The organism is Solwaraspora sp. WMMA2065, from assembly GCF_030345075.1.
Classification (GTDB): domain Bacteria; phylum Actinomycetota; class Actinomycetes; order Mycobacteriales; family Micromonosporaceae; genus Micromonospora_E.
On record NZ_CP128361.1, the window covers coordinates 6,663,913 to 6,721,583 of the forward strand.

The 57,671-nt window shown below is 72.4% G+C and carries 37 protein-coding genes and 4 pseudogenes (2 of these 41 only partly in view); 19 read left to right on the forward strand and 22 right to left on the reverse strand.

Features of this window, described 5'->3' with window-relative positions:
- The 5 genes and pseudogenes from O7610_RS30180 to O7610_RS30200 all read left to right on the forward strand — a co-directional run.
- A protein-coding gene (locus tag O7610_RS30180) for a type I polyketide synthase (protein ID WP_289212386.1) crosses the window boundary here: on the forward strand, positions 1-9,304 show its 3' portion. Its footprint begins 5,891 nt before the window's first position; the window shows 9,304 of its 15,195 coding nt (coding positions 5,892-15,195); its start codon lies beyond the left edge, outside the window; the stop codon is at positions 9,302-9,304.
- Positions 9,305-9,310: 6 nt separating this feature from the next.
- Positions 9,311-18,610, forward strand: a pseudogene (locus O7610_RS30185) (SDR family NAD(P)-dependent oxidoreductase); the annotation flags it as partial.
- Positions 18,611-19,152: 542 nt separating this feature from the next.
- Positions 19,153-19,572: a cold-shock protein gene (locus O7610_RS30190; RefSeq protein ID WP_281553698.1), complete on the forward strand. Its 420-nt coding sequence runs from the start codon at positions 19,153-19,155 to the stop codon at positions 19,570-19,572.
- 91 nt (positions 19,573-19,663) lie between these two features.
- Positions 19,664-20,530: a polysaccharide deacetylase family protein gene (locus O7610_RS30195; RefSeq protein WP_281553699.1), complete on the forward strand. Its 867-nt coding sequence runs from the start codon at positions 19,664-19,666 to the stop codon at positions 20,528-20,530.
- Positions 20,527-21,459 carry a glycoside hydrolase family 16 protein gene (locus O7610_RS30200; RefSeq protein WP_289212388.1) on the forward strand — a complete coding sequence of 311 codons (933 nt, stop codon included), beginning with the start codon at positions 20,527-20,529 and terminating at the stop codon, positions 21,457-21,459. Before O7610_RS30195 ends, O7610_RS30200 begins: the two co-directional genes overlap by 4 nt.
- Positions 21,460-21,489: 30 nt before the next feature.
- On the opposite strand, the gene O7610_RS30205 is transcribed toward O7610_RS30200, so the two are convergent.
- The 5 genes from O7610_RS30205 to O7610_RS30225 are packed head-to-tail and all read right to left on the reverse strand — an operon-like array spanning position 21,490 to position 28,302.
- Complete coding sequence (locus O7610_RS30205) at positions 21,490-23,820, reverse strand: hypothetical protein (protein ID WP_289212389.1); 2,331 nt, start codon at positions 23,818-23,820, stop codon at positions 21,490-21,492.
- Positions 23,817-25,172 carry a lipopolysaccharide biosynthesis protein gene (locus O7610_RS30210; protein ID WP_289212390.1) on the reverse strand — a complete coding sequence of 452 codons (1,356 nt, stop codon included), beginning with the start codon at positions 25,170-25,172 and terminating at the stop codon, positions 23,817-23,819. The genes O7610_RS30205 and O7610_RS30210 overlap by 4 nt, the downstream gene beginning before the upstream one ends.
- Positions 25,169-26,482 carry a glycosyltransferase family 2 protein gene (locus tag O7610_RS30215; protein ID WP_289212391.1) on the reverse strand — a complete coding sequence of 438 codons (1,314 nt, stop codon included), beginning with the start codon at positions 26,480-26,482 and terminating at the stop codon, positions 25,169-25,171. The genes O7610_RS30210 and O7610_RS30215 overlap by 4 nt, the downstream gene beginning before the upstream one ends.
- Entirely contained in the window at positions 26,479-27,441 is a 963-nt protein-coding gene (locus O7610_RS30220; RefSeq protein ID WP_289212392.1) for a glycosyltransferase family 2 protein, read from the reverse strand. The genes O7610_RS30215 and O7610_RS30220 overlap by 4 nt, the downstream gene beginning before the upstream one ends.
- 3 nt (positions 27,442-27,444) lie before the next feature.
- Positions 27,445-28,302, reverse strand: coding sequence for a glycosyltransferase family 2 protein (locus tag O7610_RS30225; protein WP_281553705.1), 858 nt, complete (start codon positions 28,300-28,302; stop codon positions 27,445-27,447).
- 473 nt (positions 28,303-28,775) lie between these two features.
- Here O7610_RS30225 and O7610_RS30230 point away from each other — a divergent pair, with 473 nt between their 5' ends.
- Positions 28,776-30,575 (forward strand): glycoside hydrolase family 6 protein, encoded by a 1,800-nt coding sequence (locus tag O7610_RS30230; protein ID WP_289212393.1) that lies wholly within the window; start codon positions 28,776-28,778, stop codon positions 30,573-30,575.
- 113 nt (positions 30,576-30,688) lie between these two features.
- On the opposite strand, the gene O7610_RS30235 is transcribed toward O7610_RS30230, so the two are convergent.
- The 3 genes from O7610_RS30235 to O7610_RS30245 form a co-directional block, all read right to left on the reverse strand.
- Positions 30,689-31,000, reverse strand: a complete 312-nt coding sequence (locus O7610_RS30235) for a hypothetical protein (protein ID WP_281553707.1) — start codon at positions 30,998-31,000, stop codon at positions 30,689-30,691.
- Between the two features lie 151 nt (positions 31,001-31,151).
- Positions 31,152-31,754 carry a hypothetical protein gene (locus tag O7610_RS30240; RefSeq protein ID WP_289212394.1) on the reverse strand — a complete coding sequence of 201 codons (603 nt, stop codon included), beginning with the start codon at positions 31,752-31,754 and terminating at the stop codon, positions 31,152-31,154.
- A gap of 11 nt (positions 31,755-31,765) precedes the next feature.
- Positions 31,766-32,380, reverse strand: coding sequence for a hypothetical protein (locus O7610_RS30245; RefSeq protein ID WP_281553709.1), 615 nt, complete (start codon positions 32,378-32,380; stop codon positions 31,766-31,768).
- Positions 32,381-32,705: 325 nt separating this feature from the next.
- Between O7610_RS30245 and O7610_RS30250 the strand changes: the two genes are divergently transcribed.
- Genes O7610_RS30250 through O7610_RS30265 form a run of 4 tightly spaced genes read left to right on the forward strand, consistent with a single transcriptional unit; the run spans position 32,706 to position 36,603 of the window.
- Complete coding sequence (locus O7610_RS30250; RefSeq protein WP_281553710.1) at positions 32,706-35,222, forward strand: sensor histidine kinase; 2,517 nt, start codon at positions 32,706-32,708, stop codon at positions 35,220-35,222.
- A gap of 23 nt (positions 35,223-35,245) precedes the next feature.
- Positions 35,246-35,644: a roadblock/LC7 domain-containing protein gene (locus O7610_RS30255; RefSeq protein WP_281553711.1), complete on the forward strand. Its 399-nt coding sequence runs from the start codon at positions 35,246-35,248 to the stop codon at positions 35,642-35,644.
- Positions 35,634-36,020 (forward strand): DUF742 domain-containing protein, encoded by a 387-nt coding sequence (locus tag O7610_RS30260; protein WP_281553712.1) that lies wholly within the window; start codon positions 35,634-35,636, stop codon positions 36,018-36,020. Before O7610_RS30255 ends, O7610_RS30260 begins: the two co-directional genes overlap by 11 nt.
- Positions 36,001-36,603, forward strand: a complete 603-nt coding sequence (locus O7610_RS30265; protein ID WP_278167549.1) for a GTP-binding protein — start codon at positions 36,001-36,003, stop codon at positions 36,601-36,603. Before O7610_RS30260 ends, O7610_RS30265 begins: the two co-directional genes overlap by 20 nt.
- A gap of 130 nt (positions 36,604-36,733) precedes the next feature.
- On the opposite strand, the pseudogene O7610_RS30270 reads toward O7610_RS30265, so the two are convergent.
- The 4 genes and pseudogenes from O7610_RS30270 to O7610_RS30280 form a co-directional block, all read right to left on the reverse strand.
- Positions 36,734-37,102 (reverse strand): annotated as a pseudogene (locus tag O7610_RS30270) (LUD domain-containing protein); the annotation flags it as partial.
- Between the two features lie 135 nt (positions 37,103-37,237).
- Positions 37,238-37,759 (reverse strand): heterodisulfide reductase-related iron-sulfur binding cluster, encoded by a 522-nt coding sequence (locus tag O7610_RS30275; RefSeq protein ID WP_502959065.1) that lies wholly within the window; start codon positions 37,757-37,759, stop codon positions 37,238-37,240.
- A gap of 24 nt (positions 37,760-37,783) precedes the next feature.
- A pseudogene (locus tag O7610_RS30955) lies at positions 37,784-37,978 on the reverse strand (hypothetical protein); the annotation flags it as partial.
- Entirely contained in the window at positions 37,975-38,643 is a 669-nt protein-coding gene (locus O7610_RS30280; RefSeq protein ID WP_289212395.1) for a GntR family transcriptional regulator, read from the reverse strand. The pseudogene O7610_RS30955 and the gene O7610_RS30280, both read right to left, overlap by 4 nt.
- Before the next feature lie 149 nt (positions 38,644-38,792).
- Between O7610_RS30280 and O7610_RS30285 the strand changes: the two genes are divergently transcribed.
- The 3 genes from O7610_RS30285 to O7610_RS30295 all read left to right on the forward strand — a co-directional run bounded on the left by O7610_RS30285 (position 38,793) and on the right by O7610_RS30295 (position 43,568).
- The gene (locus O7610_RS30285; RefSeq protein ID WP_281555479.1) at positions 38,793-39,881 is read left to right on the forward strand and encodes a lactonase family protein; all 1,089 of its coding nucleotides are present in this window, start codon (positions 38,793-38,795) and stop codon (positions 39,879-39,881) included.
- A gap of 214 nt (positions 39,882-40,095) precedes the next feature.
- A complete protein-coding gene (locus O7610_RS30290) occupies positions 40,096-41,841 on the forward strand; it encodes a VWA domain-containing protein (RefSeq protein WP_289212396.1) in 1,746 nt (581 codons plus the stop codon).
- A gap of 272 nt (positions 41,842-42,113) precedes the next feature.
- Positions 42,114-43,568: a sugar transferase gene (locus O7610_RS30295; RefSeq protein ID WP_289213717.1), complete on the forward strand. Its 1,455-nt coding sequence runs from the start codon at positions 42,114-42,116 to the stop codon at positions 43,566-43,568.
- 15 nt (positions 43,569-43,583) lie between these two features.
- Here the strand turns inward: O7610_RS30295 and O7610_RS30300 are convergent, their stop codons facing one another.
- Entirely contained in the window at positions 43,584-44,840 is a 1,257-nt protein-coding gene (locus O7610_RS30300; protein WP_281553716.1) for an ROK family protein, read from the reverse strand.
- 74 nt (positions 44,841-44,914) lie between these two features.
- On the opposite strand from O7610_RS30300, the gene xylA reads away from it, so the two are divergent.
- Both xylA and xylB read left to right on the forward strand, forming a co-directional pair.
- Positions 44,915-46,102, forward strand: coding sequence for a xylose isomerase (gene xylA, locus O7610_RS30305; RefSeq protein ID WP_289212397.1), 1,188 nt, complete (start codon positions 44,915-44,917; stop codon positions 46,100-46,102).
- A gap of 51 nt (positions 46,103-46,153) precedes the next feature.
- A complete protein-coding gene (gene xylB, locus O7610_RS30310; RefSeq protein ID WP_289212398.1) occupies positions 46,154-47,572 on the forward strand; it encodes a xylulokinase in 1,419 nt (472 codons plus the stop codon).
- A gap of 479 nt (positions 47,573-48,051) precedes the next feature.
- Here xylB and O7610_RS30315 read toward each other — a convergent pair whose 3' ends face one another.
- Together O7610_RS30315 and O7610_RS30320 are read right to left on the reverse strand one after the other, a co-directional pair.
- Positions 48,052-48,327 carry a hypothetical protein gene (locus O7610_RS30315; protein ID WP_281553719.1) on the reverse strand — a complete coding sequence of 92 codons (276 nt, stop codon included), beginning with the start codon at positions 48,325-48,327 and terminating at the stop codon, positions 48,052-48,054.
- A complete protein-coding gene (locus O7610_RS30320; protein ID WP_289212399.1) occupies positions 48,320-48,706 on the reverse strand; it encodes a hypothetical protein in 387 nt (128 codons plus the stop codon). Before O7610_RS30320 ends, O7610_RS30315 begins: the two co-directional genes overlap by 8 nt.
- Before the next feature lie 189 nt (positions 48,707-48,895).
- On the opposite strand from O7610_RS30320, the gene O7610_RS30325 reads away from it, so the two are divergent.
- Together O7610_RS30325 and O7610_RS30330 are read left to right on the forward strand one after the other, a co-directional pair.
- Positions 48,896-49,681, forward strand: a complete 786-nt coding sequence (locus tag O7610_RS30325; RefSeq protein WP_289212400.1) for a helix-turn-helix domain-containing protein — start codon at positions 48,896-48,898, stop codon at positions 49,679-49,681.
- Positions 49,672-49,857, forward strand: coding sequence for a DUF397 domain-containing protein (locus O7610_RS30330; protein ID WP_281553722.1), 186 nt, complete (start codon positions 49,672-49,674; stop codon positions 49,855-49,857). Before O7610_RS30325 ends, O7610_RS30330 begins: the two co-directional genes overlap by 10 nt.
- Before the next feature lie 160 nt (positions 49,858-50,017).
- Here O7610_RS30330 and O7610_RS30335 read toward each other — a convergent pair whose 3' ends face one another.
- Positions 50,018-50,611 (reverse strand): TetR/AcrR family transcriptional regulator, encoded by a 594-nt coding sequence (locus O7610_RS30335; protein ID WP_281553723.1) that lies wholly within the window; start codon positions 50,609-50,611, stop codon positions 50,018-50,020.
- Positions 50,612-50,692: 81 nt separating this feature from the next.
- Between O7610_RS30335 and O7610_RS30340 the strand changes: the two genes are divergently transcribed.
- The gene (locus O7610_RS30340) at positions 50,693-51,445 is read left to right on the forward strand and encodes a DUF2306 domain-containing protein (protein WP_289212401.1); all 753 of its coding nucleotides are present in this window, start codon (positions 50,693-50,695) and stop codon (positions 51,443-51,445) included.
- On the opposite strand, the gene O7610_RS30345 is transcribed toward O7610_RS30340, so the two are convergent.
- The 4 genes and pseudogenes from O7610_RS30345 to O7610_RS30365 all read right to left on the reverse strand — a co-directional run bounded on the left by O7610_RS30345 (position 51,436) and on the right by O7610_RS30365 (position 54,158).
- Positions 51,436-52,734, reverse strand: coding sequence for an MFS transporter (locus tag O7610_RS30345; RefSeq protein WP_289213718.1), 1,299 nt, complete (start codon positions 52,732-52,734; stop codon positions 51,436-51,438). The two genes, O7610_RS30340 and O7610_RS30345, sit on opposite strands and share 10 nt — an antisense overlap.
- 77 nt (positions 52,735-52,811) lie before the next feature.
- A complete protein-coding gene (locus O7610_RS30350) occupies positions 52,812-52,940 on the reverse strand; it encodes a hypothetical protein (RefSeq protein WP_289212402.1) in 129 nt (42 codons plus the stop codon).
- Positions 52,937-53,589: pseudogene (locus O7610_RS30815) on the reverse strand (nucleotidyl transferase AbiEii/AbiGii toxin family protein). Before O7610_RS30815 ends, O7610_RS30350 begins: the two are co-directional and overlap by 4 nt.
- Before the next feature lie 2 nt (positions 53,590-53,591).
- Positions 53,592-54,158: a hypothetical protein gene (locus O7610_RS30365; protein ID WP_289212404.1), complete on the reverse strand. Its 567-nt coding sequence runs from the start codon at positions 54,156-54,158 to the stop codon at positions 53,592-53,594.
- A 101-nt stretch (positions 54,159-54,259) separates the two neighbouring features.
- Between O7610_RS30365 and O7610_RS30370 the strand changes: the two genes are divergently transcribed.
- Positions 54,260-55,663, forward strand: coding sequence for an MFS transporter (locus O7610_RS30370; RefSeq protein ID WP_289212405.1), 1,404 nt, complete (start codon positions 54,260-54,262; stop codon positions 55,661-55,663).
- On the opposite strand, the gene O7610_RS30375 is transcribed toward O7610_RS30370, so the two are convergent.
- Positions 55,632-57,308: a glycoside hydrolase family 13 protein gene (locus tag O7610_RS30375; RefSeq protein WP_289212406.1), complete on the reverse strand. Its 1,677-nt coding sequence runs from the start codon at positions 57,306-57,308 to the stop codon at positions 55,632-55,634. The two genes, O7610_RS30370 and O7610_RS30375, sit on opposite strands and share 32 nt — an antisense overlap.
- 136 nt (positions 57,309-57,444) lie before the next feature.
- Positions 57,445-57,671 carry the 3' end of a LacI family DNA-binding transcriptional regulator gene (locus O7610_RS30380; RefSeq protein ID WP_289212407.1) on the reverse strand. The gene runs 841 nt beyond the window's last position, so only the last 227 of its 1,068 coding nucleotides appear in the window; its start codon lies off the right edge, out of view; it ends in the stop codon at positions 57,445-57,447.

Below are 57,671 nucleotides of genomic sequence, written 5' to 3' on the forward strand. Positions count from 1 at the left end.
GGACGCGGTCAGCGAGTTCCCCACCGACCGGGGGTGGCAGCTCGAGCAGATCTACCACCCTGAGCCGGGGCAACCTGGCCGCAGCTACGTCAACCAGGGCGGATTCCTGCACGACGCGGCCATGTTCGATCCGGAGTTCTTCGGGATCAGTCCGCGGGAGGCAGCCGCGATGGATCCGCAGCAGCGCCTGCTGCTGGAGATCACCTGGGAGGCGGTCGAACGCGCCGGGATCAACCCGCACTCGTTGCGCGGATCCCGTACCGGGGTGTTCGCCGGCGTCATGTACCACGACTGGGGCACCCGGCTCGGGCAGGTCTCCGAGGAGATCGCGGGCTACCTGGGCAACGGCAGCCTGGCGAGCGTGGTGTCCGGCCGGATCGCGTACACCTTCGGCTTCGAAGGGCCCGCCGTCACCGTCGACACCGCCTGCTCCTCGTCGCTGGTCGCGCTGCACTGGGCGGCGCGGGCGCTACGGCAGGGGGAGTGTACGTTGGCCCTGGCCGGCGGGGTGACCGTCATGTCCACACCCGACACATTCATCGACTTCAGTCGTCAGCGCGGGCTGGCCGGCGACGGCCGCTGCAAGTCGTTCGCCGCGGCGGCGGACGGCACCGGCTGGGGCGAGGGCGCCGGTGTGCTGCTGCTGGAGCGGTTGTCGGACGCCCAGCGCAACAACCATCCGGTGCTGGCGGTCATCCGAGGTTCGGCGGTCAACTCCGACGGCGCCAGCAACGGACTGACCGCGCCGAACGGCCCGTCCCAGGAACGGGTGATCCACGACGCGCTGACCAGTGCCGGGCTGAGCCTGGTGGACGTCGACGCCGTCGAGGCACACGGCACCGGCACCACCCTGGGCGACCCGATCGAGGCGCAGGCGCTGATCAAAACCTATGGGCAGCACCGGCGCGACGACCGGCCGCTGTGGCTCGGCTCGATCAAGTCGAACCTCGGCCACACCCAGGCGGCCGCCGGCGTCGCCGGGGTGATCAAGATGGTCCAGGCGATGCGGCACGCCGAACTGCCGCGGACCCTGCACGTGGACCAGCCGTCGGCACAGGTCGACTGGTCGGCGGGCGAGGTGCGACTGCTGGCGCGGGCGCGCCCGTGGCCGGCACCGGACGGCCTGCGGCGGGCGGCGGTGTCGTCGTTCGGTATCAGCGGCACGAACGCCCACGTGATCCTCGAGCAGGCGCCGGCGCCGGTGCCGGCACCCGCGTCGGCCGACCCGGGACCAGCTCACGCCGGGGTGGTGCCGCTGGTGCTGTCCGCGCGTGACTCCGCCGCGCTGCGGGAGCTCGCGCGGCGGCTGGTGCCCGTGGTGGAGTCCGGTGTGCCACTGACCGACGTGGCTCGGGCGCTGGCCGGTACGCGGGCGGTGTTCCCGCACCGGGCCGTGGTACTGGCCGAGAACCCGGCGGACGCCACCGCCGGACTACGGGCGGTCGCCACTGGCGGAACCGCCGCACAGGTGGTCGTGGGTTCGGTGACCGGTGCCGGCGAGGTCGGCTTCGTGTTCCCCGGCCAGGGTTCGCAGCGGCCGCGGATGGGCCGTGGGCTGTACCACCGGTTCGATGTGTTCGCGGCGGCGTTCGACGAGGCGTGCGCGGTCTTCGACGAGCTGGGGCTGCCGTTGCGTGACGCACTGCTCGGCGAGACGGACGACTGGCTGGACCAGACCGCGTACGTACAGCCGGCGCTGTTCGCGGTGGAGGTGGCGCTGAGCCGGCTGCTGCGTTCGTGGGCGGTGCACCCGGACGTGGTGCTGGGCCACTCGGTGGGCGAACTGGCGGCGGCGGTGGTCTCCGGCGCGCTGTCGCTCACCGACGGCTGCCGGGTGGCGGCGCACCGGGGCCGGTTGATGCAGCGGCTACCCGAGGGCGGAGCGATGGCGGCGGTGGGCACCGCCGAGGACGTGGTGCGACCGTTGCTGGACGACGGCGTGTGGCTGGCGGCGGTCAACGGGCCATCGGCGGTGGTGCTGTCCGGGTCACGCCCGGCGGTGGAGTCGGCCGTGGAGCGACTGCCGGCGGGGACCCCGGTCTCCTGGCTGCGGGTGTCCCACGCCTTCCACTCCGGACTGATGGAACCGGTTCTGGCTGACTTCCGGCAGGTCGTGGCGCAGGTGGCAAGCCGACCGCTGACGGTGTCGGCGGTGTCGTCGGTCTCCGGCGTCGCGGTCGACGACCAGTGGGGCGAGCCGGACTACTGGGTCGACCAGATCCGGCGGCCGGTACGGTTCGGCGACGCGGTGACCAGCGCGGTCGACACCGGCGTCGCGACGTTCGTGGAGGTCGGACCCGGTGCGGCGCTGTCCGGTCTGGTCGCCACGATCGCCGCCGGCGCCGAGGTGGTGCCGGTGCTGCGTACCGGGGCCGACGAGGTGGAGTCGGTGCTGTCCGGCGTCGCCCGGCTGTGGGTACGCGGTGCCACGGTCGATTGGGACGCGGTGCTGCCGCCCGGGGCTGACACCGGCAGCGGCCGTGGACCTGTCGACCTGCCCACCTATCCGTTCCAGCGCAAGCGTTACTGGTTGACGGCCAGCACCGACCCGACCGGCGTGGGCCAGACCCCGGTGCGGCACCCGATGCTCGCGGCGGTGCTGCCGCTGGCCGGCGCGGGTGTCGTACTGACCGGGCAGCTGGACCCGGCCATGCAGCCGTGGCTCGCCGACCATCAGGTACTCGACACCGTGCTGCTGCCCGGCACGGCGTTCGTCGAACTCGCGCTGCGCGCCGGGGCGCAGGTGGACCATCCGGTCCTCGGTGAGCTGACCCTGCAGGCACCGCTGCCGCTGAACGGAGCCGACGGTGCGGTCGTCCAGATCGTCGTCGACCGCCCCGGGTCCGACGGGTGCTCGATATCCATCCACTCGCGCCCCGCCAACGCTGCCGCTGACGCCACCTGGACCCGGCACGCGACCGGGACCATGCGGCCCGCGACGACCGCAACCGGCGGCGGTGCCACCGGTGCCGCGCTGACCGAGTGGCCGCCCGCCGGGGCCACCGCGATCGACGTGACCGCGGCCTACGATCAGCTCGCCGACCGCGGCTACGACTACGGGCCGGCCTTCCAGGGACTGCAGGCCGCGTGGCGGCGCGGCGACGAGATCTTCGCCGAGGTCACCCTCCCCGCCGACACCGCCAGCACCGGTTACGGACTGCACCCGGCGCTGCTGGACGCCGCGATGCACGCCGACCTGCTCGCGGGTGGACCGACCCTGCTGCCGTTCGTCTGGAACGACGTCGTGCTGCACCGGTCCGGCGCGTCCGAACTGCGGGTACGCATCACCCGCCTGCGCGGCGACGAGCTGTCCTCGATCGACGTCGCGGACGTCACCGGCCAGCCGGTGGCGAGCATCGGCACCCTGGTTTCTCGACCCGTCGCGCCGGCCCAGCTGGCCGCACCGGCCGGTCAGCAGCTGCACACCGTCGAGTGGACAACGGTGTCCGGCGGGGATCCGGTCCCCGACGACGGATGGCACACGATCGGCGTGCCGTACGGCACCGAACCGGCCTGGCCTGATCCGGCAGCCCTGCTGGCGGCGGTCGACGACGGAACCCCGGCACCCCGGATGCTGGTGCTGCGCGTACCCGACCGGGACGGGGCGGGCCTGATGCCGCAGGCGGCCCGGGCAGCGGTCGGGACGACGCTGGCCGTCGCGCAGGCGTTCGTCGCCGACCACCGGTTCGACGCGACCCGGTTGACCGTCGTGACCGACAGGGCGGTGCGGCTGCCCACCGACGCCGACCCGGCGCTGACCCACGCCGGGGTGTGGGGGCTGGTCCGGGCGGCGGCGCAGGAGCAGCCGGGCCGGTTCCAGCTGATCGACCTGGACAGTGGGGACGCGACGGCCGTCGCTGGACTGCGGGCGGGGCTCGCCGGCGACGAGCCGGAGCTGGCGGTACGGGACGGGCGCTGTTTCGTGCCCCGGTTGAGCCGCTACCCGGCTGGTGCCGCCGCCACGGCGACCTGGGATCCCGATGGCACGGTGCTGGTCACTGGTGGTACGGGTGGTCTGGGTGGTCTGGTGGCGCGGCATCTGGTGCGGGTGCACGGGGTGCGGCATCTGGTGCTGGTGGGTCGGCGTGGGTCGGGTGCGCCGGGTGTGGGGGAGTTGTGTGCTGAGTTGTCGGGGTTGGGGGCGCGGGTCAGGGTTGTCGGGTGTGATGTGGCGGACCGGGGTGCGGTGGCGGGTGTGTTGGCGGGGATCGATGTTGATCATCCGTTGACGGCGGTGGTGCACGCCGCCGGTGTCGCTGACGCCGGCACGCTGACCACCTTGACCCCGGACGCGGTGTCCGCCGTGTTCGGCCCCAAGGTGGACGCCGCCTGGCACCTGCACGAGCTGACCCGGGAGCTGCCGCTGGCCGCGTTCGTGCTGTTCTCTTCCGCTGGCGGGCTGGTGCTGGCCGCCGGTCAGGGCACCTACGCGGCGGCCAACACGGTCCTCGACCAGCTGGCGGAGTACCGGGCGGCGCACGGGCTGCCGGCGACGGCGATGGCCTGGGGGATGTGGAACGAAGCCACCGGGATGGGCGCGCCGGACCAAGCCGCCCTGCACCGGATGTCCCGGCTCGGGATGCCCGCGCTGGACCGCGGTGACGCGCTGGCGCTGTTCGACGCCGCGCTGGCCGCCGGCGTGCCGGCGATCGTTCCGCTCCAGGTGGACCGGGCGGCGCTGCGCGCCAGGTCCGAGGTGCCGGCGCTGCTGCGTAACCTGGCCGGGCGATCCGTTCACGACGGTGACCGACCGTCGGCCCGCCGTGGCGTTTCCCGACTCGCCGAGCTACCCGCCGAGCAACGCGAGCAGGCGTTGCTCGACCGGGTCCGGGTGGAGGTCGCCGGAGTGCTCGGGTACGACGGCCCGGACGCCGTCGCGCCCGGCCGGGCGTTCCGCGATCTGGGGTTCGACTCGCTCGCCGCGGTCGAGCTGCGTAACCAGCTCGCCACGGCGACCGGGCTGACCCTGCCGGCCACCCTGGTGTTCGACCACCCCACTCCCGCCGCCGTGGCGCGGTTGCTGGCGGACAGGCTCACACCCGTCGACCAGCCGCCGACGGACCCGTCGACCGCCGACGGCGCACCGGCCGACACGACCACGGCGTCGCCGGTCGCCGGCGCCCCGACCACCGTCGAGGATCCGATCGTGATCGTGGGGATGGCCTGCCGCTACCCCGGCGGGGTGAACTCGCCGGCCGACCTGTGGCGGCTGGTCGTCGACGAGGTCGACGCGATCGCGCCGCTGCCCACCGACCGGGGCTGGGACGTCGACGGCGTCTACCACCCGGAACCGGGCACACCGGGCCGCAGCTACGTGCGGGAAGGTGGCTTCCTGGACGACGCGGCCGGCTTCGATCCGGACTTCTTCGGCATCGGCCGTCGTGAGGCGATCGCCATGGATCCGCAGCAGCGCCTGCTGCTGGAGACCGCCTGGGAGGCCGTCGAACGCGCCGGGATCGACCCCCGTGCCCTACGGGGCAGCGCGACCGGCGTCTTCGCCGGCGTGATGTACGACGACTACGGCACCCGGTTGCACAACCCACCCGAGGACGTCGTGCCGTACCTGACCAACGGCAGCTCCGCCAGTGTGCTGTCCGGTCGGGTGGCGTACCACCTGGGTCTGGAGGGACCGGCGGTGTCGGTGGACACGGCGTGTTCGTCGTCGTTGGTGGCGTTGCATCTGGCGGTCAACGCGTTGCGTTCGGGTGAGTGCGAGCTGGCCCTGGCCGGCGGGGTGACGGTGATGTCCACCCCGGAGGTCTTCGTCGACTTCAGCCAGCAGCGTGGGTTGGCGCCGGATGGGCGGTGCAAGTCGTTCTCGGATGACGCGGACGGGACGGCGTGGTCGGAGGGGGTGGGTGTGTTGGTGGTGGAGCGGTTGTCGGATGCGCGGCGTCGTGGTCATGGGGTGTTGGCGGTGGTGCGGGGTAGTGCGGTGGGTTCGGATGGTGCGTCGAACGGGTTGACGGCGCCGTCGGGTCCGGCGCAGGAGCGGGTGATTCGGCGGGCGTTGGCGGTGGCGGGTGTGTCGGCGGGGGGTGTGGATGTGGTGGAGGCGCATGGTACGGGGACGCGGTTGGGGGATCCGATCGAGGCGCAGGCGTTGCTGGCGACGTATGGGCGGGGTCGGGACGCGGATCGTCCGTTGTGGTTGGGGTCGTTGAAGTCGAACATCGGTCATGCGCAGGCGGCGGCGGGTGTGGGTGGTGTGATCAAGATGGTGATGGCGTTGCGGGCGGGGGTGTTGCCGCGGTCGTTGCATGTGTCGGAGCCGTCGTCGCATGTGGACTGGTCGGCGGGTGGGGTGCGGCTGTTGACCATGGCGCGGCCGTGGCCGGGTACCGACGGACCGCGTCGGGCGGGGGTGTCGTCGTTCGGGTTGAGTGGGACGAACGCGCATGTGATCGTGGAGGAGGCGCCGGGGGATGTGGCTGTGGGTTGGGGGGTGGAGCCGCCGACGCACCACTTCGACCACCAGCGGCTGTGGCTGGAGGACGGCCCCGGCAAGAGCGACTTCGGTGCGGCCGGACTGGAACCGCTGAACCATCCGCTGCTGTCGGCCGTGGTGGCGATGCCGGACACCGGCGGGCTGACGCTGACCGGACGGATCTCCGTTGCCGGCCAGCCCTGGCTGGCCGACCATCGGGTGCTCGGCAGGGTACTGCTGCCCGGCACCGCCTTCGTCGAACTCGCCACCCGGGCCGGCGACCAGGTCGGCTGCGCGTACCTGGAGGAACTGACCCAACTGGCGCCGCTGGTGGTGCCCGACGGCGCGGCCCTGGCCCTGCGGGTCGTGCTCGGCGCGGCCGACGACACCGGTCGCCGGCCGGTGTCGGTGTACTCCCGGCCGCAGCGGCCCGACGCGTCCGACGGGTGGACCAGGCACGCCACCGGGACCCTCGCCCCGGACGCCCCGCCCACCGTGACCGCACCCGACCAGTGGCCGCCGACCGGTGCCCGGCCGGTCGATCTGGACACCGTGTACGACGACTTCGCCTCCCTGGGGTACGGGTTCGGGCCCACGTTCCGGGGACTGCGCGCACTGTGGCGGCGCGACGCCGAGGTCTTCGCCGAGGTCGTGCTGCCCGACAGCGCGGACGCCGGGGCGTTCGGGCTGCATCCGGCGCTGCTGGACGCCGCCGTGCAGGCCGCGGACTTCCTGGTCGAGGGCGGACCCCGGGCGATCACCCAGACCCGGGTGCCGTTCGCCTGGACCGGCGTCGCGGTGCACGCCGCCGGAGCGGGCGCGGTGCGGGTGCACGCCCGCGCCCTGCAGCCGGACGGCGTTGTGGCGCTGGACGTCACCGACCTCGCCGGCCAGCCGGTGGCGGCGGTGGGGGCGCTGACCCCCCGGCCGTTGACGCCGGAGCAACTCACCGACGGCGACGAGCCACTGTACGACCTGGTGTGGCGGGGTTGTGAGCCGCCGGCAACCGGTGGTGGTCGGCGGGTGGTGCTCGGTGCCGACCAGCCTGACCTGGATGCCCTCGCTGCGGTGATCGACGCCGGTGAGCCGGCACCGGATCTTGTCGTGCTGACCTGCCGGGCGGGCGACGACGGCGCCGTACCGCAGCGGGTCCGTGAGGTGACCCACCGGACACTCGCCACGGTCCAGCGGTGGCTGGCCGACGAGCGTTTCGCCGGGGCCAGGCTGGTGGTACTCACCCAGGGCGCCGTCGAACCGGTCACCGACCTGGCCCAGGCGCCGGTGTGGGGCCTGGTCCGGGCCGCACAGGCGGAGAATCCGGACCGGTTCGTCCTGGTCGACAGTGACTCCGGCGAGCTGCCGGCCCTGCCGTCCGACGAACCCGAGTTGCTGGTACGCAACGGCGAACTGCGGGTACCGAGGCTGGCACGGGCCGAGGTGGGTGACGCGACCGCGGCCTGGCCGAGGCACGGCACGGTCCTGGTCACCGGTGGCACCGGAGCCCTGGGAGCGCTGGTCGCACGTCACCTGGTCACCCGGCACGGCGTGCGCCGCCTGCTGCTGACCAGCCGCCGTGGCCGGCAGGCGCCCGCGGCGAACCGCCTTGTCACGACCCTCACCGAGCTCGGCGCAGAGGTGTCGGTGGTGGCCTGCGACGTCGCCGACCGCGATGCGCTGGCCGACCTGCTCGCCCAGATCCCGGCCGCGCACCCGTTGACGGCCGTGGTGCACACCGCCGGTGTGCTCGACGACGGGGTCGTCACCGGCCTCACCCCGCAGCGGATCGACGCTGTTCTCCGTCCCAAGGTCGATGCCGCGTGGCACCTGCACGAGCTCACCGCCGACCGGGACCTGTCGGCGTTCGTGTTGTTCTCCTCGGCCTCGGGCGTGCTGGACGGCGGCGGCCAGGGCAGCTACGCGGCAGCCAACGTGTTCCTCGACGCGCTCGCCCGGCTGCGTCGGTCCCATGCACTGCCCGCAGTTTCGGTCGCCTGGGGACTGTGGGCGGACGATTCCGAACTGGCCTCCAGCGCGATGACCAGCCAGCTGGCCGCCGGCGACATCGAGCGGCTGCGTCGACTCGGCGTCACCGCGATCGCCCCGGCCGACGGGCTCGCGCTGCTGGACCGCGCGGTCGCCGCTGCCCGGCCGGTGGCGGTCGCCGTGCAGTTGGACACCGCCGCCGTACGGGCCCGTGCCGCTGACGTACCGGCGGTGCTGCGTGATCTGGCCGGCCCGGCCGCCCGCCCGGTCCCGGCTGCCGCAGCCGACGTACCTCTGCGGCAGCGGCTGGCGGCGATGGGCGCCGCCGACCGGGAGCGGAGCATGCTCGACCTGGTCCGGTCCCACGTCGTCGCCGTTCTCGGCCGATCCGACCCGCGCACCGTCGACCCGGACAAGGGGTTCCTCGACCTGGGACTGGACTCGTTGGCCGCGCTCGAACTGCGTAACCGGCTCGCGACGGCCACCGGCCAGCGGCTGCCGGCGACGTTGGTGTTCGACCAGCCGACCGCGAACCTGCTCGCGGCGTACCTGCGCACTGAACTTCTCGGCGCCGAGCCCGAGCCCGCCGACGGTCCGGACCCGGACGAGGAACGGTTGCGGGCGGCCCTGGCGGCGGTCCCGCTGGCCGCGATCCGTCAGGCGGGGATCCTCGACACGCTGCTCGCGCTCGCCGGCACCGCAGCCGCGCCGGGCACCGCCGGTCCGGCCGGCAACGGCAACGGTTCGCTCCGCGACGGCGGCGTACCGCACGACACCGGCCGCGACGCGGCCGAGCGGTCCGCGATCGACGCCGAATCGATCCGGGCCATGAACGTGGACGACCTGGTACGCGCCGCGCTCGGTCGGGGCGATGCCGGCAACTCGGAGGGCTGAGGCACCGTGGAAGCATCTGTCGCAGAAATCGTCGAGGCCCTCCGGAAGTCCATGCTGGACAACGACCGGTTGCGTCGGGAGAACGAGGCGATCACGGCCGCCGCCGCCGAGCCGGTGGCCATCGTCGGTATGGGCTGCCGCTACCCGGGTGGCGTCGGCTCGCCCGCACAGCTGTGGGATCTGGTCGCCGCCGGGCGGGACGCGATCGGCCCGTTCCCCACCGACCGGGGCTGGGACGTCGAATCGCTCTACCACCCCGAACCCGGCAAGCCGGGGCGTAGCTACACCCGCTCGGGTGGCTTCCTGTACGACGCCGCCGGCTTCGACGCCGACTTCTTCGGCATCAGCCCCCGCGAGGCCACCGCCATGGACCCCCAGCAGCGGCAGTTGCTCGAAGTGTCCTGGGAAGCCCTGGAGAACGCCGGCATCGACCCCCGCTCGCTGCGGGGCGGCCGCACCGGTGTCTTCGCCGGCGTGATGTACCACGACTACGGCGCCGGTGGCAGCGACGGGAGCCTCATCAGCGGCCGGATCGCGTACACGCTGGGGTTGGAAGGGCCGGCCGTCACCGTCGACACGGCCTGCTCGTCCTCGCTGGTCGCGCTGCACTGGGCGATCCAGTCGGTACGCCGGGGCGAGTGCCCGCTCGCCCTGGTGGGCGGGGTCACGGTGATGGCGACGCCGGAGACGTTCATCGAGTTCAGCCGGCAGCGCGGACTGGCGGCCGACGGCCGGTGCAAGTCGTTCTCCGACGACGCCGACGGCACCGGATGGGCCGAAGGTGCCGGGGTGCTGGTCGTCGAGCGGCTCTCTGCGGCCCGCCGCAACGGCCACCGGATCCTCGCGGTGGTGCGGGGCAGTGCGGTCAACTCGGACGGGGCCAGCAGCGCGTTGACCGCGCCGAACGGGAGCGCCCAGCAACGCGTCATCCACCAGGCCCTGGACAGCGCCGGTCTGCGCCCCGACGACGTCGACGTGGTCGAGGCGCACGGCACCGGCACCACCCTCGGCGACCCGATCGAAGCCCACGCGCTGCTCAGCACGTACGGCCGCGGCCGACGACGGCCGCTGTGGCTCGGCTCGTTGAAGTCGAACATCGGCCACACGCAGGCCGCCGCCGGGGTCGGCGGCGTCATCAAGATGGTCGAGTCGATGCGCCACCGGACGCTTCCCCGTACCCTGCACGCCGACCGCCCCAGCCGGCAGGTGGACTGGTCGGCCGGGCCCGTCCAACTGCTCACCGAGGCGCAGGACTGGCCTGCCGGCGAACGGCCGCGCCGCGCTGCGGTCTCCTCCTTCGGTATCAGCGGCACCAACGCCCACGTGGTGATCGAGGAAGGCGACCCGGATCCGGCGCCGGCCGCGGACCGCCCGGCCGAAGGACCGGTCGCGGTGCCGCTGTCGGCCCGGTCGGCGCAGGCGGTACGGGAACAGGCGGCACGGCTGCTCGACCGGCTCGACGCCGTGCCGCAGGAGTCACCGGCCGCTGTCGCCACCACCCTGGCCGCCGCGCGTACCGTGATGGATTACCGGGCGGCGCTCGTCGTCACCAGCCGTGCCGACCTCGTCGACGGCCTGCGCCAGCTGGCCGACGGCCGCGGCGGCCCCGGTGTCTGGCAGGGCGAGAACACCGCAGGCGGCACCGCGTTGCTGTTCACCGGACAGGGCTCGCAGCGCCTCGGCGCCGGCCGCGAGCTGTACCAGCGGTACGCGCCGTTCGCCGTCGCCCTGGACGAGATCTGCCAACTGCTCGACCCCCAACTCGACCGGCCGTTGCGCTCCGTCATGTGGGCCGAGCCGGGCAGCGCCGAGGCGGCCCTGCTCGACCAGACGGCGTACACCCAGGCCGCGGTCTTCGCCATCGAGGTGAGCCTCTACCGGCTGCTCGCCGCCTGGGGCGTACGGGCGGACTTCGTCTGCGGACACTCCATCGGTGAGATCGCCGCCGCGCAGGTGGCCGGCGTACTGACGCTGCCGGACGCGTGCCGCCTGGTGGCGGCCCGGGGGCGGCTGATGCAGGCGCTGCCCCCTGGCGGGGCGATGGTCGCCGTGTCCGCCGCCGCCGGGCAGGTGGAGCCGCTGCTGGTCGACGGCGCGTCGCTGGCCGCCGTCAACGGGCCGGCGTCGGTGGTGGTCTCCGGGCAGGAGTCCGCCGTCCTGGCGACGGTGGCCCAATGCGAGAAGCTCGGACACCGGACGATCCGGCTGTCGGTGTCGCATGCGTTCCACTCGCCGTTGATGGAGCCGATGCTGCCCGCGTTCGCGCGCACCGCCGCCGCACTCGACTACGCCGAGCCGGACATCGCCCTGGTCTCCACAGCGACCGGCGCGTTGGCCGACGGCTCGGTGTTGGGCAACGCCGAGTACTGGGTACGCCAGGTGCGCGGCACGGTGCGTTTCCGTGACGCCGTCGGGGCACTGGTCGAGGTCGGTGCCACCACTTTCGTCGAGATCGGGCCCGACGCGGTGCTGGCGCCGCTGGCGATGCGCTGTGTCGAGCCGACCGGGCGGACGTTCGCCGCCACGATGCGCCGCGCCCGGCCGGAGCCCGAGGAACTGCTCGGCGCGCTCGCCCGGTCCTACGTCAACGGATGCCCGGTGGACTGGTCGGCGGTGCTCGGCGCGGACCGGCGCCCTGGGGTGCCGCTGCCCACCTACCCGTTCCAGCATCAGCGTTTCTGGCTGCCACCCCGCGACACCACGCCGACCGACGTCGAGTCAATCGGGATGACCCCGCTGGCGCACCCGCTGCTGTCGGTCGTGGTACCCGCGCCGGACGCCGACAGTGTCGTCCTGTCCGGACGGCTCTCGCCGACGCGGCAACCCTGGCTGGCCGACCACGAGGTGCTCGGCACCGTCCTGGTGCCCGGCAGCGCGTACGTCGAACTCGCCCGACGGGCCGGCGAGCACGTGGGTTGCGATCTGTTGCGGGAGCTCGCGCTGCAGACACCGCTGGTGTTGCCGGCCGGCAGCGGCGCGGCGCTGCAGGTGCTGGTGGGGGCGGCGGACCACGCCGGGATCCGGTCGGTGCAGATCTTCTCCCGGCTCGACGACACCGGTGCCTGGACCCGCCATGCCGTCGGCTCGCTCGCCCCGGCGGCCGCCGGGATCCCGAACGGCGTCGGGACGTCCGCATCGGATTCGTCTGCATCGGATCTGACTACGACGGATCGGTCCACGTCGGACCTAGTCACGTCGAACCCGTCCAGGTCGGACCTGGCCGGCGTGACCCGGGCCACCGAGCACGGCCAGCCGGAGTGGCCGCCGCCGGGTGCGACCGCGCTGCCGGCGGCCGAGGCGTACGACCGGCTCGCCCGCCGGGGCTACCGGTACGGCCCGGCGTTCCGCGGTCTCACCGCCGCCTGGAGACGCGGCGACGAGCTCTTCGCCGAGGTGTCCCTGCCGGAACCGGCCGCCGGATACGGCCTGCATCCCGCGCTGCTGGACGCCGCGTTGCACGTCGGGCTGCTCGTCGACGACGACCAGGACGTGGCGCTGCTGCCGTTCACCTGGTCGGACTTCAAGCTCGCCGCGGTCGGCGTCCGGGCGGTCCGGGTCCGGCTGACCAGGGTTCGCGGTGACGTCGAGACGAGACTCGTCGTCACTGACACCGACGACCGCCCGGTCGCGTCGGTGCGGTCCATCATCGCCCGGCCGGTGTCCCGTGACCAGTTGGCGGCGACACACCCGGCAGTGGGGGACGCGCTGTTCACGATCGGCTGGCGGCCGGCCGCGGCCGGTCACCGTGACGAGCCGCTGCCCGGGCGGGTGGACGCGATCGGCGACGATCTCGACCTGGGCGGCCACGTGCACCCCGACCTGGACGGTCTGCTGGCGGCCGTCGCCGCTGACGACGTCGACATCGCCGGCGCAGACGCTGCCGACGGCTTCCCGGGTGCGGCGGCACCGATGATCGTGTGCGTGCGCGTCGAGACGCTCACCGCGACGTCGGGCGGCACGCTGCTGCCACGGCTCCGGTCCAACGTCACCGGGTTGCTCACCGTACTGCGTCGGTGGTTGACCGAACCCCGGCTGGCCGCGACCCGCCTGGTGGTGCTGACCACCGCGGCGGTGCCCACCACCGCCGGAGACGGGGTCGGTGATCTGGCTGTCGCCCCGCTGTACGGGCTGTTGCGCGCCGCACAGGCCGAGCACCCCGGCGCGATTCAACTGATTGACGTGGACGGACATGTCGACGGCGCGACGCTGCGTCGGGCCATCGCCACCGATGAGCCGGAGCTGGCCGTACGCGGCAACCGGATTCTGTCCCCCCGACTGGTTCCCACGCCCCCGGCCGCGCCACCGGGCTTCGCCAGCGACGGCACGGTGCTGGTCACTGGTGGTACGGGTGGTCTGGGTGGTCTGGTGGCGCGGCATCTGGTGCGGGTGCACGGGGTGCGGCATCTGGTGCTGGTGGGTCGGCGTGGGTCGGGTGCGCCGGGTGTGGGGGAGTTGTGTGCTGAGTTGTCGGGGTTGGGGGCGCGGGTCAGGGTTGTCGGGTGTGATGTGGCGGACCGGGGTGCGGTGGCGGGTGTGTTGGCGGGGATCGATGTTGACCATCCGTTGACGGCGGTGGTGCACGCCGCCGGTGTCGCCGACGCCGGCACGCTGGAGACCCTCACCGGTCGACAGATGGAGTCCATGCTCGCGGCGAAGGTCGACGGGGCCTGGCACCTGCACGAGCTGACCCGGGAGCTGCCGCTGGCCGCGTTCGTGCTGTTCTCGTCGGCGGCCGGTACGCTGCTCGCCGCCGGCCAGGGCGGCTACGCCACGGCGAACGTCTTCCTGGACGCGCTCGCCGCGCACCGCCGGGCCGAGAACCTACCGGCGGTCAGCCTCGCCTGGGGGCTGTGGGACACCGCCACCGGCATGGGCGCCGCGCTCACCGAGGCCGACCGCCGCCGGATGACCCGGCTCGGGCTGCCGGCGCTGCCGGTCGACGACGGGCTGGCGTTGGCCGACGCATCCTTCGCCGCCGACGCCGCGCTGGTGCTGCCGGTGCGGATCGACCAGCGCGCGCTGGCCGCCCGTACCGATCAGGTGCCGGCGCTGCTGCGGGATCTGGCCGCCACCGGTACCGGCGCGGGCCTCGAGCAGCGCTCATCGGCAGGGCCGTTCACCGACGTCAGCGGTGCCGACCGCGACCGGCGGCTGCTCGACCTGGTACGCCGCCACGTCGCCACGGTGTTGGGACACGCCGGACCGGAGCAGGTCGCCCCCCGGCGGGCGTTCGCCGAACTCGGCTTCGACTCGCTGAGCGCGCTGGAACTGCGTAACCAGCTCGAAGGCGCCACCGGGGTCAGGTTGCCGGCGACCCTGGTGTTCGACCATCCGAACAGCCAGTCGGTGGCCGACTTCCTCGGCACCGAACTCGACCGCCACGCCGGCGTCAGCCCGGCCGCCCTGACCGGACCCGCCGGTACGGCCACCGCGGCCCCGGCCGACGCACCGGAGGACGACCCGATCGCGATCGTGGGGATGGCGTGCCGGTTCCCCGGTGGGGTGGTCTCGCCGGAGGGGTTGTGGGATCTGGTGGTGGGTGAGGGGGATGCGACTGGTGAGTTTCCGGTGGACCGGGGGTGGGACACGGAGGCGTTGTTCGATCCTCGGCCGGGTCGGGTGGGGCGGTCGTATGTGCGTCGTGGTGGGTTCCTGTATGACGCGGCGGGGTTCGATGCGGGGTTCTTCGGGGTGGGTCCGCGTGAGGCGCGGGAGATGGATCCGCAGCAGCGGTTGTTTCTTGAGGTGTCGTGGGAGGCGTTGCGGCGGGCGGGGGTGGAGCCGGCGTCGTTGGCGGGTAGTCGTACCGGTGTCTACGCCGGGGTGATGTACCACGACTACGGCCCGACCGGCAGCGCCGGCAGCGTGGTCTCCGGTCGGGTGGCGTACCACCTGGGTCTGGAGGGGCCGGCGGTGTCGGTGGACACGGCGTGTTCGTCGTCGTTGGTGGCGTTGCATCTGGCGGTCGACGCGTTGCGTTCGGGTGAGTGCGAGCTGGCCCTGGCCGGTGGGGTCGCTGTCATGGGGACGCCCAGCATGTTCGTCGAGTTCAGCGAGCAGCGTGGGTTGGCGCCGGATGGGCGGTGCAAGTCGTTCTCGGATGACGCGGACGGGACGGCGTGGTCGGAGGGGGTGGGTGTGTTGGTGGTGGAGCGGTTGTCGGATGCGCGGCGTCGTGGTCATGGGGTGTTGGCGGTGGTGCGGGGTAGTGCGGTGGGTTCGGATGGTGCGTCGAACGGGTTGACGGCGCCGTCGGGTCCGGCGCAGGAGCGGGTGATTCGGCGGGCGTTGGCGGTGGCGGGTGTGTCGGCGGGGGGTGTGGATGTGGTGGAGGCGCATGGTACGGGGACGCGGTTGGGGGATCCGATCGAGGCGCAGGCGTTGTTGGCGACGTATGGGCGGGGTCGGGACGCGGATCGTCCGTTGTGGTTGGGGTCGTTGAAGTCGAACATCGGTCATGCGCAGGCGGCGGCGGGTGTGGGTGGTGTGATCAAGATGGTGATGGCGTTGCGGGCGGGGGTGTTGCCGCGGTCGTTGCATGTGTCGGAGCCGTCGTCGCATGTGGACTGGTCGGCGGGTGGGGTGCGGCTGTTGACCATGGCGCGGCCGTGGCCGGGTACCGACGGACCGCGTCGGGCGGGGGTGTCGTCGTTCGGGTTGAGTGGGACGAACGCGCATGTGATCGTGGAGGAGGCGCCGGGGGATGTGGCTGTGGGTTGGGGGGTGGAGCCGCCGACGCACCACTTCGACCACCAGCGCTACTGGATCAGCAGCCGGAGCTGGGCGAGCGACCCCGCCGCGATCGGCCTCGACGCGATCGGCCACCCGGTGCTCGGCGCCGGACTGAGCACCCCGGAGCCGGGCGTGAAGCACTTTACCGGCAGGCTGGCCCTGGCCAGCCAGCCCTGGCTGGCCGACCACCGGGTGGACGGGCAGGTGCTCTTTCCCGGCGCGGGCTTCATCGATCTGGCCCTGTCCGCCGCGGCCGAGATCGGCTGCGCGCGGATCGACGAGCTCACCGTGCACGCGCCACTGACCCTCGGCGAGGGCGGCGTGGACGTCCAGGTAGTCGTCACCGCAGCCGACCCGGCCGGGGTACGGCAACTGAGCATCCACTCCCGGGACCGCAACGAAGCGCGCGACGCCGTCTGGCGCCAGCACGCGTCGGGCAGTATCCGGCCCACCGGTCCGTCGGACAGCCCGCCGCCGGGGCCACGGCTGGACGAATGGCCGCCACCCGACGCCGTACCGCTGCCGATCGACGCCCTGTACGGGCGGCTCGCCGAGCGCGGCCTCGGATACGGCCCGTCGTTCCAGGCGGTACGGGCGGCATGGCGCCGGGGCACCGAGGTCTTCGTCGAGGTGTCCGTGGCCGACGCGGCCATGGACCGGTTCACCCTGAACCCGGCCGTGCTCGACGCGACCACCCACGTCCTGCTCGACGGTGACGGGCCGGTGGAGGTGCCGTTCAGCTGGCGGGGGGTCACCCTGCGGCACGCCGGTGTCGAGACGGTACGGGCGCGCATCGCCCCCGTCGGTGAACGCGATCTGTCGCTGACGCTCGCCGACGTGGCGGGAGAGCCCGTCGCCCAGATCGAGACGATCGTGGCCCGGGCGCTGCCGTCGACCAGCGAGCCGGCCGGGGCCGTCCACGAACTGCGGTGGCAGGCCGGGCCCCGGTCGGCGCCGGACGCCGCACCGTACCTCGAATGGGACGCCCGCCCACCCGGACAGCTCGATCCGGTGCCGGTCGTGCTGCGGTGCGCGTCCGCCGACGAACTGCCGGCGGATGATCCGGTCGCCGCGACCCACCAGAGCGTGACACGGATCCACGACGCGTTGTGTGACTGGCTAGCCGACGAACGGTACGCGGCAGCCAAGTTGGCCATCGTCACGCGCGGCGCGGTGAGCGTACGGGCAGGTGGTGGGGCTGTCGCGGGTGGGCCGGACGATCCTGACGTCGACCTCGCCGCCGCTGCGGTGTGGGGTCTGGTCCGCGCGGCGCAGGCGGAGAACCCCGACCGGTTTCTCCTGGTCGACCAGGACGGGCGGGCCGAGTCCGCACAGGTGCTCCCCGCCGCCCTGGCCAGCGGGGAGACCGAGCTGGCGATCCGGGGCGGGGAGCTGCTGGTGCCCCGGCTGACGGTGGCACCGGTGCCACCGTCGCCCGCGCGGCGCGCCCTGCCGCCGGACGGGACGGTGCTGATCACCGGCGGCACCGGTGGTCTCGGCGCGGTCGTGGCCCGCCACCTCGTCGCCACGTACGGCGCACGGCGTCTGCTGCTGGTCAGCCGTCGGGGAGGTCAGGCGCCGGGCGCCGCCGAGCTGGTGGCCGAACTGACCGGCATGGGGGCCGAGGTCGCGGTCGTGGCCTGCGACGTCGCCAATCGCGACGCGGTCGGCGAGCTGCTGGCCGGTGTGCCGGCCGCGTACCCGCTGACCGCGGTCGTGCACGCGGCCGGCCTGCTCGACGACGGGGTGCTGACGGCGCTGACCCCGCAGCGGATCTCCGCCGTCCTGCGGGCCAAGGTGGACGCCGCCTGGCATCTGCACGAGCTCACCGCCGACTCCGAACTGTCCGCGTTCGTGCTCTTCTCGTCGGTCGCCAGTGTCGGCGGCGCGGCCGGGCAGGCCAACTACGCGGCGGCCAACGCGTTTCTCGACGGGCTCGCCCAGCATCGGCACGCACGCGGGCTGACGGCACAGTCGCTGCTGTGGGGTCGGTGGGCGACCGGAGACGACATGGCAGCTCGACTGTCCACGGTCGATGGCGGTCGGCTCTCCCGGTCCGGACTGCTGCCGCTGTCGGCCGAGGAAGGGCTCGCGCTGCTGGACACCGCGCTCGCCAGTGACGCCGACGTGCTCGTGCCGGCCAAGTTCGACGTCGCGGCGCTGCGTGCCGAAGGCTGGGCGACGGCACCGGTGTTCCTCGGCCTGACCGGCCCGGTCACGCCGGTGCCGGCCGGACCGCTCGCCGCCTCGACGACGTCACCTGCGGGTGCCTCGCCCACGGGCGCGGGTGTCCCGGCCGGTGCGGGTACCGCACCGGTGGCTACCGACGGTGCCGATCGGCTCGCGGACCTGCCGGCGACAGAGCGCCGCGCCGTGCTGCTCGAGCTGGTGCGGGCACATGCGTCGGCGGTGCTCGGCCATGATCGAGCCGACGCGGTCTCCGCCGAGCAGGGGTTCCTCGACATCGGATTCGATTCGTTGACCGCGCTGGAGCTGCGCAACCGACTGACCGGTGCAACCGGGCGGAAGCTGCCGGCCACGCTGATCTTCGACTATCCGAGTGTCGCCGCCGTCGCGGACCATCTGACCGCCGAGTTCGGCGCCGACGAGTCCCGCCGGATCGGCGAGCACTTGGCGACCCTCGAAGCGACCCTGGAAGCGGCGCTCGCCGGGGTCGGTCCCGGCGACGAGCAGCGCCTGGCGTTGGCGGCACGCCTGCAGGCGTTGGCGGGACGGCTGGCTCCACCTCCAGACAGGACGGGGTCGACCGCCGACGAGTTGGGTTCGTCGAGCGCCGAGGAGTTGTTCGAGCTGTTGGACGGGGAACTCGGCCGGTCCCGCTGAGGTCTTCGTCGGTGGGTCGCTGGCCGGTGACGCGCCCTACGAGTGAGATCCTTGGCTGGTTCGACCGGCCGCAGGTGGTGCCCCGTCGCGGTGGGTCGCGGGTTCCACCGGGACCGGGTCGAGCCGGCGGCCCCCCTTCGCCGGCGAGGGAGTGCGACACTGTCAAAGTCGGTGAGTGTGACGGGCCCGGCTCCGGCGGCAGCGGTTGGTCCGGACGAGTTCGGTGGTCGACGGCCGGTGGTGGCCGAGGTGGTTCGGTAGGAGGAGTTGGCATGGGTGTCGGTCGGGTGGTGCGGTTCGACGAGGGCCGTGGGTACGGTTTCATCGCACCGGACGACGGTGGCGACGACGTCTTCGTCCACGCCGGGGAGTTGACCCAACGGGGAATCCGGGTGGCTACCGGCACCCGCGTGTCGTTCAAGGTGATCGACGGCGGCCGGGGGCCGAAAGCGTACGACGTCGAGATCATCGATGATGCCACCGCTCCCACCGGGGGCCCGGGCGGTCGTACGGCGGGCGCTTCCGGCGAGGGCGGCGACGACGAGCTCTGCGAGATCTTCTCCGAGCCGGAGTACCTGCAGCGGATCACCGAGCTGTTGCTGTCCGACGCGTCGTACCTCACCGGTGCGCAGATCGTCGAGTTGCGTGGGCACCTGCTGCGGTTCTCCCGCAAGTGCGGCTGGGTCGACTGACTTCCCGACCACCCGCTACCGCCGAGCACGGCCGACAAGGAGCAGGGGCGAAAAGCAGGTTTGCCCCGCGCAGGTCGGGTAGACAGCCCGGATGACCGGGTCCGAGCCTCCGGCGTACAGCCCCGCGGCAAGCCCGAGCGCCGCGCGACCGGCGCTGCCCGTGCTGATGTACCACTCGATCACTTCGGCGGCCCGGGGGCCGCTGCGGTCACTCGCCGTCGGGCCGGCCCGGTTCGCCGAGCAACTCGCCGCGCTCGCCGACGCCGGATATCGGATGGTAGGCCTCAGCGAGGCGCTCGACCTGCTCGACGACGCGGCGATCGACCGCAACCGGCCGGCTCCGTCGATGGTCGCGCTCACCTTCGACGACGGGTACGCCGATTTCCTCACCCGCGCGCTGCCGCTGCTGGACGCCGCGAACGCCCGGGCCACCCTCTACCCGTCGGTCGGGCACCTCGGGCAGTACGCCGACTGGCTGGGCCAGTGGGCCGACGAGTTCGGCCCGCTGCTGGACTGGACCCAGTTGGACGAGGTGGCCGGGTCGGGCCGGGTCGAGATCGGCTCGCACGGTCTGCTGCACCATCCGCTCGACGTCCTGCCGCCGCAGCGGGCGGCGGACGAGATCGTCGTCGCCCGGGACCGTCTCGAACAGCGGTTCGGCATCCCGGTCCGGTCGTTCTGCTACCCGCACGGCTACCACGACTGGCGGGTCCGGGCGGCGGTCCGCCGGGCCGGGCACGACAACGCGTGCGAGGTGGGCCGACGGCGGTACCGGCCGGGCGACCGGCGGCTCGCCGTACCCCGGCTGCTGCCGACCGGTGACCACGACGGCACCGCGCTGCTCGACCTGGTCCGCACCGGCGGACCTCGGATGGTGCCGCAGGCGAAACGACTGGCCCAGCCCGCCTGGCGGTTGACCCGGCGGGTGGCCCGGCGGGCCGGCCGGCAGTTGACGTGACGGCCCGCCGTTGGTGGCGGCGCGGCGGCCTGCTGGCGGTCGCGGCCGGCCTTGCCACGCTGGTCCTGACCCTCGGTGTGCTGGTTCCGCTACTGCAGCACCGTGCCAACCAACCCGACCAGCCCGACCAGACCAGCCAGCCTGGTCAGCCCGACGGGACCGGTCAGCCGGACTCCGGCGGCGGACCGCCGCCGGCCGGGCCGCCACCCACCACGGCCGGCGGCGACCGGACGACGAACCCGTCCGGGATCGCCCTGCCCACCGGCGATCTGCCCGGCTGGCGGCAGATCTTCGTCGACGACTTCGACGGCACCGAGCTGAGCGACGACTGGTTCGCCTACTCCGGGCAGCCGGACGGTGATCCGGGCGGCTGGTTCGACCCCGGCCACGTGTCGGTCGGCGCCGGCATGCTCACCATCGGCGGCTGGCGGGAAGCCAGCCGGGACAACATCTACGTCACCGGCGGGGTGTCCAATCGGCGGGCGGTGACCCGCAGCTACGGCCGGTACGACATCCGGTTCCGGATGGACCAGGGCACCGGGATCGCGTACGCGCTGCTGCTCTGGCCGGGCGACAACGTCTATCCGCCGGAGATCGACATCGCCGAGGACAACGGCAAGGGCCGGGACCGGATGTACGGGGTGCTGCATCCGGTGACCGGCGACCAGATCGGGCATGACGTCGGCGGCGACTTCACCCGCTGGCACACCGCCGGTCTGGAGTGGACGCCGGACCGGCTGGTCTACACCCTGGACGGCGAGCCCTGGGCGACGGTCACCGGCGCACAGGTGCCCGACGAGCCGATGGCGCTCGCTCTGCAGAGCCAGGCGTGGTACTGCGGGCACACCTGGGAGGCCTGCCCGGACGAGACGACACCGGACGTGGTCAACCTCCAGATCGACTGGGTCGCCATCTACGCTCCGGCCTGATGCCCGGCAGGGCGTCCGCTGTCGGCACCGTCACCCGGCGTACCGGTAGACGGTGACGTCGTCGCTGCGCTGGAAGACCGACCAACGGTCCCGGCCGTCGAGCAACCGCTCCAGGCGGTCCAACGACCCGGGCGCAAAGTAGCCGAAGTAGTCGGACTGCCGCCGCATACCGTCGCTGACCACCAGGTACGCCGGGTCGCCGGCGAACGAGCCGAGGAACTCTTCGATCGTCGGCAGGTGCTCGCCGTCCAGCGCGGCGCCGCGCAGTTGCGCCCCGACCACCAGGTCCGGCTCGCCAGCCGGCACATCGGTGTTGAACCCCGGATACGCCGCCGTCAGCCGACTGGGAAAGTTGGACGTGGCAACGGCGATGGTGGCACCGGGCTCGGCGGCGGCGTACAGCTGGCGGGCGGCGGCCACCTCGTCGGCGGTCTGCCGGTCCACGGCCAACTGCCCGTGCCGACCCTGCACCGTACCGAGGGCGAAGCCGCCGAGCGCCACAGCGACCGCCACCGCCGCGACCGGCCCCAGCCACCGCCGACGCCGGCCAACCCGACGCAGGTCGGCGCGGTCAACCCGACGCAGGTCGGCCCGGTCGACAACCGCGCGGGCGATCAGGAAGGCGCACCACGGCGCGGAGAACAGGAACACCCGGTAGATCGCCTCGCCGCCGTAGCTCTGCGCCGCGAGCAGGACGAACGGCGTGGCGGCCAGCAGCGCCGGCACCAGCACGGTACGCAGCCGGCGACGGTACGCCAGCACCGCCAGCACGGTCAGCGCCCAGACGGTCAGCGCGAGCGTACGGACCACGATCGCCGAGAACGCCTGCCCGGTCGAACCCCAGCTCTCGGCGTTGCCGGCGGCGTTGGCGAAGATGTCGAACCCGTCGAAGACGCCGAACGCCTCCGACACGAACCCGAACCGGGGCAGCAGGTAGCCGAGCACGACCGCGCCCATCGCCAGCGGCAGCCAGCGGGGCCGGACCAGCCGCAGCGCGGCCAGCACGGCCACCTGCGCCACCACCAGGTACGGCGACAGCTGGTGGGCGGCGGTGAGCACGGCCAGCAGCGCCAACGCCGCCACTGTCGCCCAGCCCCGGACCCGGCGGTCCGGTCCATCTCGGCGGTCCGATGCGCTGCCACCGGTCGGCGAGCGCAGCCAGGTCAGCACGATCAGCAGCACCCCGAGGCTGAGCAGGAAACCGAATGCCTGCGGGGACAGGTAGTCCTCTTCCACCCAGTTGACCGCGAAGAACCCGAACACGGTCAGGTACGCCACCCGCCGGTCGTCGGCGAGGGTACGGGCGATGGCGTACAGCACCGGGGCGGCGGCCAGGTTGAAGAAGACCGGCGACCAGTCGGCCAGCGCCGCCGGGGCGATGCCACCGGCCGCGCCGAGCTGGGCGGCACCGGCGAACAACGCCGGCCACTGCTGGTAGATGTCGGTCGCCGAGTCGACCGGGTTGCCGGCTGCGATGAGGTCGATCACCCCTAGGTGCTTGTACGTCCAGGCGTACTGCGGTTGGTCCAGCAGCAGCGGGGTGGTGCCGTGCAGCAGCACGACCAGCAGCACCAGGTAGCCGGCGGCAGCCAGCCCGCGCCCGGTGGCCCGGTCGGCGGCGGTAGGCCGGTCGGCGGTGGGCCGCAGCCCGGCGAGCGCGGCGACGAAGCCGGCGACGGTGAGCGCCAGCGCGGCCAGGAAGACCGGACTGACGGCGCCGAGCAGCCCGAAACCGCCCACCTGCGCCACATCGGTGCGGGACACCGCGATCCACCACAGCGCCAACGCCGCACCGATCACCACGGCATGCGCCAGCAGCGGCCGCCGTGCGACAGCCGGGCGCCCGGCGAGGCCCGCCCGCCGGGCGTACGGCCACCGTCGGACCGGCCCGGGGCGGGAACCGTGGCCGTGGCCGGCCCGCGTGATGCGGAGCAGGCCGGCGGCGCTGACGGCCGCCACCGCCACCGCCAGCGCGCCGACGGCCAGCCTGGGCTGCCACCAGCCGGCCCAGACCGATCCGGTGGCCACGGCTGCGTAACCGGCCAGGCTGGCCAGTACGGTCGTCGCCCACCGGGTCGCCGCCGGCCGGACGGTCAGGTGACTGAGCAGCGCGGCACCGGGGCCCAGGGCGGCGAACGCGACCGCAGTCGGGGCCTGCCACGGGCCGCCGGCTGCCAGACCGAGCAGCGCCAGGACCGCGACGACCAGACCGGTGCCCGCCTGACCGGTCCGGCCGGCACGCGGGTCGGGTGCGGTGTCGACAGCTGGCGCGGTGTGGACACCAGGCGCGGTGTCGACGGCCGGCCCGGCTGCCGGTGCCTGGGGGAGCGGGCGGACGGGGCGCAGGGCGAGATAGGTCATCCGGCACCTCCGGTGTCGGCGGTAACGGTCTCGGACTCGGCGGTACGTCGGGCCCAGGCCGGGGCGCTCGTCGCGTCGCCGGTCGCCCGGTACCGGCGGATCAGCCCGGGAAGCAGCACGATCGCCACTGCGGCCTGTGCCGTACACAGCGCGGCCGCCGGCGCGATGATTCCGACCCGGGGCAACCCGACCCAGCTGACCAGCAGGAACGCGGCGATGCCGACCGACTGCACGGTCACCACCGGCCACATCCGCTTCTCCATCATCGCGAACGCGCAGTAGAGCAGGATCACCCCGGTGAACGGCAGTGACAGCCCGATCAGTCGCAGCGTGTCGGCACCCTCGGCGGCGTACTGCCCGCCGAGCAGCCGCAGCAGCGGCCCGGCCGCCCCGGCGAGCACCGCCGCACCCGGCAGCACCACCGCGGCGACCAGCAGGACCGCCCGGTCGACGTGCGCCCGGGCCGCCGCCGCGTCGCTGGACGCGGTGACCACGAACGAGGTGACGACGTTCCACAGCAGGGTGCTGCCGGCCACCCCGATCACCCACGGGATGTAGAAGTAGGCGCTGGCGGTGGCGCCCAGCACGCTGGCCACCAGCACCGGCGGCAGGTACGCGACCGCGTTGGTGAGCAGCCCGTTGACGTACTCGGCGGAGGCGAAGCCGAGCAGCTCCCGCCGGGCCGGAGCCGGCGCCTCCGGAGCGCTTCGGGCGTGCGCCGGGGCGAGCCGGGCCAGCACCCACCAGTTGACCCCGAGCATGGTCGCCAGCATCGGCGCCGACCAGGCGAGCAGCATCCCGTCACCGGCGGCGGTGCCGGCCAGCAGCGGCAACAGCGCAACCTTGGCGGTGGACGCGATCACGTTCTTCGCCGGTACGCTGCCGGCCCGCCGCAGCGCGGTCAGCACTCCGTCGGTGATGAAGAAGATCGCCGTGCCGACCACGGCGGCGACGAAGAGCAGCCGCTGCGTCGGTGCCGGGCCGATGATGCCGGTGCCCATGCCGAGGGCCAGGAACCCGCCGCTGAGCAGCAGGGACATCGCCGCCGACGCGGCGTATCCGGCGAGCACCAGCCGGCGGGTGTGCCGACCGGCGCCGGGCAGGAACCGCGCGTACAGGTTGATCAGGTTGAGTTGGGCGAGCCCGGCCAGCAGCGTCATCGCCGACACCGCCGCCGATGCCCGGCCGACCGCCTCCGGCGCGAACCAGCGGGCGGCCACCACCCAGAACACGAACCCCAGCGCGGCGCTGGCCACCGTCGAGGTCATCAGCGCCGCCGCGCTGCGCAGCAGTGCCGGCCGGCGGACCATCACCGCCGCCGTTGGCGGGACGGTCGTGCCGGCGGCGGTCACGGCCAGCCCCGCATCCGACGGCGCAGCCGCCGGGCGGCCATCCGGCTGCGCAGGTACGCGACCGGCCCGGCGAGCAGCCCGCGCCGGTTGGCGCCGACCAGCTCGCGGGGGAAGTCGTCGCGCAGCCCGGCCAACCGCTGCCCGTCACCGCCGCCGAACGTGTCGCGCAGCGCGGTCGGGGCCAGCCGCAGCAGCGGTCCGAGCAGCCGAGGTTCGCGCAGTAGCAGGCTGGTGTAGGCGGCGGTCAGTCCGGTGCCGTAGCCGACCAGTTGGTTGCGCAGCCCGGCCAGGTCCCGGCGGTGGTGGTGCCAGACCAGGGCGCTGGGCTGGTAGGCGACGGTGCCGTCGGCGACCAGCACCTGCATCAGGGCCAGGGTGTCCTCGGAGCCCATCGCGGGGGTGCCGGCGCCGAGCGCGGTGTCGAAGCCGCCGATGCGCTCCAGCACGCCGGGTCGGAAGGCCATGTTGCCGCCGGCGCCGAACGGCGGCAGCGGGTAGAGCGGACTCTGCCGGTGCGCGGTGGCCGGGGAGAACAGGTCCGGTGTGAAGCCACGGCCCTTGCTGTGCCCGCCGTACTGTTCGAACCACAGCTGCGCGTCGGTGGCCAGTTCGGCCGGCGCGATGGCTCCGGTGACCGCGTCGGCCTGCGGGTGGTCGGCCAGGGCGCGGGCGATCTCGGCGAGCCAGTGCGGGTCGGCCTCCTCGTCGTCGTCGATCCAGGCGACGATCTCGCCGACGGTGGCGCGCAGCGCCCGGTTGCGGGCGTGCGACAGCCCGGGCCGGGGTTCACGGATGTAGTCAACTGGTGTTCCGTTGCCGTCGGCGGTCGCGCCGCCACCGTCGGCGGCCCGGGCGACGACCTTGACGGTGGCGTCGCTGACCGGCGCGTTGTCCACCACCAGCACCCGGAACCGGGGGTACTGCTGGGCCAGCACGCTGTCCAGGGTGCGGGCCAGCCCGGCGGGCCGTTCCCGGGTGCAGACGACCACGGTGATGCGCGGCGCGTCGTCGAGCACCTCGGCCCGCCGGGTCAGGTAGCCGGGTTCGGGCCGGTCGGCCGGGGGGATCTCCCGGTCGACGGCGGCGGCGAGGTCCGCGCCGGTCAGCCCGTGCGGCGGTACGTCGAGCAGCAGCGCGCCGATCGGCTGGGTGAACTGCCGGACCAGCAGCCAGGCGCGTTCCACCCGGCGGCCGGCCGGGTCGGTCCCGGGGACGTCCGGGAACCGGTCGGTGACTTCCAGGTCGATGACGGTGGCCGGGATCCGGTCCGCGGTGCCGGCCGGGAGGTGCACGGAGGTACGCGGGTTCATCGTGCGGCTCCGATCGGTGGGGGTGGGGACGGAGTCTGGGTGGCGCGGCCGGCGAGTCCGGTCAGCGCGCCGGTGGCTGCGGCGGCGGTGCCGGCGAGGATGGCGCCGGCCCGGGCGACGTGCCGGTGGCCGCGCCCGCGCAGGGTCGCGCCGATCTCCCGACGTAGCGCGGCGGGCAGCGTACGGCGCAGGTAGTCCTGCTCGGCGCCGAGGCTGGGCGCGCCGTCGAGTAGCCCGGCCATCATGACCTTGCCGCGGCCTTCGGCGAAGCAGCGGCGCAGGAAGTAGCGGAAGGTGCTGTGCGTGGCGGGTACGCCGTGCGAGATGACCGCCTGCGGCACGTACCACCACTGCCCGCCGGTGACCGCGGCCATCCGCAGGCAGAGCTCGGTGTCCTCGGGCCGTGCCCGGTTGCTGACCTTGCCGAAGCCGGTGCGGAAACCGCCGGCGGTGAGAAACGCGTCGCGGCGTACCGCCATGCTGGCCGACCAGACGTTGCGCACCGGTCCGGGTCGGACCGGCTGGCCGGCGTACGAGCCGCCGACCGCCCACCGGAACTCGGCGGGGAACCAGCCTGGCTGGTGCCGTTCCCAGGCGGGTTCGATGGCGCCGCCGGCCCCGACCACCGTCGGGTCGGTGAACGCGGCGACCAGTCCGGCCAGCCAGCCGGGGTGGGCGACGACGTCGTCGTCGAGGAACACCACGAGGTCGCTGCCGGCGTGCCGGGCGCCGGTGTTGCGGTTGCCGGAGACGCCCCGCTGGTACGCGTTGCCGAGCACGGTGACCGTGGGCAGCTCCCGCCTGATCCGGTCGGCGAGCGCGGGGTGATGGTCGACCACCACGATGATCTCGGCCGGCTCGAGATCCTGCCGGCGGACGGAGTCGACGGCGCTACGCAGCCCGGCGAGCCGGTCCGGGTGGTGGGTCGGGACCACCACGCTGACGGTCGGTGGACGCATCGCTCAGCCCTCCTCGACGGTCACCGGTACGGTGGCGGTCCGCTGCCGGCGGTGCTGCCGGCGGGTCCGGCGCAGTCGGCGTTCGCGGCCGAACTCACTGAGGATGGTGCGCAGCACCCGGGTGCCGTCGCGCACCGTGTCGAGGTTGCTCTCGCCGTGAATCCGCAGGTGCTCGATGCTGGGCACCTCGGTGATCCGCAGCCCGTGGGCGGCGACCCGGACGTTGATCAATGTTTCGATCTCGAAACCGTCGCCCCACAGCTTGCTGCCGTCGGCGGGCCGGGGGGTGGTCGGGTCGGGCAGGTCCAGCGCTGGGACCACCCGTCGCCAGAAGGCGTTGTAGCCGTAGCACAGGTCGGTGAACCGGGTGCCGAACAGCAGGTTGACCATGCCGTTGAGGCCTTCGTTGCCGAGCCGGCGCAGCGGGGTGATGTCGTGGCTGCCGCCACCGGCGCGGAAGCGGGAACCCTTGGCGAAGTCGGCTCCGGCGAGCAGCGCGGCGACGAAGCGTGGGATCTCGGCCGGGTCGGTCGACCCGTCGGCATCGATCATGACCACGATGTCGCTGGTTGCGGCGGCGAACCCGCAGGCGAGAGCGTTGCCCTTGCCGGTACGGGTCTGCTGGACGATCCGCACCGCAGGCCAGAGTGCCCGGGCGACCTGCACCGTGCGGTCGACCGAGCCGCCGTCGACGACGACGACCTCGTCGACGTCACGGGGGAGCCGGGCGAAGACGTGCGGCAGGTTCCGTTCCTCGTTGATGGTGGGGATGACGACGGTCACCGACGGCAGGTGCGGGCCGTGCCGGGTCGGCGGTGCGGGCGGTGTCGGGTGTACCCGGGTGCTGGCGTAGACGGACATGCCGGTGTCCTCCGGGGGGTGGGGGGAGGGTGCGGGACACCAGACGACGCGGGGCCGTTCGCGCGCCGCCCGGACTGACTTAGCGGTCCATCACCGGGGGTCAACAACCTGATATGCCGGTTATTTCGGGCGCCGCGCGGGTCGGTGGGCCGGGTCACATCCGCCGTTGCGTAGTTGGTTCGACTAGAGCCGGCACCAGGTGATGTCGGGCGTGTGCGCTGAGCCGCGCCGGGCGGGGAACCATCACCAGCAGGTTTCCGGGCGGTTGCGGTGGGAGCGTTCCCATGGCATGATGATGATCGATTGGCGCTGCGGAGCCAGCCAAGCACACCTGTTTCGCCGAGGGCAACCGGATCTTCCGGCCGGCGATCCGACCGCCGAGTCGTCCGTCCGACGACAGGTGGTGCACCGACCTCACCAGGGTCCCGGCCGATGCGCCGGCGACCAGTTATGTCGCGAGGAGACAACTCCGCATGAACCTGAACCCACTACGCGGCGCCGGGCGCTCGCGGATGCGCCGCGGGCTGTCCGCGGCCGCCGCGGTCGTACTCGGCTCCGGTGTACTCGTCGTCGCGGCCACCCAGGCCAGCGCCGCCGCCGGGTGCCGTGTCGACTACTCGGTCAACCAGTGGAACACCGGATTCACCGCCAACCTGACCGTCACCAACCTCGGTGACCCGCTGAGCAGCTGGACCCTGGAGTGGGACTACTCCGGCAACCAGCGGATCACTCAGGCGTGGAACAGTGAGTTCACCCAGAGTGGCACCCGGGTGACTCTTCGGAACGCCCCGTGGAACGGTTCGCTGGGCACCAACGCCAGCGTCAACCCCGGCTTCAATGCAAGCTACTCCGGCACCAACACCGCGCCCACGGTGTTCCGCCTCAACGGGGTGGCGTGCAACGGTGGCACCACGCCGACGACCGCCCCGCCCACCACGGCGCCGCCGACGACCGCCCCGCCTACCACCGCGCCGCCGCCGACGACGGCGCCCCCGACGTCTCCGCCGCCGGGTGGGCCGCGGGTGGACAACCCGTACGTGGGCGCGGATGTGTACGTGAACCCGATCTGGAGTGCGAACGCGGCGGCTGAGGCGGGTGGTAGCCGGATCGCGGACGAGCCGACGGGTGTGTGGCTGGACCGCACGAGCGCGATCTACGGCAACAACAGCCCGACGACGGGTGACATGGGTCTGGCCGACCATCTGGACGAGGCGGTGCGGCAGGACGCGGCGAACGGTAGCCGTCCGCTGGTCTTCCAGGTGGTGATCTACAACCTGCCGGGTCGCGACTGTGCGGCGTTGGCGTCCAACGGTGAGTTGGGTCCGACGGAGATTGGCGCGTACCGGACGGAGTACATCGATCCGATCGCGGAGATCGTGGGTCGGGCGGCGTACCGGAATCTGCGGATCGTGGCGGTGATCGAGATCGATTCGCTGCCGAACCTGATCACGAACGTGGGCAGCCGGCCGACGGCGACGCCTGAGTGTGACGTGATGCTGGCGAACGGCAACTACGTGACGGGTGTCGGTTACGCGATCTCGCAGCTGGGTGACGTGCCGAACGTGTACAACTACATCGACGCCGGGCACCACGGCTGGATCGGCTGGGAGGACAACTTCGGTCCGACGGCGCAGATCATCGCGCAGGCGGCGAACGCGTCGGGTGCGTCGCCGTCGGATGTGCACGGGTTCATCACGAACACGGCGAACTACTCGGCGTTGCGGGAGCCGTACATCACGGTGGACAGCAACACTCGCCAGTCGTCGTGGATCGACTGGAACAACTACAACGACGAGCTGTCGTTCGCGCAGGCGTTCCGGCAGCGGTTGGTGCAGGCTGGGTTCCCGTCGGGTGTCGGCATGCTGATCGACACGTCGCGTAACGGTTGGGGTGGTTCGGCGCGGCCGACCGGTCCGAGCAACGCCACCGATGTGGACACCCGCGTCGACGAGTCGCGGATCGACCGGCGGTTCCAGAAGGGCAACTGGTGCAACCAGTCGGGTGCCGGTCTGGGCGAGCGTCCGACCGCGGCGCCCGCTTCGGGTATCGACGCGTACGTGTGGATCAAGCCGCCGGGTGAGTCGGACGGGTCGAGCCGGGAGATCCCGAACGACGAGGGTAAGGGTTTCGACCGGATGTGTGACCCGACGTACACGGGTAACCCGCGGAACAACAACAACATGAGTGGTGCCCTGCCGAACGCGCCGGTTTCCGGGCACTGGTTCTCGGCTCAGTTCCAGGAGCTGATGGCGAACGCGTACCCGCCACTGTGACAAGGCTGGACGCTCGACACTGAGCGGGGCCCGGTGCCGGACACGGCACCGGGCCCCGCCCCATTTCGGCCGTTGCCCCTGACGGGTCAGCGCCCAGGTCAGGGCACGGCAGGTCAGGGTACGGTGCGTTCGATCGCTGCGGCACCGTCGTGTTCCAGCTCCTGGCGCGCCCGGTCCACCTGCTCCGGACTGCCGTCGCCACCCTTGGCCACCGCGAGGTCCTCCGCGTCCCACGGCTGCTCGGCGCCGGTCCGTACTCGTGCCGGACCGGACTGGCCGATCGGGGGTTGGAAGTCCGGACTGTCCTGCTCGGTGTCCGGGTCGGTGACCAGCAGCGGTACGGTGGTGTCGTCCTCGACCGCTGCGGCCACTGCTGGTTCCTCCTCCAGCGGCACCCGGCCGATCGCATCCTCGCGGTCCGTCATGGCCGTCCCCTCCCGTCCGAACCGTGGATTCACCGGGTACCCGCGACCGAGGCGGATATGCGCGGATACCGGCCGGCGGAAAACGCGTGACCTCCGGCGCAACTGGCACCGGAGGTCACAGAGATCGGTAGGGTCAGGTTCTGGCGACGGCTCAGTTCGACAGCACCCGGTCCAGCAGATCCCGGTAGCGGCGGACCGCCATCCGCAGTTGCTCGGTGTCCTCCGGACCGGCGTCGGTCCACCCGCCGAGTTCGTCACGCTGCGCGGTCAACGCCACAGTGAGCGCCTCGACGGCCTCGGTCACCAGGTTCTGTGCCTCGTCCGCCGCGGCGTGCGGGTCGTCGACGAAACGCAGCTGCACGTCGCGCCAGCGGTCCCGGAACGCGTCCGCCTGCTCCGCCGCGAAGATCCCCGCCGGCTCCGGCTGCCCGGTCTGCTGCGCTTCGCCGCCGTCGCCCACCCGTACGGTGTCGTCGTCGCTGGGGTCGCGCGGCTCGTGCAGGCGCTCCGGGCCGGCCATGGCGGAGGCCGCGACCGCGCCGCCGACGGTGGCGGCGCCGAACGCGGTCGGCTGTTCGACCGGCTCGTGGTGGACCGGCTCGTCCCGGTCGGGCGTCGCTATGCCGGAGACGACCTCGGTACGGTCCGGGTCCACGTACCCGTCGCGGTCGTGACCGGCGTCCGGACGGCCCGGTCCGCCGTGCGGGGTGATGACCTCGGTACGTTCGTCGTGCCACTGATCGGTGCGGGTCATGATGTCTCTCCTCAGCGGGTCGAAGCTTCCGTCGGGGTCGAGGCTTGCTCGGTCGGGGTCGAGGCTTGCTCGGTCGCGGTCGAGGTGGGCACGGGGTCCTCCCCGAGCAGTTCGGCGAAGAGCGCCCGGTAGTGCACCACGGCCTGACGCAACTGCTCTGTGCTCGCCTCCCCGCGCTCGTTGGCCAGATGGATCTCGTGCGCCTCGCGGTACCTGCCGAGCGTACGGGCGTGCTCCACGGAGAGCTGAGCCACCTGCTCGTCGTAGTCCCCGGTCGGGTAGCCGAGCTCGGCGATCAGCCGGGTGAGCAGTTCGTCGGCGTCGCCGACCGCGGCGCCGGGTGCGTCGACGAACCGGGTCTGTACGTCGGCCCAGGCGGCGGCGTAACGGGCGCGGGACGTCTCAGCCAACGGGGTCAGGGTCAACTCGGCGTGCCGGCGTTCCCGCTGCCGGAGCTCGCGTTCGGCGGCGCTGCGGCTGTCCTGCTCGGCGACGACCCGGTCGTACTCCGGACCGAAGGTGCCACGCAGGTCGTGGCGCCGCCGCCACCGGGTCCCGAGCAGGGCGAGCGCCGCGAGCGCGACGAGAAGTACGGCGGCGATGAGGACGATCTCGATGGGCGACATGGTTGTTCCTCCTTCTCACCCTGGTATTCCCGCTCGACCCGGAATCTCAATCCAGGTTTGTCACATTTCCTTGACGATCTCGTCGGCATCTGATCCGGATCGCTCGCCGGGATGGTCCGCTGCAGGTCGCGACGACGATCGTGGATGCTGCCGCTTTCGGTACGCTCCGTGCCCACAATCGACCGCTGAGTGCCTCTGGTAGTGCCTGAGCCGTTAATTACGTATCCTTCCGGAGGCGCCGGACACGACTGACCTTCCGCTTACCCGGATCGGTCGGTTCGCATCCGCCGCGCCAGCTCAGCCACCACCGCGCCGGCGAGGTCTGATGAATACCCGCAACTGGTCGATCCGCTCGAAGATCGTTGCGCTGGTCGCTGTCCCGATCGCCGCGCTGCTGGCGCTGTGGATCTTCGCGACGTCGTTGACCATCGGCCCGGCGCTGAGCCTGCTGGGCGCCCAGGCACTGCTCGACGACGTCGGCCGCCCCGGTGAGGCGGTGGTGGCCGAGTTGCAGCGGGAACGCCGGCTCTCCGTGGTGTATCTGTCCCGCGCCGAGGGGCAGAACGCGCTGCGCGCCGGTGACCTGCAGCAGTTGCGCGACCAGTGGGAGGCCACCGACGCGGCGGTCGACGAGTTCCGGCGCTCCGCTCGCGGCGACGAACCGCCGGCGGATCCGGCTGTGCTGGACGAGCGGATCGCGGCGACCCTGTCCGAGTTGGAGCTGCTGCCGTCCGGCCGGGGGTTCATCGAGCGTCGGGAGATGGACGCAGCCGGCGCGCTGGGCCTCTACAGCGGCATCGTCGACACCGCGTTTCAGATGTTCGGGGCGTTGGCCGGGCTGCCGGACAACGAGATCAACCGCCAGGCGCGGGCGTTGACCGACATCGGGCTGGGCCGCGACCTGCTCGGCCGGACCGATGCCCTGCTCGCCGGGGCCTTCGCCGCCGGTGAGCTGACCTCCGCCGGCCACCTGCAGTTGGTGCAGACCGTCGCCAACCAGCGGTTGCTGTTCGACCGGGCGGTGGCCGAGCTGCCCGACCCGGACAGCCGGGCCTACCACCAGCTCGCCGCCGGCGACGACTACACCGGGCTACGGCAGATGCAGGACACGCTGATCGCCGGTGGGCCCACTGAGGACGGGCTGCCGGTATCCGAGTCCCGCTGGCGGGGCAGCTACCAGTTGGTCCAGGAGCAGCTGCGCGACTTCGAGCTGCTCGCCGCCGACGCGCTGGCCGAACGCAGCATGCCGACCGCGATCGCCATTCTGGCCCGACTCGCCGGGGCCGGCCTGGTCGGCCTGGCCGCGGTGATCGTCTCCGTGGTGATCTCGCTGCGGGTCGGCCGGTCGCTGATCCACCGGTTGACCGGGCTGCGCGCCGCCGCTCTGGAGCTGGCCGGCGAGCGGCTGCCCGGGGTGGTCGCCCGGCTACGCCGTGGCGAGGACGTCGACGTGGTCACCGAAGCCCCACCGCTGGAGTACGGCACCGACGAGATCGGCCAGGTCGGGCACGCGTTCAGTGAGGTGCAGCGAACCGCCGTACGGTCGGCCGTCGAGGAGGCGGCGCTGCGTCGTGGGCTGAACGAGACGTTTCTCAACATCGCCCGACGCAGCCAGACGCTGCTGCACCGGCAGCTGGCCGTACTGGACCGGATGGAACGGCGCAGCACCGACCCGACGGAGCTGGAGGACCTGTTCCGGGTCGACCACATGGCGACCCGGATGCGCCGGCACGCGGAGGACCTGGTGATCCTCGCGGGAGCGGCACCGGGCCGGGGATGGCGCAACCCGGTGCCGATGGTCGACGTGATCCGGGGCGCCGTCTCCGAGGTCGAGGACTACGCCCGAGTGCACGTCACGACCGTGGAGGCCGCAGCGGTCGCCGGCCGGGCCGTGGGCGACGTCATCCACCTGCTGGCCGAGCTGATCGAGAATGCCACGTCCTTCTCCCCGCCGCAGACCCGGGTCACCGTTATCGGGCAGAGCCTGCCCAACGGGTACGCGGTCGAGGTCGAGGACCGAGGCCTCGGCATGGAACCGGACTTGATCGAGGACGCCAACCAGCGCCTCGCCGAGTCGCCGAACTTCGACCCGCACAACAGCGCCCGGCTCGGCCTGTTCGTCGTCGCCCAGTTGGCGGCCAGGCACGGCGTACGGGTCCGGCTCCGGCCGTCACCGTTCGGCGGGATCACCGCCGTCACGCTGATCCCGGCGGAGCTGGTGGTGCCCGAGTCCGAGGTGCTGGCGCTGCCGTCCGGTCGGCCACCTACCGCACTGACCACGGTCCGGCAGACTCCCGCGCCGGACGCGCTGGCCACCCTCCGCCCGAGCCCCGAGCCCGCAGCGGAGCCGACCGGGGTTCAGCTGCCGGCCCGACGCCGTCCCACCACCCTGCCGACCCGGCGGTCCAGCGGCGCCGGCGCGACCACCGAGGACGGCCTGCCGCGCCGGGTACGCCAGTCCAGCCTGGCGCCCCAACTGCGCCAGACATCCGATTCTTCCGGGGCCGACGGTCAGCCGCTGCGGGAAGCCCCGCAGCGCTCCCCGCAGGAGGTGCGGTCCCTGATGTCCGCGTTGCAGGCGGGAACCGCCCGGGGCCGGCAGGCGGCCGGCCTGCCGGCGGCCGGCCAGCCGGCTGGTACCGGCGACACGACGCCGATCGTCAACGGCGGCCCGGTGCCGCCGGCCGGCGACGGCACCCCCGGTTCCGGCGACGAGCCGGCTTCCGTGGCATCGGAACCGTCCCCGACCGGGTCGCCCGGCTCGGTCCGGGGCACCGCGACTCCGCCTCCGGGCGCGGTGCTGCCGCCCCCGGCGACGGAAGAGTCGGAGAGGGAGCTGTAGTTGTGCACACCATGCGGCATGCGATGAACCTTGACTGGCTGCTCGACGATCTCGTCGAGCGGGTCCCGACCGCGCAGCAGGCCGTCGTGCTGTCCGCCGACGGGTTGCTGATGGGCGCGTCGCGAGGGCTGACCCGGGAAGGTGCCGAGCACATGGCGGCGATGGCCGCCGGCTTCCAGAGCCTTGCCAAGGGTGCCAGCCGGCACTTCGGGTCGGGCCCGGTACGGCAGACCGTGATCGAGATGGAGTCGGCGTACCTGTTCGTCACCGCGGCCGGGCACGGGGCCTGCCTGGCGGTGCTCAGCGCCGCCGATGCGGACATCGGCCTCATCGCGTACGAGATGGCGATGCTGGTCACCCGGGTCGGGCAGACTCTCAGCACGCCGAGCCGGACACCTGCGGCGCAATCCGATGCGGGGTGACCCGGCCGGACCCCACGACTGGCTGGACTCCGACGCCGGCCCGGTGGTCCGTCCGTACGCGGTGACCGGTGGCCGGGTGCAGCCCACCGGCGCCACCTTCGACCTGCTGGCCTTCGTCGTGGCGAAAGCCCCGGAGGGCGCCGACAGCAGGGTCGCGCTGCAGCCGGAACATCGGCGCATCGTCGGGTTGGCCCAGCAGCCGGTCTCGGTCGCCGACCTGGCGGCCGACCTCGATCTCGCGCTCGGTGTGGTCCGGGTCCTGCTCGGGGACCTGCTCGCCGCCGGACTGATCGCCCTCTACGAACCCCCGGCTTCGGCCACTCACCCCCACGACGACATACTCAAGGCGGTGGTCAATGGACTCCGTGCGCTCTAACCGGCATCAGCCCTCCCGGCGGGTCCCACTCGCGCTGAAGATACTCATCGCGGGCGGTTTCGGCGTCGGGAAGACCACCCTGGTCGGCGCGGTCAGTGAGATCCGGCCGCTGCAGACCGAGGAGGTGCTGACCAGCGCCAGCCTGGGCACCGACGACACGTCCTGGGTGGAGGGCAAGAACACCACGACCGTCGCGATGGACTTCGGCCGGATCACCATCAACGATGATCTGCAGGTCTATCTGTTCGGTACGCCGGGTCAGGACCGGTTCTGGTTCCTCTGGGACGAGTTGGCGTTCGGCGCGCTCGGTGCGGTGGTGCTGGCCGACACCCGTCGGCTCGCCGACTGTTTCCCGTCGGTCGACTACTTCGAGCAGCGGGGCACGCCGTTCGTGGTCGGGGTCAACTGTTTCGAGGGGGCGCAGCAGTTCAGTCAGGACTCGGTGCGCCGTGCGCTCGACCTCGACCCGGATGTGCCGATCGTGCTGTGCGACGCCCGCAACCGTGGCTCGGGCAAGACGGTGCTGATCGCATTGGTCGAGCATGTGGCCTACCTGCGTGGTCAGCCGGTGCCGGCGGGCTGACCTGCCGCCGGGTGCCGGCCGGTGTCGACCAGCACGACATCCAGCCGGCGCGGCCCGTGTACCGCCCCCGCAAATGGCGACGGGCCGCTTCGGCCAGCGCCGCCGGGTCGTCGGTGAGGGTGGTTAGATCGACGCCGGGCATCCGGCGGGCGAAGATCTCCCGAATCTGCGTCCGGTTGTAGTGGATCGCCGGGACCAGGATGTGCGACGGCGTGTCCCCGGCCAGCTGGACGATGAGCTCGGCGAGGTCGGTCTCGATAGCTTCAATGCCGGCCGCCGCGAGGGTCTTGAGGACCTGGTCTGCGCCGGTCCGTCGGACCAGGTCGGTCACCACCCGGCCCGCCTCGGCCGCGTCCCGTGCCCAGTGCACCTGGGCCCCCGCGGCGGTGGCCGCCGCCTCGAATTCGGCGAGCAGTTCGGGCAGGCGGGCCAGCCCGTCGTCCTTGACCGCAGCCCCGGCGGCCCGCAGCGCCTCCCAGCCCGCCAGCTCGGCGACCATCCGTTCCCGTTCGCCGCGGATGGTGCGGGTGGCCCGGTGCAGGTTGGCGCGCAGTGGGCATTGTCCAGCTCGCGGGCCGCCGCAGCGGGAAACGGCAACCGGGCGGTCACGTGCCGGTGCTGGCGTTGGTGCTGGTCAATGCGGCTCCTCCGCTGTGCCGGCCAGGATCTGCGCGTAGTGCACCGCCCGTACCGGGCTGCGGGACCGGGTCAGCCCGCCGCCGATGTGCGCCAGGCACGAGTTGTCGGTCGCCGCCAGGTAGTGGGCGCCGGTGCCGCGTACCGCCCGGCACTTGTCGGCCAGCATCGCGCTGGAGACAGCGGCGTTGCGCATCGCGAAGGTACCGCCGAAACCGCAGCACTCCTCGGCGTCCGGCAGGTCGATCAGGTCGATCCCGCGGACCGCACGCAGTAGCCGCAGCGGCCGGTCACCCAGCCGCAGCATTCGCAGCCCGTGGCAGCTCGGGTGGTAGTTGACCGGGTGCGGGAAGGCGGCTCCGGCGTCGGTGACGCCGAGCACGTCGACCAGTAGTTCGGATAATTCGTACACCCGGGGTCGTAGCTCCTCGACCGCGGCGGCGAGCGCCGGGTCGTCGGCGGCCAGTCGCGGGTACGCGTCGCGGACCATCGCCACGCACGAACCGGACGGCGCGACCACCACCGGATGGTCGCGGAACGTCTCGACGAACCGGCGTACCAGGGGTATCGCCTCGGCCCGGTACCCGCTGTTGCCGTGCAGTTGCCCGCAGCAGCCTGGTCGAGTGGAAAGTCGACGGTGTGCCCGAGCCGTTCCAGCAACTGCACGACGGCCCGCCCGGTGCCCGGGTAGAGCACGTCGTTGAGGCAGGTGACGAAGAGTGCGACACGCATCGGTCAGCCCTGCCGGAAGAAGGAAAGGTGGCGTTGCCGGGCGGCGAGCAGATGCTCGCGCACCGCTGTCTCCGCCCGGTCCGGGTCGCCGGACGCCACCGCGTCGACGATCCGGTGGTGCTCGGCCCCGCTGGTGCGGTAGTGGGTGGGCGGGAAGTGCAGCCGGAACAGGTGCAGGTGCGGCCTGAGGCGGACGACCGCGTCGTGCAGCATCCGGTTGCCGGACTGTTCGGCGAGCAGGTTGTGGAACCGGGCGTCCTGGGCGGTGAAGGCGGCGATACTCGCGTAGCCCTGCGCGCCGGGTACCGGACCGGGCAGGTCGGCGGCCCCGCGGAGCAGTTCGAGGCCGGCCGGCTCGGCGGTCGCCGACCGGGCGGCGGCCCGTCGGGCGGCGGCGGTCTCCAGGATCAGCCGCATCTCGACGAGTTCGTCGAACTCGTCGTGGGTAAGCAGCGGCGTGGCGGTGTATCCGACCAGCGGGCGCTTGCGGACCAGCCCGTCGGCTTCCAGCCGGGCGAGCGCCTCGCGCACCGGGGTGGGGGAGACCCGCAGGTCGCGGGCCAGGGCGTCGATGTTGATCCGGGCGCCCGGGGCGACCACGTGGTCCATCACCTGGGCGCGGACGGTCTCGTACACGTCATCGGTGAGGGTGAGACGACGCGCTGGCCGCACGGGACCCCTCCTCGGTGCTCGACCTGCGGGCTGTCGACCTGGTTGCTTGGCCCGGCAGCGGGTAGATCAAAGATCCTATAGGATCGCTCGAGTTGAATCGAGTGTCCGACGCCGGCGGCCCGGGCTCCGGCCCGGCCCGGCCGACGCGGATGGCGGAAGGGAGTCCGGTGCGCGCAGTGGAGCTGAATCCGGCGGCGGAGACGATCTACCTCGGCTGCTACACGGCCGAGGGCGGTGGGAACGGGGCCGGGGTGATGGTCGCCCGACGGGATCCGGCGACCGGCCAGCTCAGCGAGCCGACGCTGGCTGCCGAGTGCGCCTCGCCGTCGTTCCTCGCCCGGCACCCGTACCGTCCGGTGCTGTACGCGGTCAACGAGTTGGCCGCGGGCACCGTCAGTGCCTGGTCGGTGCACGGCGACCGGCTGCGTCCGCTGGGCAGTCGCTCCACCGGCGGGTCGAGCCCGTGTCACCTGGCGTTCGCCGCGACGGGTGGGCATCTGGTCAGCGCGAACTACGTCAGCGGCAGCGTCGCGGTGCATCCGGTCGACGACGACGGGGCGCTGCTACCGCGTACCGATCTGCAGGCACATTCGGGCACTGGGCCGCGACCCGACCGGCAGGCGGGTCCGCACGCCCACATGGTCTCCCCGGACCCGGACGGTGCCGGACTGTACGTCGTCGACCTGGGCACCGACGCCGTGCACCGCTACCTGCTCGACCCGGCGACCGGCACGCTGACCGAGCCGGACCCGGCCGTGGCGGCGACGCCGGGCAGCGGCCCTCGGCATCTCGCCCGGCACCCCGACGGCCGGTGGGCCTATCTGGTGGGGGAGCTGGATGCCAGCGTGACGGCGTACGAGATCGACGGGGCCGGCGGGCTGACCGAGCGCGCCCGGGTGCCGGCGAGCGAGTCGTCCGCCGGTGCGGCCGGAGGGGCGCAGCCCGCCGAGATCGCGGTCGGGCCGGGCGGCCGGTACCTCTACGTCGCCAACCGTGGCCCGGACACCGTCGCGGTCTTCTCCCTGGCCGCCCCCGACCAGCCGAGGTACCTCGCCGAGGTGCCCACCGGCGGCCACTGGCCGCGCCACTTCACGATCGTCGGCGACCATCTGTACATCGCCAATGAGCGGTCGGGCTCGGTGGGCGTGTTCGGGATCGACCCGTCGGACGGGGTGCCGGCCCCGGTCGGCGACCCGGTTGCGGCGCCGACGCCGACCTGCGTCCTGCCGGGTTTCTGAGGACTGTGCGGCTGATGCCTGGCTCGTGATGCGGCGGGCTGTTTGTCGAGGTCGACAGCATCCTGCCGGACTTCTCGAAGCGTACGGAAGTGGCGTGGCTACCTGAAGTCACCACTTTCCCTTTAAGTGTTTCTCCTCCGTAACTTTCGTCCGAACGTACCTGGCACGATGCCCTGCTCATCCGGAGTATGGGACCGTGCCAGGCCGCCATCGGATGCGACGTCGAGTTCGCGGAGCCAGCGCCATCGCAGCGGCGATGGCGCTGGTCGTCGTCACCACCGGGGTCTGGTTCGGCTACCAACGTCTCGCCGCCGAGTCCTGCTCCGGGGCGCTGCCGCTGGTCGTCTCCGCCGCGCCGGAGATCGCGCCCGCCGTGCAGGCGGCGGCGGATCGTTGGCGGGCCGACAGCGGCGCGGTCGGTGACACCTGCGTCGCGGTCGAGGTCACCGCATCCGACCCGGTCGACGTGGCCGCTGTGGTGGCCGGGCAGCACGGTGTCGCGCTGGCCGGGGTCGGCCAGGCCAGCGGTACGGCGATTGCGCCGGACGTGTGGGTGCCCGATTCGTCCACCTGGCTGCTCCGGCTGAGTTCACTGGCCCCCGGGTTCACCCCGGCCAACAACGAGTCGGTGGCCCGCAGCCCGGTGGTGGTCGCGATGCCCGAGCCGGTGGCGACCAACCTGGGCTGGCCCGACCAGCAGCTGACCTGGACCGACCTGCTGCAGCAGATCACCACCGGCACCGAGCTGAGGACCGGCATCGTCGAACCGACCCGCGATGCGGCCGGGTTGTCCGGCCTGCTCGCCCTCGGTGAGGCGGCCGGCGAGGCAGGCGCGAACGCGCAGCAGGCGACCACGGCGGCGCTGCGTGCCCTGGCCACCGGCCGGTCCGCGCTGCGGGAGGACCTGATCGCCCGCTTCCCCCGCTCGGCTGATCCCGCGTCGGTCGCCTCCGCGCTCGGTGCCGCCGCCCTGTCCGAGGAGGACGTGATCGAGTACAACGCCGCGCAGCCGCCGATCGCGCTCGCGGCGCTGTACCTGGAGCCGGCGCCGATGTCGCTCGACTACCCGTACGCGGTGCTGCCCGGTGCCGACCCGGCGACAGCCGCGGCGGCGGCCGGCTTCTACTCGGTGCTGACCGGTGCCGGGTTCCGAAACCGGCTCGGTGACCAGGGGCTACGGGCGCCGGACGGCACCTGGGGTGCCGGCTTCAGCGCCCCCCAGGGAGCACCCAGTCCGGCCGGCACCGCTCCGGCGACCGTCACCCCGGACTCCGGCGGTACGGCGGCCGGTGGTTTGGACCCGGTGGTGATCGACCGGACCCTCGCGACCTGGACGTCGGTCACCCTGCCCGCTCAGATGCTCGCGGTGATCGACGTCTCCGGTTCGATGCTGGAGCCGGTGCCCACCGCGGACAACGTCACCCGCGCCGACCTCACCCGGGAGGCGGCCCGCCGAGGACTCGGTCTGTTCGACGATTCGTGGGCCCTCGGACTGTGGATCTTCTCCACTCAGTTGGACGGCGAGCAGGACTGGCGGGAGCTCGTCCCGATCAGCCCGTTGAGTAGCCGTCGGGCCGAGCTGGAAGCGGCGCTGTCGGAGGTCGTGCCGAAGCGAAACGGAAATACCGGTTTGTACGACACGACGCTCGCCGCTTATCTGACGATGCAGGACGAATGGGCAGCCGGGCGTGTCAACTCGGTGGTCATCTTCACTGATGGTAGGAACGAGGACGACAGCGGGTTGACCCAGGATGAGCTGTTGGCCGAGCTGGCCGAGGTGGCTGATCCACAGCGGCCCATCCAGGTGATCTACATCGGCATCGGCGACGGAGTGAGTCAGGAGGAACTGGAGTCGATCACCAATACCACCGGCGGCGGGGTGTTCGTAACCGAGGATCCGGCCAACATCGGTGACATCTTGCTCAAGGCGATCGCTCTCCGCCCGACAACCGTGCGCTGAGTCGGTGTTGTGGCGGTTTGAGGGGTTATGTCGAGCCATCGAGTGACTGAGGGTTGTGAAATGGCTCCATATAGTACCTCTAATGTGGAAGCCCTCTGGCCGACTGACGGTAATCTGTCGCAAGCTTCGGCCCTGCCGGATGGTGGGCCAAGATATCGGGGTGCCGTGGCACCACCGGTACCAACGACGGGCCAGCGAGGTGCCCGGGGTCTGCGTCGACTCGAGCAAGCTGGGGAGGGCTAGTGACGTCGGCGACTTTGGTCAACGCTGCGGTGGTGCAACCGGAACCCACACCGGGAGCGCCCACCGCAGCGCTGCACGCGCGACAGCGTGCCTACATTCGGGCGATCGCAGCCCTTGACATCGGCGTGCTCTGCGCCGCCGTGCTGGCCGGCTACCTGGTGCGTTTCGGTGCAGAGGAAGCCACCGGAGCGGATCTACCGTACGTCCTGACGACCCCCTGCCTGATGGTCGCGTGGCTGGCCTCGCTGAAGTTGCTGCGCTGCTACGACGACCGGGTGCTCGGCTACGGCGCCGACGAGTACCGGCGGGTGATCACCGCCAGCCTTCGGCTCGCCGGCACCGTGGCGATCATCGGCTACGTCGCCAACGTCGGGATCAGCCGGGGCTTCCTGGCGGTGGCCTTCGCGGTCGGCACGGTCGGTCTGGTCGCCGGACGGTTCGGTGCCCGCAAGTACCTGCACCGTCAGCGGGCCACCGGGACGGGGTGGTTCCGCAAGGTGCTGGTGGTCGGGGACACCCCGCACGTGCTGGAGCTGGTGCACACCCTGCGGCGGGAGCCGTACGCGGGCTACCGGGTGGTCGGCGCCTGCATCCCGGACGCACTGCTGGCCCCGGTGCCGCAGCGGCTCGGTGACGTGCCGGTCGCCGGTTCGTTCCGCAACATCCCGGACGCCGCCGCCGCCACCGGCGCCGACACCGTCGCGGTCACCGCGTCGGGGGAGCTGACCGCCACCCGGCTGCGCCGGCTCGGCTGGCAACTGGAGGGCACCGGCATCGACCTGGTGCTGGCCCCGGCGCTGACCGACGTGGCCGGCCCGCGGATCCACACCCGGCCGGTCGCCGGGCTGCCGCTGATCCACGTCGAGGCACCCGAGTTCCGGGGCACCCGCAAGCTGGTCAAGGGCTTCGTCGACCGGTCGGTGTCGCTGCTGGCGGTGACCCTGCTGCTGCCGATCCTGACCCTGCTTGCCCTGGCGATCAAGATCGACAGCCGGGGCCCGGTCATCTTCAAGCAGGTCCGGGTCGGCCAGGGCGGGCGGGAGTTCCACGTCTACAAGTTCCGCACGATGGTGGTCGACGCCGACAAGCTGCTCGCCGAGCTGGCGGCCAAGAACGAAACCGACGGGCTGATGTTCAAGATGCGCGACGACCCGCGTATCACCCGCGTCGGCAGGTTCCTGCGCAAGTACTCGCTCGACGAGCTGCCACAGCTGGCCAACGTACTGTTCGGCCACATGAGCCTGGTCGGGCCGCGACCGCCGCTGCCGTCGGAGGTGGCCCGCTACGACGGCGACGTCGCCCGCCGGCTGCTGGTCAAGCCCGGAATGACCGGCCTGTGGCAGGTCAGCGGCCGGTCCGACCTGTCCTGGGAGGACGGCATCCGGCTCGACCTCTACTACGTGGAGAACTGGTCGCTGGCCAGCGATCTGACCATCCTGTGGAAGACCTTCGGCGCGGTCGTCAACGGCCGCGGCGCGTACTGACCTGGGCTGCGGTACCTACTCTCCTCGGCTACGGGCGGGCTCTGCTGGCCGTTGGCGTAAGCCAGCGGCCAGCCAGGGGGCCGGGTGGTCGCGTACCGCCCGGACCACCGCGCCGGCCGCGCCGGTCGCCGCCGCTTCGGCGCCGAGCAGCGAGGCCCGGACGGTCACCGGTGACCAGCCGACGGTCAGCACCCGTCGACCTATCTCCGCCTCGACGGCCGGCGACAGCCATGGGGCCAGCGGTGCGTAGATGCCACCGAGCACGATGGTCTGCACATCCAGCAGGTTGACCACCCCGGCGAGCACCACACCGAGCGCGGCGGCCGCCGCCGTCAACGCGCGGCGCACCTGTGGCTCGGAGCCTGCCGCCCGCTCGGCGACCTGGCGCAGCGCCTCGGTGGCGGTCAGCCCCTGCCCGGCCAGGCCGGCCGAGCGCAGGATCGCCTCCTGACCGGCGTACTGCTCGAGACAGCCGCGTGCCCCGCAGCGGCAGCTCGGTCCGTCCGGCCGGACCGCGAGGTGGCCGAGCTCGCCGCTCCACCCCCGGGTGCCCCGGAACAGGCGACCGTCCAGCACGATCCCGGCACCGATGCCGATCTCGCCGGAGACGTAGACGAAGTCGGCCGGCTCACCGTGGCGGGCGTGCAGCTCACCCAGGGCGGCGAGGTTGGCCTCGTTGTCCACGGTCAGCGGTACGCCGGCGAGCGGGCTGCCGGCGGCGGCCAGCACGGCCGGAGCGTCCACGTCGTGCCAGCCGAGGTTCGGCGCGAGCCGGACGAGCCCGTCCCGGGTCACCAGCCCGGGTACGGCCAGCGCGGCGCCGGCGAGCGGGAGATCGCGCGCCTGCGGCGCGGTGAGCACCTCGCCGGCCAGCGCGGCGAGCCGGGCCAGCACCAGCTCCGGCGGGTGTGGCCGTTGATCCGCCGGTAGCACCGCCCGATGGCGTACCGTTCCGGACAGATCCACCAGGCAGGCGGCCAGGTAGTCGACGTTGATCTCCAGGCCGAGACCGGCGGGCCCGTCGGCGGCGAGCGTCAGGCCGGTGGCCGGTCGGCCGGCCCCGGTCCGGGGCACCGGTGCGACCTCGGTGAGCAGGCTTCCACCGATCAACTCGTCGACGAGGGCCGAGACGGTGGCCCGGGTCAGCCCGGTCGTCGCGGCGATCTCGGCGCGGGACGGTGGGCGAGTGGCGGCGGCGACCTGGCGGAGCACCAGGCCGAGGTGGTGCTCGCGCAGGCCAGCCTGGCGGAGCGGGGATTCTGGCGTGCGCATGGCCTTGACAATGCCACACGTCGGGAAAATAATTCAATCACTAAACAAATCTGTCGTGTTACGCGGAGGTCACCATGACAGTCCAGCCCACGCCGGCCGACAAATTCTCCTTCGGGCTCTGGACCGTTGGATGGCAGGCCCGCGATCAGTTCGGCGACGCCAGCCGGGGCCCGCTCGACGCCGTCGAGGCGGTGCACCAGCTCGCCGACCTCGGCGCGTACGGCATCACCTTCCACGACGACGACCTGATCCCGTTCGGCTCCGACCCGGCCAGCCGCGACCAGCACATCGCCCGGTTCCGCAAGGCACTGGAGGAGACCGGCCTGGTGGTGCCGATGGTCACCACCAACCTGTTCGGCCACCCGATCTTCAAGGACGGCGGCTTCACCAGCAACGACCGCTCCATCCGGCGGTTCGCGCTGCGCAAGGTGCTGCGCAACATCGACCTCGCCGCCGAGCTCGGCGCGAAGACCTTCGTCATGTGGGGCGGCCGGGAAGGCTCCGAGTACGACCACGCCAAGGACATCCGGGCCGCGCTCGACCGCTACCGCGAGGCCGTCGACCTGCTCGGCCAGTACGTCCTCGACCGCGGCTACGGCCTGCGCTTCGCCATCGAGCCCAAGCCCAACGAGCCGCGCGGCGACATCCTGCTGCCCACCGTCGGCCACGCCCTGGCGTTCATCTCCAGCCTGGCCCACCCGGAGCTGGTCGGCCTCAACCCCGAGGTCGGCCACGAGCAGATGGCCGGGCTCAACTTCACCCACGGCATCGCCCAGGCCCTGTGGCACGGCAAACTGTTCCACATCGACCTCAACGGCCAGCGCGGCGTCAAGTTCGACCAGGACCTCGTCTTCGGCCACGGCGACCTGCTCAACGCGTTCTCCCTGGTCGACCTGCTGGAAAACGGCGGCCCCGACGGCGGTCCCGCCTACGACGGCCCCCGGCACTTCGACTACAAGCCCTCGCGCACCGAGGACTACACCGGCGTGTGGGCGTCGGCCGCCGCCAACATGCGGACGTACCTGCTGCTCAAGGAGCGGGCCGCCGCGTTCCGGGCCGACCCCGAGGTGCAGGAGGCTCTGGCCGCCAGCAAGGTTCCGGACCTGGCCGTACCCACCCTCAACCCGGGCGAGACTTACACCGACCTGCTCGCCGACCGGGCCAGCTTCGAGGACTTCGACCCGGAGGCCGTCGCCGAGCAGGGCTTCCACTTCGTCCGCCTCAACCAGCTCGCCGTCGAGCACCTGCTCGCCGCCCGCTGACCCCGTACCGTTCAGCGCGAACCCGCCCGACCCCCGCATGGAGGCCCAGCCGTGACCCTCGTCGCCGGCGTCGACTCGTCGACCCAGTCGTGCAAGGTGGTGATCCGCGACGCGGACACCGGAAAGCTGGTCCGTGAGGGCCGGGCGGCGCACCCGGACGGCACCGAGGTGCACCCGGACGCCTGGTGGACGGCGCTGCAACAGGCCGTCGACTCCGCCGGCGGGCTGGACGACGTGGCCGCCGCCGCCGTCGCCGGCCAACAGCACGGCATGGTCTGCCTGGACGAGGCCGGCCAGGTGGTCCGGCCGGCCCTGCTGTGGAACGACACCCGCTCGGCCGGTGCCGCCGCCGAACTGATCGACGAGTTCGGCGGCGGCACCGCCGGCCGGCAGGCCTGGGCGGACGCGGTCGGCCTGGTGCCGGTGGCCAGCTTCACCATCACCAAACTGCGCTGGCTGGCCCGCACCGAGCCGGCATCGGCCGACCGTACGGCTGCGGTCTGCCTGCCGCACGACTGGCTGACCTGGCGGCTGGCCGGCTCCGGCGACCTGGCCGCGCTGCGGACCGACCGCAGCGACGCCAGCGGCACCGGCTACTGGTCGGCGGCGACCGGCCAGTACCGCCCCGACCTGCTCGAACACGCCTTCGGCCGGACGCCGCTGGTGCCGACGGTGCTCGGCCCCACCGACCCGGCCGGCGCGCTGCGCTCCGGCGTACCGCTCGGGCCGGGGGCCGGTGACAACGCCGCCGCCGCGCTCGGCGTCGGTGCCCGCCCCGGCGACGTCATCGTCTCGATCGGCACCTCCGGCACCGTGTTCAGCGTCGCCGACACCCCGGCCGCCGACCCCAGCGGCACCGTCGCCGGTTTCGCCGACACCACCGGCCGGTTCCTGCCGCTGGTCGCCACCCTCAACGCCGCCCGGGTGCTCGACGCCGCCGCGAAACTGCTCGGCGTCGACCACGAGCGGCTCGCCGAGCTGGCGCTGAGCGCGCCGGCCGGCGCGGACGGGCTGGTGCTGGTGCCGTACCTCGAAGGGGAACGCACCCCGGACCGGCCGACGGCCACCGGCTCGCTGCACGGGCTCACCCTGGCCACCAGCACCCCCGCGCATCTGGCGCGGGCCGCCGTCGAGGGCATGCTCTGCGCGCTCGCCGACGGCCTGGACGCCCTGGTCGCGCAGGGCGCGGCCGTCAACCGGGTCATCCTGGTCGGCGGCGGGGCGCGCTCTGCGGCGGTACGCCGGATCGCGCCCGAGGTGTTCGGCTGCCCGGTGCTGGTGCCGCCGCCGGGGGAGTACGTCGCCGACGGTGCCGCCCGGCAGGCCGCCTGGCTGGCGCTGGGCACCCCGGACGCGCCCGACTGGACCCCGGCCGACACCGAGGAGTACGCAGCCGACGCGGTGCCCTCCGTCCGCGCCCGGTACGCCGACGCCCGCGACCACGTCCTGAACCGGGTCACCGCCGGCTGATCTCGCGGCGGAGCCCTCTCCCTGGCATCGCAGGTGCGGACCCCGAGGCGCAGCTTCCCGGGTCTCCCGTCCGAGACACCCGGTCGGGGGTTGCCGGCCCCCCTCGGGGTTCCAAAGACCGGTGGGATGTGCTGCGCCCCGGGGCGTTCAGGGGACGCTGTCCGTCAATTTCCATCCTGGACTGCCACCCCCGGCCGACGGAAGATGGATGACCACCCGGAGTGACTCGGTGGTGACGCGGAAGGGCTGTGGGTGGGGTCGGGAGTGCCGGTGGCCGGCGCGTGGCGTCCGGTGTTGAATTGAGGGGCGCGAAGGTCTATGAGCGGCAGCAGGTTTCTGGTAAAGGAACTCCGGCGGTTACGCAAAGCGGCGGCGCTCAGCCAGGCGGCGTGGGGCCTGTGCTGCCGTCGTCGGCACCCCGCCGCTGACCCGTCGGTCGGCCCGCCCGGGGAGATTTCGGCGGGCCGACCGACGGGCGTTCAGCAGGGACCGGGCGGTAGCCTCCGGTCCGCCTTGATCACAACGCCCGGCCGGCCGAGCACGTCCTTGAACGCCTGGACCCCGACCGCCTTGCCGTCGCGGTCAGGTTCCTCGTCGTTGATTTCCCTGCCGTAGAGCAGCACCCACGAGCGCCACTCGGGGGAGGGCCAGACCTCCTGGACCCGGAGCCGGACCGGGCGCTTGCCGTCCACGTGGTCGCACTGCCGCAGCGCCACCAGATCCCCGGGGCACACCAGAGCTTCATCGTCAGGCATCCTCCGACGCTCCGTACGATTCGGCGGACTCGTCCTGGTCGTCGTGCGGGTAGCCGGCGGTCATCAGCCCGGAGAGATGGAGCACGGCTCGGATCCGCCGGGCGCTACTGGGGTCCCACCGATCCAGGATGGCGATCGCCCGCAGGAACGGCCGGCAGGGTCCAGGCACGCCGCCGCACCGGTGGCACTCGCCGGTGGTCGGGTTCGGGATGTGGGTGCGGGCGGTCGAGTTCGCGTCGTGGACCGCCCGGGACATCTCGGGCGACCGGATGAGTCGGTCCGGCGGGTCGGGAATGGATGCTGCCGAATGGTCCGCAGATCTGAACGAGATGTATCGGGCGAGGCGGGGAGTCCCGCCGATGCCGTCGTTCCTGGGCACTGTTCCCCCTCCGGGTGGAGACGATCGGGGTATCCGTCAATTTCCACCCTGGACTGCCAGCCCCACTCGGCGGAAGATGAATGGCGACCGAGGGTGACCAGGTGGCCATGGCGCTCCGACGGGTGGCTCCAGCAATCGTCCGGCACCGGTCAGTGGTGCGCCGTGATGAATTGGGGGACGTGAAAGGCTATGTCTGCGAGCGAGTATCTGGTAGAGGACCTTCGTCGCGTCCGAGAGATGCTGGGGCTCACCCAGGAGTCCTGGGGTGAGCGCCTGCACTTCTCGGCGTCGCACGTCGGGGCGGTGGAGCGCGGCGAGCGGCCGGCGCTCCCGGACTACCTAGGTGCGGTGGACCGGGTGTACGGCACCGCGTTCATGAAGTTCTATCGGGAGTTCATCCGTGGCGAGTGGACCCCGGTGTGGTACCGCCCGTTCGTCGAGTACGAGGGCCGCGCGAAACTGCTGCGGATCTTCCAACCGATGGTGATGCCCGGCCTGCTGCAGACCGAGGCGTACGCGCGGGCTCTGTTGCAGGCGCTCAACACCAAGCCGGAGGAGCTTGAGCCGACCCTGGCCGCCCGACTGGACCGGCAGGAAATCGTCACCCGGGCCACCAACGCCTGCCGGCTGGTGGTGGTGCTCGACGAAATCGTGTTGCGCAGATCCGTGGGCGGGTCGGAGGTGATGCGCGACCAGTTGAAGGCGATCGCCGACGCCAACCAGCGGCAGAACGTGCAGGTGCACATCGTGCCGTTCGCCACCGGTGGCTATCCCGGGGTGCTCGGGCCGATGGTGCTGGCGACCGTGGACGGCCGGACGGTCGGCTTCCTCGAAGGCCACCTGGAAGGGCGGTTGATCGAAGCCACGGATGCCACCGAGGCGCTGGAAGAGGACTGGGAGACGATCCGGGGGTACGCTCTGCCCGGCCAGCAGTCCCACGAGATGATCATGGAGGCGATCGAGACATGGAGCTGACCGAGGCGCGTTGGCGCAAGAGCACCAGGTCCGACTCGGCGAACTGTGTCGAGGTGGCCGACAACCTGCCGGGCCGCGTCTACGTCCGGGACACCAAGAACCGTGACGGCGGCTCGTTGGCGTTCGCCCCGTCGTCGTGGTCGAGCTTCGTCGAGCTGGCCAAGGCGTACGCCTGAGCCCGCGACGAACCGCTTTCCGTAGCCGGAGCACACAGAGCCCCAGGACCCCGCCCCAGTCGCCACGGTCCCGGGGCTCCTCCGCGTTCGTCGAGGTGAGGCTGACGCACGTTAAAACACGAAAATAGCGTGCGTCAGCCTCACCTCGACGACGTCAATCTCAGCCGGCCGGGTCGCGCAGGATCGCCGCGAACGTGTCGCGGATCAGCTGGTCCGTCGGGGCGTCCAGGCCGAGTTTCGTCAGGCCACCGGTGAGACGCAGGGTGGTCAGGCCGTGGACGGTGCACCAGATGGTGCGGGCCAGCGTGGTGGCGGACTGACCGGCGGGCAGGAAACCCGCCTCCTGCGCCTCGGCCACCGCCCCCACCAGAGGGGCGAAGGTGTCGGGCCGCACCTCGGCCCACGACCAGTACCGGAACATCATGCCGAAGATCGCGCTGTTCTCCTCGGCGAAGCGCAGGTACGCGGCGACCAGGCGGATGATCCGGTCGGCGGGGTCGGTTGCCTGCGCGGCGGCGGCGCGCTGAGCGGCACCGAATGCGTCGTACCCCTCGTCACGCAGCGCGGACAGCAGCGCCTCGCGGTCGGTGAAATGCCGGTACGGCGCTGCGGAGCTGACGCCGACCCGCCGGGCCAGCTCGTTGAGGCTGAAGGCCTCCGCGCCGCGTTCGGCCAGCAACTCCCGGGCACCGGCGAGCAGCGCATCGCGTAGCGCTCCGTGGTGGTACGTCCGGCGAGTGGCCCCAGCTGCCATGTTGACGACATTAACATCAGGCCGTATGTTGACGTCACTTACATTGTGAATGGCACTTACATACTTGCCAAGGGGGCGGTCATGAGCGACACGGCAGTGGTGGCGTCACCACCGGTGCGAACGACCAGCAGAAGACCGGTGCGGCGGTCCCGCACCGGCTGGACGGCGGTGCTGCTCACCTCGCTCGCGATCGGCGGATTCTCGCTGTACACCTACGCCAGCGCCGACCTGCGCGCCCTCGCCGACGACGGTGCCGGGCTGGCCCGCACCTACGTGGACGCGCCGCTGCCGGTCCGGTGGGCCTTCTACGTCCACGTCGCCCTCGGGTCGCTCGCGCTGCTGCTCGGGCCGTGGCAGTTCTCCCAGCGGCTGCGCCGCCGCTGGCCGGTGGCTCACCGCTCGGTCGGCGTGGCGTACCTGCTCACCGTCGGCGTCGCGGCGGTGAGCGCGCTGGTGATGCTGCCGTTCAACCAGGCCCGGATGGTCGGCTTCTTCGGCTTCGGCGCAGTCGCGCTGCTGTGGGCGTACACGGCGTGGCGCGGCTTCGACACCGCACGGCGGCGGGACCTGCGTCAGCATCAGGCCTGGATGATCCGCAACTACGCGTTGACGTTCGCCGCTGTCACGCTGCGCTCGTGGGTTGGCGTCCTCATCGTCGTACAGTTGCCGTTCGCCGGACCGGACGCGGACCCGGACCTGCTGTTCGAGACCGCCTACGCCGCCGTGCCGTTCCTGTCCTGGTTGCCCAACGTGATCGTCGCCGAGTGGCTGATCCGCCGACGCGGGCTGCCCTCGTACCGCCTCGTCGACCTGAAGCCCGTGGATCAGGGCTGATCCTGCTGCGCCGCACTGGTGCCTGCGGCTATCGGGACCGAGCCGTCAGCACCTTGTATGGGCTCGCCTGGCTGGTCGTGGACTTCCTGCCTGCCGCGCTTCGATCGGTACGCCCTGAACAACGCGATACCTGCCGCCGCCGCGCCGAAGGCCAGAGTCAGCACGGCCGAGGCGACGATGGTGGGTCGGGCACCGACTGCGGTGATCAGCGGCCCTCCGGCCACGGTGCCGAGCGGCACGGACAAGGTCACGATGGCGGCGTACGCGGCGAGCACGGGTGCTCTCATGGTGCCGTCGGTCGACTGTTGCAGCAGGGCCATCGTGGTGGCGGGAAACGGCGCCCAGATCAGTCCGCCAACCGCGAACGCGGCAAGGGCGAGGCCGGTGGGTGCGCCGAGGCCGAGTGGCAGCAGCGCCGCCCCCCAGCCGAGCACGATGGCGATCGTGGTCGGCCACAGTGGCCAGCGGCGGAGGTAGCCGGCGGCGAAGCCGCCGACGATCGCTCCGACCGCGAACACCGTCCAGAACGCGGCGAGGGCTCCGGCCGAGCCGCCGAGTGCCTGTACGGCGTGGATCGGTAGCGCCACCTGCACCGGTCCGTAGAGGAAGAAGAAGCCGAAGGTCAGGGCGGCCAGGCCCAACAGGGTGCGGTCGCGCCAGATCGCGGTGAAGCCGGCCAGGCTGGACGCCTGCCGCTGCTCGATCGGGGCTCGGGCGGTCCTCGGCACGGCGAGCAGGTAGGTGATCGCGAGGACCGCGAAGGTCGCGGCGGTGACGGCGATGACGAGGACCGGACCGCCGACACCGATGAGGATCGCCGCCAATGCCGGACCGACCAGCATCGACGCCTCGGCGAACAGGCCAATGAGCGCATTGCCTGCCAGCCGGTGTTCCTGTGGCAGCAGTTCGGCAATGAGGGTGAACCGGCCCGCCGATCCCCAGGACCGCAACAGCGAGGAAAGCCCCAACAGCACGGTGTACAGCGCGATGTCGAGTGCTCCGGCGAGGTACACCACCGGGATCATCGCCAGTACCACCGCCCGCAGGACAGCGTCCCACGCCGCCAGTTGGGCACCACTGCGACCGTTCAGCAGTCGGCCGAACAACACGCTGCCGAGCGCACCCGGCAGTGTGTATGCGGCGACCGCCACCGCCACCCAGACACCGGCGCTGCGCTCAGGCGCCAACTGGATCGCGAGCCAACTGACCGCGAGCAGGCTCATGCCCTCGCCCACATACGACAAACCGAACCCGGGAAGCAGCCGGCGCAGGATCCGATGCCTGACCACCGGCCAGTAGGGCGACGACCGGACGAACGACGGCAGGGCTTCCCGAACGGCCATCCCGATAGCATTCCAACCGTCGGTCACACCGCCAGTAGGTTCGCGCCCAGCGGAAAACAGACGCGAGTCGCGTCGCCGGACATATCAATGCCGAAATCCGGTCGCAACGGACGTGTCAACTCGCCGCCGGCCTCGACGACCTTGCGGGTCAAGACGTTGGGTGCTGCCCGTCGAGTAGCTTGCGGCGCCATGCGGCGAACTGATCGCGGAGGTCGTCCAGCGCCTGGTCGGTGACGCCGTACGGAGCGAATTCGTCGGGATCGAGCCGACTGGCTTGTCCCAGCGCGTCGGCGAAGATGCGTCGGTCGAAGCCGCGGTCGGCGTGCTGTGCGAGATCGAGGAGGGCTTCCTGGGTGTAGCGGCCGGATCGGAGCGTGGCGTCGATGTCGATGAAGTCGCGGGCGTATGCTCGCCCGTAGAGAGCGCTCATCTTGTTCGTGACCGCGTCGTCAGGGTGGAGCACCGGTCCAATCGCCATGAGGATGGGTTCGTTGGCGCGCCAGTCCACACCCAGCTCCACCTTCGAGACACGGGTGCTGTCGGAGACCGTCAGCCGGGCGAACGTGTCGTACGTCGCTCAATGTCGACGGTCAGTCCGTCGTCGCGGTAGCCATCCACGACGGCCGTGACTGCGGTGCTGAATTCGTCGCGGCGGTCCCAGGCCGTGAACAGGTCGACGTCCTCACTGGGGCGTTCGAGCAGGCCGGCGGCTTGGACGGCGTAGCCGCCGGCGAGTGCGAAACCGTACCGGCGGGCGGCGGCAAGCCCGGTGCGGGCGAGTCGTTCGTGGAAGGCGTCCACTGCTATGCGGCGTTCGTGTCGATGGCGACAAGTTCGGGGAAGGTCTCCTCCCAGAGTCGCCGCAGTTGGGGCGGCAGCCATAGCGTGGGCCACAGCCGCCGGAGCAGGTCGGCGTTGATCCAGGTGTTCAGGTCGTCGACCGTGGCGGCCTCGGCGAGCACTACCTTGTACATACTGGCGAGGCGAGCGGGCCGGCTCAGGTCGTACTCCGCGTTGCCGGACCAGTCCATATGCCGGGGAAGGGTGACCACGCCTGCGGTCGGGCCGGTCAGCGCGGTGAGGTTGTCGGCCACGATGTAGGGCTTGCGGTCCCCGTAGGGGCGGTAGTCCGCTGGCGGCTGCGGTGCGGTCTTGCGTCGGCTGCGGTTGGCCGCCTGCCGGACCTCCGGTCGCAGGGCCTGGCGGATCGTCTCCCGGCTGTATCCGGTTACCCGCTGCAGGTCCACCGGCCGCCAGCCGGCCGCGTGGAACGCCCGCAACTGCTCGTCTCGTGAGGTCAGAGCGGCCGACCTGGTCGCCTCGTAGGTCGCGACCAACGCACGCAGATCGTCCTCGGAGTGCTGACCCACGCAGAGAAGCCTATCAGGCTGGGCCAAGCGTGCTGGACATTCTGCTCTGCTGACGGTGGCCCGCGCACCGATCGACGGCGCGCTGACTCATACTCATCGGCATGTCGCTGACCGGCGGGCGGGTGCACCGCGTCTACAGCGTCGTCGTGTTCATCGTGCTCGCCTCGCTGGACAACGTGGCGATCGGCCTGGTCCCGCCGCTGTACGGCAGCATCGCCGACACGTACGCCGTACCGGAGGGGGCGATCGGCGCGGTCACCGCCGCGACGTTCCTGGTCAGCGCGATCGCCGCGGTCGGCTGGGCGTACGTCGGCGACCACGGCGACCGTAAACCGCTGCTGATGGCCGGTACGGTGATCTGGGGGCTCGGCGCGGCCGGTACCGCCCTCGCCGGCAGCTACCCGGTGTTCTTCGCCGCGCAGCTCGTCGCCGCCGTCGGCCTCGGCGCGGTCGCCTCGGTCGGCTTCTCCGTGGTCAGCGACCTGATCACCCCCGGCCGGCGGGGCCTGGTGATGAGTTTCTGGGGGCTGTCGCAGGGCGTCGGCACGCTGGCCGGCACCCTGCTCGGCGGGCTGCTCGGGCACGCCGACTGGCGGCGGCCGTTCCTGGTGCTCGCCGCCGCCGGGCTGGTCGCCACGGTCGCGTACCTGTTCACCGTCGACGTGCGGCGCGGGCAGAGCCAGCCGGAGCTGGCCGGCCGGTTCGCCGCCGGTGGTGAGTACGAGCACCGGATCAGCCGGGCCGACCTGCCGACGATCGCCCGGCGGCGGACCAACGTCTGGCTGGTGGCGCAAGGGCTCACCGCCCAGGTGGCGTTCGGCTCGCTGGTCTGGCTGCCGGCGCTGTTCCGGGCCCGCGCCGAGGAGCAGGGCTACACCGCCGGTACGGCGATCATCGTCGGCAGCGTCTTCGCCACGTTGTTCCAACTCGGCGGCGCGCTGTCGATCGTCGGTGGGCTGGTCGGCGACCGGCTGCAACGGCGTACCCCCCGGGGTCGGGCCCTGGTCGCGGCGGTCGGCATCCTCGCCGCGGTGCCGTTCTACCTGGTGTTGTTCTTCGTCCCGATGCGCATCGACGTGCCGGACGGCGCGGGTGCCGGTGCGGTGACCGCCGCCGTGCTGGGCGGGGTGTTCACCGAGCCGACGATCGGGCTGAGCTTCCTCACCGCGCTGCTCGCCCTGGCGTTGACGTCGGCGAACTCGCCGAACTGGTTCGCGTTGATCGCCGACGTCAACCCGCCGGAGCACCGGGGCACCGTCTACAGCCTCGGCAACCTGGTCAACGGGGTGGGGCGGGCGACCGGCAACGCGTTGCTGCCGGTCGCCCTGCGGGCCGTCGGCGGTGTCGTCCCGCCGCCGTTGAACTACGCCGTCGGCCTGGCCGTGTTCCAGCTGTTCTTCATCCCGACCGGGATCATGTACTGGCTGGCGTCCCGGTCGGCGCCGGGCGACATCGCCGACGTGCACACCCTGCTCAGCGAACGCGCTGCCGGGCCCAGACGGTGACGTCGGTCGGCACCCGGCCGCTGCCGGTCAGCGGACCGCTGGCGATCAGCGGCTCGGTGCCCGGCGGCAGCGACACCGGCTCGACACCGAAGTTCGTCACCACGGTCACCTCGTCGACGCAGCAGGCGAGCACGTCCTCCGGCGACTCCAGCCACCGCAGCCGGCCGGCGCCGAGCCCCAGCTCGCGGCGCAGCCGCAGCGCCGTCCGGTACAGCTCGTAGGTCGACCCCGGCACGTCGTGCTGCCGGTCGAGGGCGTACTCGGCCCACACCGGTGGCTGCGGCAGCCAGCTGGCGTCGGTCGGCCCGAACCCGTACGACGGGCTGTCGGCCTCCCACGGGATCGGCACCCGGCAGCCGTCCCGACCCCGCTCGGTGTGGTCGGTGCGCCGCCAGGTCGGGTCCTGCCGGACCTCGTCCGGCAGCGTGGTGTGCTCCGGCAGACCCAGCTCCTCACCCTGGTAGAGGTAGGCCGAGCCGGGCAGCGCCAGCATCATCAGGGTGGCGGCGCGGGCCCGGCGCAGCCCCAGCGCGGTGTCCGGCTGCGGGTCGTTCGCGCCGATGCCGCGCGGCCGGGCCGCGCCGATCGGCAGCGCCAGCCGGGTGGCGTGGCGCAGCACGTCATGGTTGGACAACACCCAGGTGGTGGGCGCGCCGACGGCCTCGGTGGCGGCCAACGACCGTTCGATCACCGTACGCTGCGCCTCGGAGGTCCACGCCGCCTCCAGGTACTCGAAGTTGAACGCCTGGTGCATCTCGTCCGGCCGGACGTACGCGGCGAGCCGCTCCGCCGGCTGCACCCACGCCTCGGCGACCAGGATCTGCTGACCGGGGTGCGCGTCCAGCACCGACCGCCACTGCCGGTAGATCTCGTGTACGCCGTCCTGGTCCCACATCGGCGGCCGGGGCTGGTCGACGTGATTGCCGGAGGTGGTTTCCTCCGGGTAGTGCCAGTCGGCCAGGTCGGCCTGTTTGACCAGGCCGTGCGCCACGTCGACCCGGAAGCCGTCGACGCCCCGGTCCAGCCAGAACCGCAGGATGGCCACGAACTCGTCGCGGACCTGCGTCGAGTCCCAGTTGAGGTCGGGCTGGCCGGCGTCGAACAGGTGCAGATACCACTGGCCCGGCGTACCGTCCGGGTTGTCGGTCCTGGTCCAGGCCGGGCCGCCGAAGACGGACCGCCAGCTGTTCGGCGGCTGGTCCCCATGTGGGCCGCGGCCGTCGCGGAAGATGTACCGGTCCCGGGCCGGGCTGCCCGGCTCGGCGCCGAGCGCCTCGACGAACCAGGGGTGCGCCGACGACGTGTGATTCGGCACCAGGTCGACGATCACCCGCAGCCCCCGGTCGTGGGCCTCGGCGATCAGGCGGTCGGCGTCGGCCAGCCGGCCGAAGATCGGGTCGACGTCGCGGTAGTCGGCCACGTCGTAGCCGGCGTCGGCCTGCGGCGACGGGTAGAACGGTGACAGCCAGATCGCGTCGACGCCGAGGGCGACGAGGTCGTCCAGTCGGGCGACGACGCCGGGCAGGTCACCGATGCCGTCGCCGTCGGAGTCGGCGAACGACCGCGGGTAGATCTGGTAGATGACCGCCTCCCGCCACCATTCGGTGCCGGCACCGTCACGGGTACGGGTCGATGGCGTGTTCACCAGTGTGCTCCTCAGCTCAGCTCGGTTGGCGGGCTTCCCCGCTGCCAGGAACGCTCCTGTCAGCGGGTCGACCGGTGCCTCGTACGTGGGTCTACCAGGTCCGCCGGTGTGGTCACCCGGTTTCCCGGGGTGGCGGTCACCCCGTTTCCCTGGGTGGCGCGGTCGACTCGCGGACCACCAGCCGGGTGGGCAGGATCACCGCGTCGGTCGGCGCGGCGGCGGTGCCGGCAAGTGGGCCGGCTGCGAGCGGGCCGGGCAGCGTTCCGGCGGCCAGTGGGCCGAGCAGCGTGCCGGCGGCCAGTCGGCCCTGCTCGGCGGCGGGTTGGGCGACGGTGGTCAGCCCGACCACCCGGGCCACGTCGT

Excerpts from the sequence above, each read along its gene's own strand:
- O7610_RS30190 (WP_281553698.1), top strand. The coding sequence starts at position 19,153 with ATGGGTGTCGGTCGGGTGGTGCGGTTCGACGAGGGCCGTGGGTACGGT.
- O7610_RS30195 (WP_281553699.1), top strand. The coding sequence starts at position 19,664 with ATGACCGGGTCCGAGCCTCCGGCGTACAGCCCCGCGGCAAGCCCGAGC.
- O7610_RS30205 (WP_289212389.1), bottom strand. The coding sequence starts at position 23,820 with ATGACCTATCTCGCCCTGCGCCCCGTCCGCCCGCTCCCCCAGGCACCG.
- O7610_RS30215 (WP_289212391.1), bottom strand. The coding sequence starts at position 26,482 with ATGAACCCGCGTACCTCCGTGCACCTCCCGGCCGGCACCGCGGACCGG.
- O7610_RS30220 (WP_289212392.1), bottom strand. The coding sequence starts at position 27,441 with ATGCGTCCACCGACCGTCAGCGTGGTGGTCCCGACCCACCACCCGGAC.
- O7610_RS30225 (WP_281553705.1), bottom strand. The coding sequence starts at position 28,302 with ATGTCCGTCTACGCCAGCACCCGGGTACACCCGACACCGCCCGCACCG.
- O7610_RS30230 (WP_289212393.1), top strand. The coding sequence starts at position 28,776 with ATGAACCTGAACCCACTACGCGGCGCCGGGCGCTCGCGGATGCGCCGC.
- O7610_RS30235 (WP_281553707.1), bottom strand. The coding sequence starts at position 31,000 with ATGACGGACCGCGAGGATGCGATCGGCCGGGTGCCGCTGGAGGAGGAA.
- O7610_RS30240 (WP_289212394.1), bottom strand. The coding sequence starts at position 31,754 with ATGACCCGCACCGATCAGTGGCACGACGAACGTACCGAGGTCATCACC.
- O7610_RS30245 (WP_281553709.1), bottom strand. The coding sequence starts at position 32,380 with ATGTCGCCCATCGAGATCGTCCTCATCGCCGCCGTACTTCTCGTCGCG.
- O7610_RS30250 (WP_281553710.1), top strand. The coding sequence starts at position 32,706 with ATGAATACCCGCAACTGGTCGATCCGCTCGAAGATCGTTGCGCTGGTC.
- O7610_RS30255 (WP_281553711.1), top strand. The coding sequence starts at position 35,246 with ATGAACCTTGACTGGCTGCTCGACGATCTCGTCGAGCGGGTCCCGACC.
- O7610_RS30260 (WP_281553712.1), top strand. The coding sequence starts at position 35,634 with ATGCGGGGTGACCCGGCCGGACCCCACGACTGGCTGGACTCCGACGCC.
- O7610_RS30265 (WP_278167549.1), top strand. The coding sequence starts at position 36,001 with ATGGACTCCGTGCGCTCTAACCGGCATCAGCCCTCCCGGCGGGTCCCA.
- O7610_RS30285 (WP_281555479.1), top strand. The coding sequence starts at position 38,793 with ATGGCGGAAGGGAGTCCGGTGCGCGCAGTGGAGCTGAATCCGGCGGCG.
- O7610_RS30290 (WP_289212396.1), top strand. The coding sequence starts at position 40,096 with ATGCGACGTCGAGTTCGCGGAGCCAGCGCCATCGCAGCGGCGATGGCG.
- O7610_RS30300 (WP_281553716.1), bottom strand. The coding sequence starts at position 44,840 with ATGCGCACGCCAGAATCCCCGCTCCGCCAGGCTGGCCTGCGCGAGCAC.
- xylA (WP_289212397.1), top strand. The coding sequence starts at position 44,915 with ATGACAGTCCAGCCCACGCCGGCCGACAAATTCTCCTTCGGGCTCTGG.
- O7610_RS30315 (WP_281553719.1), bottom strand. The coding sequence starts at position 48,327 with ATGCCTGACGATGAAGCTCTGGTGTGCCCCGGGGATCTGGTGGCGCTG.
- O7610_RS30325 (WP_289212400.1), top strand. The coding sequence starts at position 48,896 with ATGTCTGCGAGCGAGTATCTGGTAGAGGACCTTCGTCGCGTCCGAGAG.
- O7610_RS30330 (WP_281553722.1), top strand. The coding sequence starts at position 49,672 with ATGGAGCTGACCGAGGCGCGTTGGCGCAAGAGCACCAGGTCCGACTCG.
- O7610_RS30335 (WP_281553723.1), bottom strand. The coding sequence starts at position 50,611 with ATGGCAGCTGGGGCCACTCGCCGGACGTACCACCACGGAGCGCTACGC.
- O7610_RS30340 (WP_289212401.1), top strand. The coding sequence starts at position 50,693 with ATGAGCGACACGGCAGTGGTGGCGTCACCACCGGTGCGAACGACCAGC.
- O7610_RS30370 (WP_289212405.1), top strand. The coding sequence starts at position 54,260 with ATGTCGCTGACCGGCGGGCGGGTGCACCGCGTCTACAGCGTCGTCGTG.